General features: G+C 71.6%; 49 protein-coding genes (1 of these 49 running past the window's edge). 24 read left to right on the top strand and 25 right to left on the bottom strand.

The features are described from left to right. From ptsP to pfkB, 6 genes are all read right to left on the bottom strand, one after another. Positions 1-1,099 carry the 5' portion of a phosphoenolpyruvate--protein phosphotransferase gene (gene ptsP / locus AB0F15_RS31460; RefSeq protein WP_360278183.1) on the bottom strand. It extends 569 nt beyond the left edge of the window, so 1,099 of the gene's 1,668 nt are visible here — the first part of the coding sequence; its start codon is at positions 1,097-1,099; its stop codon lies off the left edge, out of view. A gap of 33 nt (positions 1,100-1,132) precedes the next feature. Beyond that, on the bottom strand, positions 1,133-2,191 hold the full coding sequence (locus tag AB0F15_RS31455) for a zinc-dependent dehydrogenase (RefSeq protein ID WP_360278181.1): 1,059 nt from the start codon (positions 2,189-2,191) through the stop codon (positions 1,133-1,135). Then, positions 2,188-2,643 carry a PTS sugar transporter subunit IIA gene (locus AB0F15_RS31450; protein WP_360278178.1) on the bottom strand — a complete coding sequence of 152 codons (456 nt, stop codon included), beginning with the start codon at positions 2,641-2,643 and terminating at the stop codon, positions 2,188-2,190. The genes AB0F15_RS31455 and AB0F15_RS31450 overlap by 4 nt, the downstream gene beginning before the upstream one ends. Continuing rightward, positions 2,633-2,941, bottom strand: a complete 309-nt coding sequence (locus AB0F15_RS31445; protein ID WP_360278175.1) for a PTS lactose transporter subunit IIB — start codon at positions 2,939-2,941, stop codon at positions 2,633-2,635. The genes AB0F15_RS31450 and AB0F15_RS31445 overlap by 11 nt, the downstream gene beginning before the upstream one ends. 47 nt (positions 2,942-2,988) lie before the next feature. Beyond that, the gene (locus tag AB0F15_RS31440) at positions 2,989-4,098 is read right to left on the bottom strand and encodes a PTS mannitol transporter subunit IICB (protein WP_360278172.1); all 1,110 of its coding nucleotides are present in this window, start codon (positions 4,096-4,098) and stop codon (positions 2,989-2,991) included. Between the two features lie 92 nt (positions 4,099-4,190). After that, the gene (gene pfkB, locus AB0F15_RS31435) at positions 4,191-5,126 is read right to left on the bottom strand and encodes a 1-phosphofructokinase (RefSeq protein WP_360278169.1); all 936 of its coding nucleotides are present in this window, start codon (positions 5,124-5,126) and stop codon (positions 4,191-4,193) included. A gap of 589 nt (positions 5,127-5,715) precedes the next feature. Between pfkB and AB0F15_RS31430 the strand changes: the two genes are divergently transcribed. Together AB0F15_RS31430 and AB0F15_RS31425 are read left to right on the top strand one after the other, a co-directional pair. Further along, positions 5,716-6,375, top strand: a complete 660-nt coding sequence (locus tag AB0F15_RS31430) for a class I SAM-dependent methyltransferase (protein ID WP_360278166.1) — start codon at positions 5,716-5,718, stop codon at positions 6,373-6,375. A 37-nt stretch (positions 6,376-6,412) separates the two neighbouring features. Next, positions 6,413-7,156 carry a hypothetical protein gene (locus AB0F15_RS31425; protein WP_360278163.1) on the top strand — a complete coding sequence of 248 codons (744 nt, stop codon included), beginning with the start codon at positions 6,413-6,415 and terminating at the stop codon, positions 7,154-7,156. Positions 7,157-7,300: 144 nt separating this feature from the next. Here AB0F15_RS31425 and AB0F15_RS31420 read toward each other — a convergent pair whose 3' ends face one another. Beyond that, entirely contained in the window at positions 7,301-8,542 is a 1,242-nt protein-coding gene (locus tag AB0F15_RS31420) for a hypothetical protein (protein ID WP_360278160.1), read from the bottom strand. Positions 8,543-8,626: 84 nt separating this feature from the next. Between AB0F15_RS31420 and AB0F15_RS31415 the strand changes: the two genes are divergently transcribed. The 3 genes from AB0F15_RS31415 (at position 8,627) to AB0F15_RS31405 (ending at position 11,468) form a co-directional block, all read left to right on the top strand. Continuing rightward, the gene (locus tag AB0F15_RS31415; RefSeq protein ID WP_360278158.1) at positions 8,627-10,126 is read left to right on the top strand and encodes a WD40 repeat domain-containing protein; all 1,500 of its coding nucleotides are present in this window, start codon (positions 8,627-8,629) and stop codon (positions 10,124-10,126) included. 439 nt (positions 10,127-10,565) lie between these two features. Beyond that, positions 10,566-10,964: a tetratricopeptide repeat protein gene (locus AB0F15_RS31410; protein ID WP_360278155.1), complete on the top strand. Its 399-nt coding sequence runs from the start codon at positions 10,566-10,568 to the stop codon at positions 10,962-10,964. A gap of 126 nt (positions 10,965-11,090) precedes the next feature. Further along, positions 11,091-11,468 carry a hypothetical protein gene (locus AB0F15_RS31405; protein WP_360278153.1) on the top strand — a complete coding sequence of 126 codons (378 nt, stop codon included), beginning with the start codon at positions 11,091-11,093 and terminating at the stop codon, positions 11,466-11,468. 446 nt (positions 11,469-11,914) lie between these two features. Here AB0F15_RS31405 and AB0F15_RS31400 read toward each other — a convergent pair whose 3' ends face one another. Continuing rightward, positions 11,915-12,316 (bottom strand): hypothetical protein, encoded by a 402-nt coding sequence (locus AB0F15_RS31400; RefSeq protein WP_360278150.1) that lies wholly within the window; start codon positions 12,314-12,316, stop codon positions 11,915-11,917. Between the two features lie 209 nt (positions 12,317-12,525). Here AB0F15_RS31400 and AB0F15_RS31395 point away from each other — a divergent pair, with 209 nt between their 5' ends. Continuing rightward, the gene (locus AB0F15_RS31395; protein ID WP_360278147.1) at positions 12,526-15,117 is read left to right on the top strand and encodes a tetratricopeptide repeat protein; all 2,592 of its coding nucleotides are present in this window, start codon (positions 12,526-12,528) and stop codon (positions 15,115-15,117) included. A gap of 760 nt (positions 15,118-15,877) precedes the next feature. Here AB0F15_RS31395 and AB0F15_RS31390 read toward each other — a convergent pair. Next, complete coding sequence (locus AB0F15_RS31390; protein WP_360278144.1) at positions 15,878-16,627, bottom strand: ATP-binding protein; 750 nt, start codon at positions 16,625-16,627, stop codon at positions 15,878-15,880. 810 nt (positions 16,628-17,437) lie between these two features. Then, on the bottom strand, positions 17,438-17,686 hold the full coding sequence (locus AB0F15_RS31385) for a hypothetical protein (RefSeq protein WP_360278142.1): 249 nt from the start codon (positions 17,684-17,686) through the stop codon (positions 17,438-17,440). A gap of 62 nt (positions 17,687-17,748) precedes the next feature. On the opposite strand from AB0F15_RS31385, the gene AB0F15_RS31380 reads away from it, so the two are divergent. Beyond that, the gene (locus tag AB0F15_RS31380) at positions 17,749-18,375 is read left to right on the top strand and encodes a hypothetical protein (RefSeq protein ID WP_360278139.1); all 627 of its coding nucleotides are present in this window, start codon (positions 17,749-17,751) and stop codon (positions 18,373-18,375) included. Positions 18,376-18,450: 75 nt separating this feature from the next. Here the strand turns inward: AB0F15_RS31380 and AB0F15_RS31375 are convergent, their stop codons facing one another. Then, entirely contained in the window at positions 18,451-19,203 is a 753-nt protein-coding gene (locus AB0F15_RS31375; RefSeq protein WP_360278136.1) for an ATP-binding protein, read from the bottom strand. A 300-nt stretch (positions 19,204-19,503) separates the two neighbouring features. Between AB0F15_RS31375 and AB0F15_RS31370 the strand changes: the two genes are divergently transcribed. The 3 genes from AB0F15_RS31370 to AB0F15_RS31360 are packed head-to-tail and all read left to right on the top strand — an operon-like array spanning position 19,504 to position 21,436. Then, positions 19,504-19,866 (top strand): GntR family transcriptional regulator, encoded by a 363-nt coding sequence (locus AB0F15_RS31370; protein WP_360278133.1) that lies wholly within the window; start codon positions 19,504-19,506, stop codon positions 19,864-19,866. Further along, positions 19,863-20,744, top strand: coding sequence for an ABC transporter ATP-binding protein (locus AB0F15_RS31365; protein WP_360278130.1), 882 nt, complete (start codon positions 19,863-19,865; stop codon positions 20,742-20,744). The genes AB0F15_RS31370 and AB0F15_RS31365 overlap by 4 nt, the downstream gene beginning before the upstream one ends. Next, positions 20,741-21,436: a hypothetical protein gene (locus tag AB0F15_RS31360; protein WP_360278127.1), complete on the top strand. Its 696-nt coding sequence runs from the start codon at positions 20,741-20,743 to the stop codon at positions 21,434-21,436. The genes AB0F15_RS31365 and AB0F15_RS31360 overlap by 4 nt, the downstream gene beginning before the upstream one ends. A 143-nt stretch (positions 21,437-21,579) precedes the next feature. Here the strand turns inward: AB0F15_RS31360 and AB0F15_RS31355 are convergent, their stop codons facing one another. The 3 genes from AB0F15_RS31355 to AB0F15_RS31345 form a co-directional block, all read right to left on the bottom strand. Further along, positions 21,580-22,818, bottom strand: a complete 1,239-nt coding sequence (locus tag AB0F15_RS31355; RefSeq protein WP_360278124.1) for a CHAT domain-containing protein — start codon at positions 22,816-22,818, stop codon at positions 21,580-21,582. Beyond that, on the bottom strand, positions 22,815-23,708 hold the full coding sequence (locus AB0F15_RS31350) for a hypothetical protein (protein ID WP_360278122.1): 894 nt from the start codon (positions 23,706-23,708) through the stop codon (positions 22,815-22,817). Before AB0F15_RS31350 ends, AB0F15_RS31355 begins: the two co-directional genes overlap by 4 nt. 62 nt (positions 23,709-23,770) lie before the next feature. Next, entirely contained in the window at positions 23,771-24,034 is a 264-nt protein-coding gene (locus AB0F15_RS31345) for a hypothetical protein (RefSeq protein ID WP_360278119.1), read from the bottom strand. A 391-nt stretch (positions 24,035-24,425) separates the two neighbouring features. Between AB0F15_RS31345 and AB0F15_RS31340 the strand changes: the two genes are divergently transcribed. Continuing rightward, positions 24,426-24,875, top strand: coding sequence for a hypothetical protein (locus AB0F15_RS31340; RefSeq protein ID WP_360278117.1), 450 nt, complete (start codon positions 24,426-24,428; stop codon positions 24,873-24,875). Positions 24,876-25,011: 136 nt separating this feature from the next. Here AB0F15_RS31340 and AB0F15_RS31335 read toward each other — a convergent pair whose 3' ends face one another. Beyond that, positions 25,012-31,380 (bottom strand): type I polyketide synthase, encoded by a 6,369-nt coding sequence (locus tag AB0F15_RS31335; RefSeq protein WP_360278114.1) that lies wholly within the window; start codon positions 31,378-31,380, stop codon positions 25,012-25,014. 270 nt (positions 31,381-31,650) lie between these two features. After that, positions 31,651-34,329 (bottom strand): tetratricopeptide repeat protein, encoded by a 2,679-nt coding sequence (locus tag AB0F15_RS31330; RefSeq protein WP_360278111.1) that lies wholly within the window; start codon positions 34,327-34,329, stop codon positions 31,651-31,653. A gap of 105 nt (positions 34,330-34,434) precedes the next feature. Between AB0F15_RS31330 and AB0F15_RS31325 the strand changes: the two genes are divergently transcribed. After that, entirely contained in the window at positions 34,435-35,226 is a 792-nt protein-coding gene (locus tag AB0F15_RS31325; RefSeq protein ID WP_360278109.1) for a PIG-L deacetylase family protein, read from the top strand. 75 nt (positions 35,227-35,301) lie between these two features. After that, complete coding sequence (locus AB0F15_RS31320; RefSeq protein WP_360278106.1) at positions 35,302-38,436, top strand: PA14 domain-containing protein; 3,135 nt, start codon at positions 35,302-35,304, stop codon at positions 38,434-38,436. Positions 38,437-38,490: 54 nt separating this feature from the next. On the opposite strand, the gene AB0F15_RS31315 is transcribed toward AB0F15_RS31320, so the two are convergent. Together AB0F15_RS31315 and AB0F15_RS31310 are read right to left on the bottom strand one after the other, a co-directional pair. Further along, positions 38,491-40,314, bottom strand: a complete 1,824-nt coding sequence (locus tag AB0F15_RS31315; RefSeq protein ID WP_360278192.1) for a cellulase family glycosylhydrolase — start codon at positions 40,312-40,314, stop codon at positions 38,491-38,493. Between the two features lie 70 nt (positions 40,315-40,384). Further along, complete coding sequence (locus tag AB0F15_RS31310; RefSeq protein WP_360278104.1) at positions 40,385-41,347, bottom strand: 2-dehydropantoate 2-reductase N-terminal domain-containing protein; 963 nt, start codon at positions 41,345-41,347, stop codon at positions 40,385-40,387. An 88-nt stretch (positions 41,348-41,435) separates the two neighbouring features. Here AB0F15_RS31310 and AB0F15_RS31305 point away from each other — a divergent pair, with 88 nt between their 5' ends. Continuing rightward, complete coding sequence (locus AB0F15_RS31305; RefSeq protein ID WP_360278102.1) at positions 41,436-42,005, top strand: TetR/AcrR family transcriptional regulator; 570 nt, start codon at positions 41,436-41,438, stop codon at positions 42,003-42,005. Positions 42,006-42,119: 114 nt separating this feature from the next. Here the strand turns inward: AB0F15_RS31305 and AB0F15_RS31300 are convergent, their stop codons facing one another. Continuing rightward, the gene (locus AB0F15_RS31300) at positions 42,120-42,767 is read right to left on the bottom strand and encodes a class I SAM-dependent methyltransferase (protein ID WP_360278099.1); all 648 of its coding nucleotides are present in this window, start codon (positions 42,765-42,767) and stop codon (positions 42,120-42,122) included. A gap of 133 nt (positions 42,768-42,900) precedes the next feature. Here AB0F15_RS31300 and AB0F15_RS31295 point away from each other — a divergent pair, with 133 nt between their 5' ends. Both AB0F15_RS31295 and AB0F15_RS31290 read left to right on the top strand, forming a co-directional pair. Continuing rightward, positions 42,901-43,938 carry an alpha/beta fold hydrolase gene (locus AB0F15_RS31295; protein ID WP_360278096.1) on the top strand — a complete coding sequence of 346 codons (1,038 nt, stop codon included), beginning with the start codon at positions 42,901-42,903 and terminating at the stop codon, positions 43,936-43,938. Between the two features lie 89 nt (positions 43,939-44,027). Continuing rightward, complete coding sequence (locus tag AB0F15_RS31290; protein ID WP_360278093.1) at positions 44,028-44,471, top strand: hypothetical protein; 444 nt, start codon at positions 44,028-44,030, stop codon at positions 44,469-44,471. 109 nt (positions 44,472-44,580) lie between these two features. Here AB0F15_RS31290 and AB0F15_RS31285 read toward each other — a convergent pair whose 3' ends face one another. After that, positions 44,581-44,946 carry a helix-turn-helix domain-containing protein gene (locus AB0F15_RS31285; protein WP_360278090.1) on the bottom strand — a complete coding sequence of 122 codons (366 nt, stop codon included), beginning with the start codon at positions 44,944-44,946 and terminating at the stop codon, positions 44,581-44,583. 91 nt (positions 44,947-45,037) lie between these two features. Here AB0F15_RS31285 and AB0F15_RS31280 point away from each other — a divergent pair, with 91 nt between their 5' ends. Then, positions 45,038-45,703, top strand: coding sequence for an NAD(P)-binding domain-containing protein (locus AB0F15_RS31280; RefSeq protein ID WP_360278087.1), 666 nt, complete (start codon positions 45,038-45,040; stop codon positions 45,701-45,703). A gap of 33 nt (positions 45,704-45,736) precedes the next feature. Here the strand turns inward: AB0F15_RS31280 and AB0F15_RS31275 are convergent, their stop codons facing one another. Next, positions 45,737-46,360, bottom strand: coding sequence for a TetR/AcrR family transcriptional regulator (locus AB0F15_RS31275; RefSeq protein ID WP_360278084.1), 624 nt, complete (start codon positions 46,358-46,360; stop codon positions 45,737-45,739). A gap of 370 nt (positions 46,361-46,730) precedes the next feature. Between AB0F15_RS31275 and AB0F15_RS31270 the strand changes: the two genes are divergently transcribed. The 3 genes from AB0F15_RS31270 to AB0F15_RS31260 all read left to right on the top strand — a co-directional run bounded on the left by AB0F15_RS31270 (position 46,731) and on the right by AB0F15_RS31260 (position 49,207). Further along, positions 46,731-47,126 (top strand): carboxymuconolactone decarboxylase family protein, encoded by a 396-nt coding sequence (locus tag AB0F15_RS31270; RefSeq protein WP_360278081.1) that lies wholly within the window; start codon positions 46,731-46,733, stop codon positions 47,124-47,126. A 74-nt stretch (positions 47,127-47,200) separates the two neighbouring features. Further along, a complete protein-coding gene (locus AB0F15_RS31265; RefSeq protein ID WP_360278078.1) occupies positions 47,201-47,995 on the top strand; it encodes an SDR family oxidoreductase in 795 nt (264 codons plus the stop codon). 48 nt (positions 47,996-48,043) lie between these two features. Next, positions 48,044-49,207: a helix-turn-helix domain-containing protein gene (locus AB0F15_RS31260; protein WP_360278076.1), complete on the top strand. Its 1,164-nt coding sequence runs from the start codon at positions 48,044-48,046 to the stop codon at positions 49,205-49,207. Positions 49,208-49,228: 21 nt separating this feature from the next. Here AB0F15_RS31260 and AB0F15_RS31255 read toward each other — a convergent pair whose 3' ends face one another. Next, positions 49,229-51,472, bottom strand: coding sequence for a helix-turn-helix domain-containing protein (locus AB0F15_RS31255; RefSeq protein ID WP_360278073.1), 2,244 nt, complete (start codon positions 51,470-51,472; stop codon positions 49,229-49,231). A gap of 215 nt (positions 51,473-51,687) precedes the next feature. Between AB0F15_RS31255 and AB0F15_RS31250 the strand changes: the two genes are divergently transcribed. After that, entirely contained in the window at positions 51,688-52,236 is a 549-nt protein-coding gene (locus tag AB0F15_RS31250; RefSeq protein WP_360278070.1) for a ricin-type beta-trefoil lectin domain protein, read from the top strand. Between the two features lie 229 nt (positions 52,237-52,465). After that, positions 52,466-52,981 carry an NUDIX hydrolase gene (locus AB0F15_RS31245; protein ID WP_360278067.1) on the top strand — a complete coding sequence of 172 codons (516 nt, stop codon included), beginning with the start codon at positions 52,466-52,468 and terminating at the stop codon, positions 52,979-52,981. Between the two features lie 75 nt (positions 52,982-53,056). On the opposite strand, the gene AB0F15_RS31240 is transcribed toward AB0F15_RS31245, so the two are convergent. Together AB0F15_RS31240 and AB0F15_RS31235 are read right to left on the bottom strand one after the other, a co-directional pair. Then, positions 53,057-53,335, bottom strand: coding sequence for a zf-HC2 domain-containing protein (locus AB0F15_RS31240; RefSeq protein WP_360278189.1), 279 nt, complete (start codon positions 53,333-53,335; stop codon positions 53,057-53,059). A gap of 145 nt (positions 53,336-53,480) precedes the next feature. Continuing rightward, positions 53,481-54,161 (bottom strand): sigma-70 family RNA polymerase sigma factor, encoded by a 681-nt coding sequence (locus tag AB0F15_RS31235; protein ID WP_360278064.1) that lies wholly within the window; start codon positions 54,159-54,161, stop codon positions 53,481-53,483. A gap of 231 nt (positions 54,162-54,392) precedes the next feature. On the opposite strand from AB0F15_RS31235, the gene AB0F15_RS31230 reads away from it, so the two are divergent. Beyond that, positions 54,393-55,688, top strand: a complete 1,296-nt coding sequence (locus AB0F15_RS31230; protein WP_360278061.1) for a peptide ligase PGM1-related protein — start codon at positions 54,393-54,395, stop codon at positions 55,686-55,688. 4 nt (positions 55,689-55,692) lie between these two features. Continuing rightward, positions 55,693-57,126: an MFS transporter gene (locus AB0F15_RS31225; protein WP_360278058.1), complete on the top strand. Its 1,434-nt coding sequence runs from the start codon at positions 55,693-55,695 to the stop codon at positions 57,124-57,126. 49 nt (positions 57,127-57,175) lie between these two features. Here AB0F15_RS31225 and AB0F15_RS31220 read toward each other — a convergent pair whose 3' ends face one another. Beyond that, the gene (locus tag AB0F15_RS31220) at positions 57,176-57,601 is read right to left on the bottom strand and encodes a crosslink repair DNA glycosylase YcaQ family protein (RefSeq protein ID WP_360278055.1); all 426 of its coding nucleotides are present in this window, start codon (positions 57,599-57,601) and stop codon (positions 57,176-57,178) included. Between the last annotated feature and the right edge of the window lie 70 nt (positions 57,602-57,671).

Genomic DNA, 57,671 nt, shown 5'->3' with positions numbered 1-57,671 from the left:
CCCGCAGCTGCGCGGTGAGCAGCTCCGGGTGGCGGACGCCGACGCGGTAGCCCCGCACGCCGAGGGCCGGGTTGGGCTCGTCTTCGGTGTTGGCGAACGGGATGTACTTGTCGGCTCCGGCGTCCAGCGTCCGGATGACCACCGGACGGCCGGCGAAGCCGCGCAGCACCTCGCCGTAGGCCGCCCGCTGTTCCTCGACCGACGGGGCCTCCGTGCGGTCCAGGAACAGGAACTCGGTGCGAAAGAGCCCGACCCCTTCGGCGTCGGCGGCGGCTTCGGCCGCGGCCCCGCCGACGCTGCCGACGTTGAGCAGGAGCTTGACCGGGTGGCCGTCGGCGGTGGCACCGGGACCGCTGTGCCGGGCGAGCTTTTCCTTCAGCGCGTCGGACTCGGCCCGGACCTGGCGAACGTGGTCGTCGGTCGGGTCCACGACCACCGTGCCGCGCCCGCCGTCGACCGCGACCCGCTGCCCGGCCTCGAGGCCCGCGGCGCCGGCGCAGCCGACCACCGCGGGGATCCCGAGCGCCCGGGCGACGATCGCCGTGTGACTCGTCGGGCCCCCCTTCTCGGTGACGATGCCGAGCACCTTCGCCGGGTCGAGCAGGACCGTGTCGGCCGGGGCGATGTCCTGACCCACCAGGACGAACACCCCGTCGACGTCGGGAATGCCGGGTGGCTCCAGCCCCAGCGCGGCGGCGATCGCCCGGTCCCGGATGTCGATCAGGTCGGCCGCCCGCTCCGCGATGTAGCCGCCGATGCTCTCCAGCGCGGCGACGTGCTTGCCGAAGGCGTCGGAAATCGCCCACGCCGCCGGCCGCCCGTTGTCCACCGAGGCGCGGATGCCCTCCGTCAGTGAGGCGTCCTTGGCCATCATGATCTGGGTGTCCATGATGGACTTCGACTCGCCGCTGACCGAGGCCGCGCGCTTCTCCAGGTCCGCCACCGCCGCGTCGAGTGCTTCGGTGGCGGCCGCCAGTTCGGCTTCCGGCTCTGCCGGGGCGTCCCAGTGCTCCGGCAGCACCGGGGGCGGGGTCAGCCGCACCACCGGGCCGGCGGCCGCACCGGGGCTCGCCGGGTTGCCGCGCAGTTCCTCAACCAACTCTGGTCGCCTCCTCCTCGTCGCCCGCCCCGCTCACGCGGCGTCGGACGCGCCCGGCTCGATGGTCACCTTGATGGCCTCGCCACTGCTGACGATGTCGATCGCGCGGCGCACCTCCGACAACGGCAGGTGGTGGGTGATCAGGTCGTCGACCGGGACCCGGCCCGAGGAGATCAGCTCGAGCGCCTGGCGGTTGTGGTCGGGGCTCGACCCGTTGGCGCCGTAGATGGTCAGCTCGCGGTAGTGCACGAGATTGGAATCGCACGCGATGATCGGGTTGTCCTTGGGCAGGCCGCCGAAGAAGCTGATCCGGCCGCGGCGCGCGGTCATCTTGAGCGCGTCCTCCTGGGCCTTGCCCGCGGCCGCCGCCGTGATGACCACGTCGGCGCCGTCGCCACCGGTGAGCTCGAGGACCTTCTCCACCGGGTCGACTTCGGCGCCGCAGATCGCGACGTCCGGCTTGACCAGCTCCGCCGCCATGTCCAGCCGGCCGCGGTTCAGTTCGACCAGGTACACCGCGGCCGCGCCCTTGGCGCGGGCGAGCCGCACGTGCAGGCAGCCGATCGGACCGGCGCCGACGACCACGACGACGTCGCCTTGGCCGACCTGCGCGAAGCTCTGCCCGTTGAGGACGCACGCCAGCGGTTCGGCGACCGAGGCCTCGGCATAGCTGACGCCGTCGGGAATCCGGTTGACACCGTCGACCTTGAGCACCTGCTTCGGCACGATCATGTACTCCGCGAACCCGCCGTCGAAGTGGTAGCCCATCGACAGCTGGTTGGGACAGACCTGCTGCAGGCCCTTGCGGCACTGCTTGCACTCGCCGCACGGGATCGCCGCGATCACCTGGACGCGGTCGCCGGAGTTCCAGCCGGAGACGTTCGCGCCGGTCTCGACGACCTCGCCGGCGATCTCGTGGCCGATCACCCGCGGCGGGTCGATGTGGTGGTGCCCGTGCTTGAAGATCTTCAGATCCGTGCCGCACGTGGAGGTGTTGTGCACCCGGATCTTGATCTCGTCCGGCCCTGGGTTCGGCTCGTCGGCCTCTTCGACCCGCAGATCGCCTGGCGCGTAGAAACGTGCCACCTTCATTCGGAGAACTCCTCGTCCATCTGGTTCAACAGTCGCAAGATCGTCTCGGCGTCCGGCGCCTCCCGCAGCTGCCGCGCCTGCTCGCCGTCCATCAGGATCCGGGCCAGCGAGGACAGGATGCCGACCTGCTCCGATCCCTGGGCGGCGATGCCGACGCACAGCCGCACGTCGTTGCCGTCCCAGTCGACCCCGGCGGGGAACTGGAGGATCGCCAGCTTGGTCCGCTTCACGAACCGGCGGGACTCGTCGGTGCCGTGCGGGATGGCGACGTTTTCGCCGAGGTAGGTCGACACCGAGCGTTCGCGCTCGTGCATCGCGTCGAGGTAGTCCGGCTCCACCGCCCCCAGCTCCAGGAGCTTGCGGCCGACCTGCGTGATCGCGTCGGCCTGGCCGGTGGCGGTGCAGCCGATGAGGACGGACTCGGCGCCGAGGATGGCAGCGTCAGTCGGCAAGGGAACCGCCGTCCCGGATCGCCGCCTCGACCTGGTCGAACACCGGGTCGCCCAGGAAGCTCTGGAACCCGAGGATCACGGCCGAGGCGTTGGCCTTGCGGGCCCGTTTCACCAGGGTGCTCTGGCACAGCACGACCTGCGCGTCACCCGGGATGTCGTTGACCGGCGTGTGCTCGACCTTGACCGAGTAGGGCTTCAGCCGCTTGGCGAGCTGGGACGCGACCATCACGCTACTGCCCATGCCGGCGTCACAGGCGATGATGACCTTCTTGACTTCTTTGCCTTCGATGCTGCTCACAACCGCACTTCCTTCCTTCGATCGACGATGATCGCCAAGCCTGACCGTCAAGTGACGGCTCCGCCATTCGCCACGGCCAGTTCGCGTTCCTCCCTGCGGGCGTCCCGGCCGAACTTCAGCAGGGCCGCGGCGACGACGAACGACACGATCGCGGCGACGAGCACGCCGGCGATGACCCCGACGTAACCACCCTTCGGCGTCACCGCGAGGACCGCGATGATGCTGCCCGGCGACGGCGTCGCCGTCAGGCCCGCGCCGAAGATGCTGAACGTCGCGACACCGGCGGCGCCACCGGCGACCGCGGCCAGGATCAGGCGCGGGGTGGCCAGGACGTACGGGAAGTAGATCTCGTGGATCCCACCGAAGAACTGGATGATGATCGCGCCGGGCGCGGTGGCCCGTGCGCTGCGTGCGCCGAAGAACGTCAGTGCCAGCAGGATGCCGAAACCGGGGCCGGGGTTCGGCTCGATGAGGAACTCGATGGCCTTGCCGTCGCGCAGAGCGTCGGCGACGCCCAGGGGGCTGAGTACACCGTGGTTGATGGCGTTGTTGAGGAACAGCACCTTCGCGGGCTCGACGATGATCGAGACCAGCGGGAGCAGGTGCGCGTCGATCAGGACCTGTACGCCGTGGCCGAGGCCCTTGGTGATGCTCTGCACGACCGGGCCGATGCCCAGCAGGCCGAGCACCGCCATGGCGCCACCGATGATGCCGGCGCTGAAGTTGTCGACGAGCATCTTGAAGCCCGGCGCGGTTTTGCTGCCGACCTTGTCGTCCCACAGCTTGATCAGGAAGCCACCGAGCGGGCCGACGATCATCGCGCCGAGGAACATCGGGATCGAGGCGCCGACCGCGATCCCGACCGTCGCGACCGCACCGACGACCGCGCCGCGCTGGCCGTGGACCAAGCGGCCGCCGGTGTAGCCGATCAGGACCGGCAGCAGGAAGTTGATCATCGGATCGACGAGCTCGGCGATGTGCGCGTTGGGCGCCCACCCGCTCGGGATGAACAGGGCGGTGATCAGGCCCCAGGCGATGAACGCGCCGATGTTCGGCATGACCATGCTGGCGAGCTGACCGCCGAAGCGCTGGACCGAGACCCGCGCGCGCTCCGCCCTCGACGGAGTTTCTTCGTCGGTCTCCGTGGTGGTAGTCATCGTTGGCTTCCTCTTCCGAAAAGGTGATTTGAGGGTTCGCCATCAACCGATGGCGGATACCGGAGCGAACTGGCTCTCGCTGCGCCGCAACGCTATTCGCGAACCTTCTCGTCCCAGCCGGGATGCGGTTCCACCCGCACTCGACGCGCCTCCACGTCTTGAGGCCCCGGCATCGTGCTGCCCGGGAGCGACACCGCGGCCGCACCCCAGGCGACGGCTGTGGCCAGCGCCTGCGGGCCACTCCCCCCTGCCGCCAGGAAACCGGCGAGCATCGCATCGCCGGCACCGACCGAACTCCGCGGTTCGGCCGATGCGTTGGCGCACCAGATCCCCGCGTCTTCGACCAGCACGGCGCCTTTGCTGCCGAGACTGGCCAAAACCTTTCCCGCGCCAAGAGAACGCAGCTCCTGCGCGGCGTCCACGATGTCCCGCACCGTGTCGAGCCGCCGGTCGACAGCTTCCTCGAGCTCGTCGAGGTTCGGCTTGACCAGGGCCGGCCCGGCCTTCACCGATGTCCGGAACGCCGGGCCACTGGTGTCGACGACGACCCGGACCCCGGTGGGGGCGAGCCGTCCGATCAGCGCCGCGTAGAAGTCCTCACCGACGCCGGGCGGCAGGCTTCCCGCCACTACCACCCAGCGCGCGTCGGCCACGTTGGCCAGCAGGACGTCGCACACCGTCTCGATCTCCTGTGCCGACAGGCGCGGGCCGATCTCGTTCAGCTTCGTCACCGTGGCGTCCGGTTCCACGATGCTGATGTTGCTGCGCACCGGCTTTTCGGTGCGGACCCTGACCACGTCGATGTCGCAGTCCTCGAGGAGCCTGATCAGCTGATCGCCTTCGGCACCACCGGCGGGAACCACCGCACGAGCCTTGTGTCCGTTGCGGACCAGCGCCCGTGCGACGTTGATGCCTTTGCCGCCCGGCTGGAGGGTGGCGCCGGTGGCCCGGTGCAGATCGCCCCGGGTGAGCCGATCCACCTCGACCGTGCGGTCGACGCTCGGGTTCGCCGTCAGGGTCACGAACACTTCAGTACACCTCCGCCGAGAACCACTTTGGTTTGAGTGATGTTGCCTGTGTTCGTCTGCGTTTGCAACCCCCAATCGTGATGGAGGTCGCAACCGCTTCCGACCACCTGCCCCTTGCCCTCGGACCCGCAGTGCTGGACCCGTCGCACGGCCGACCGGTCGACTGCCGGACAGGGACGAGAAAAACCAACATAAATCCACATGGATGACAGTGAACCGAGTCACGCAACGTGCTCGATCGGCTCACTCGCCGCGCCCTCGCCGGCGTACGCGCACCTGGATCCGACCCGATGGCGGCCCAGCCAAGGGGCATCGACTGGCAGCGGGCTGGATTCCGGCGAATCGGGTAGCACTGCCGAAACGGGGGCGGCAAGATCGAGGGCTACGCCGTGACTTCCGGCGGGCCGCCCGGCCACGAACTGTGGCCGACGGATGGGTTCACATCCAAACCCAAGCCGGAACCGGGCACGACCGACTCGGAACCGGGCACGAACAGGGCGATTCCCCAGCGACGACCGTCGCCCACCGCCTGGGCCGGACGGCCGCACTTCTAGACATTTCCACGTGGCCGCGCCCCTACGCTCACGCCATGGCGAGCCAACTACTGGCGTCCTCCGACCTGCTCACGCACGTGGGCGAACATATCCGTCCCGAGGACGCAATCCTGCGCAAGTTGCGTGAAGAAACGGCGTCGCTGCCGACAGCTGCGGCGATGCGGGTGTCCGCCGAGGAGGGCCGGTTGCTCGCGCTGCTGGTCGAGCTCACGCGGGCGCGAACGGTGGTGGAGGTCGGTACCTTCACCGGGTACAGCTCGTTGTGCATCGCCCGGGCCCTCCCCCGCCACGGCCTGCTGATCACGTGCGACATCACCGCCCGGTGGCCGGCGCTCGGCAGGCCGCACTGGCGGCGTGCCGGGGTGGCGGACCGGATCGACCTGCGGATCGCGCCGGCGACCGCGGTACTCGACGCGCTATTCGCCGAGTACGGCCCAGGTACGATCGACCTGATCTTCATCGACGCCGACAAGGCGGGCACCGCCGCCTATTACGAGGCCGCACTGACGCTGCTGTCGCCCGACGGCCTCATCGTCTTCGCCGGCACCCTGTCCCCCGACGACGGCCGGGACGACCAGGACCCGGACACGGTGGGTCTCCGCGAGTTCAACCGCCTCGTCCGGGACGACCCGCGGGTGGAGATGTCGCTGCTGCCGATCGCCGACGGCATCACCTTGATCCGCAAGGCGGACTGAAGGACCAGGAGGGCAGCGAGGCGTCCGGGAGAGCGGGGTGCCGGCGACGGCGCGGCGGACCAGTCCGATATCGGACAGGCCCATCCAGAACACCGAGAAGCCGTCGGAGACCCGCACCCAGGGGGCGTCGGCGGGGCCGGTGCTGTGCGCGTTGACCTCGACGACCGCGACGCTCGCCCACGCCGGTTCGGGCCAGCTGCCCGAGGGCCCAGCCCACAGCACGTCGACCCGCAGATCCTCGGTCAGGAAGTCGCGGGCCTGGCGTACGGCGTGGGCCGGGCCGGCCGGGATCCACCAGCCGGTCCGCGCCCACGCCTCGTCGGCAACCATCGTGTCCGGCCCGCCGTCGTCGAACGCCGCTCCGGCCGCGTGCAGCCGCGCCAGTTCGCGGCTCGCGGCGATCATGTCGTTGACCGGCTGGGTGCTGCCGAGCCGCGCGGGATCCAGCGCCGGGTCGGCCGGTCCTTCCCACGGAACGCCGGCGGCAGCCATGCCCGGCCAGCCAGTGCTTGCCGAGCGCGACCTCGACCTGTACCGCGCGGTCGAGGTGGTGGCGCAGGTGTGCCTCCCGCGACATCCGCGCCGGCCGGGCGTCGTCCTCGGCGGCTCCGTAGGAGCGGCGCGGATCCCGGGGTTCGTCGTAGAGGCAGTGCGCGAGCAACAGCGGGAACAGCAGGTGCTCCAGCAGGGCTTCCAGGCCGTTCTCGACGTTGGCGGCGTCGCCGGTGACTGCGAACGGCTTCCGGACTCGAGAGCTTGGGTCGAGAACGCCACGGCGTAGGCGATCGACGCCGGCAAAGCCCCGGTGTTCGAACTGCTTGAGGTGTTCCTCCGGCCGATCGGCGTCGGGGGCGAGCACGTGTAGCGCGTCCGCGACCGAATGCTGAATCGCCGGGCCGGTCCGTGCCAACGACCGAGTCCACGGTCAGAAGGTAATCACGGCGGCGTTGAGGGCGCCGGTGCCGTCGATGCCGGTCCAGAACAGGTCAAACGCGGGCTTCGTCGTGCCTGACGGTGAGTAGCGTGCCAGCAGCGCCGGCGCCGCGAGGCTTTGTTCGGCCAGCAGGTTCACCGCGCCGATCGGGTCGGCGCCCCGCTTGACCGCGTCCGGGAAGAGCGGCGCGAGGGCGATCCGTCCCGAGGTGGTGGTCCAGGCCAGGAAAAGCTGGTTCGACGCGTAGGAGTACGCGACGTCGGACGGCGCGAACTGGCTGCTCTGGGCCGATCGGACGACCGCGATGGCGCCGTTGGCGTCGACCGAGGCGAAGGTGATGGTGCCGTCCGAGGCCGTCCAGACCCAGTAGGTGCCCAGGCTGCCGTCGTACCAGCTGTGCACGGCTCCGCGCGGATTGGTGAGAAAGCGCTGGGTGATCGGCACGGTGAAGGTGAGCTCGTCGGTCTGCTGTTCGGCGGCGACCACCTGGCCGTACTGGTCGGTAACGATGATCTGGTTGTGGTTGAGCGCGGAGTACCCCCACGTCGGGCCGGTCGTGCAGCTGATCAAGTTGCCCGCCACCAGTTCGCGGCGGGTGATCTCGCCGGCGAACCGGGGGGTGCCGGTGCTGTATACCGACAGGCACGCGAAGTTGATCGAGCGCCCGCCGTTGGTTCCGCTCCATGTCATGCGCAACCCGTACGGCCCTGGCTTGGGCGCGAACGCGGGGGCGTTGCCGGAGTAGTCGTTGAGAATTGTTTTCTGCAGCACGGAACCGGTGAACCGGCCGACCGGGCCCATCACGTTCGCGACGGTCAGGTTTGAGCTGTTTTGGTTGCCGCGCCAGGCGATGGCGGTGGTGTAGGCGTTGGCCGACGGGACCAGGCCGCAGTAGACGGCCGCGGGGCCGGCCACGCTGGTCGCGTCCCACCAGGTGACCTTGTCGTTGACGATCGCCTGCGCCGCGTGCGGCGACGCGGCGGCGCCCGCGGGCGAGGCCAGGGCGCGCCCGCCCAACAGGGTTGCTCCGGCGGCCAGGGCCATACCCGAGGCGGAGCGCAGCACGGTGCGCCGGGACGGCTGGTTAGACGTCATCGCGATTCCTCCATAGAGGTGACCGAATTGCTGGAAAGAATGCGCAGCGGCGCCACGCAGGTGAAATGAACTTGCCGACAACGGTGCTTCGGCGGTGGGCTGTCCGGCCACCGGGTCGGACGCATTCGGCTGGAACAATCTGGAATTCGCAGCTCAGGGCGTAGGCTGGCGGCGGTGTCCGGCGACGTCGGACACCGACCCGACGAGCCTGAGGGGGGCCGCGTGGGCAAGGTGGAGGATCCCCGGGCGGAGTTCGCCCGCCGCTTGCGCGCTCTACAGGAGGCGACCGGACTTTCGATACGACGCTTGGAGATCGAGAGCGAACGGACACCGCGTCGCCGCGACGAGGACCAGATCCGGCTCAAGCGGAGCACCATTGCTGGGATGATCAGCCGGGACCATCCCGTCCGGCCGCAGTTGCCGAATTTCGAGGTCTTCGTCGACACGTGTTTGCGAGTCGCGGCGGAACAAGGGAATGCGCTGCCGCCAAAACTCGGTGACCGGATTGCCTGGGACGAGGCTTATCGCGAACTGCGCGACCGCGTCGACCGATATCAGCGCCGCGCCGAGAACCCGCCGACGGCCGAGGCACCGGCGACCGTGCTGTCCCAGGGCGGTCCGCGCGAGAGCCCGCGACGGAGGGTGACCCGGCGGCAGGTGCTCCTGGCCGCGCCGGTCGCGCTAGCCGCGGCGGCGGCGGCGGTTGTTGTTCCCGCTGTCGTGGTGAGGTCGGGTTCCTCGGGCGGCGAACCCGGTCCCGCCGTCGACGATGGCGCATACAGTCCGCTAGGCCGACTGCTCAGCGTGCCAGTGGCCACGGACGACCCTGTGTGGTCTGTCGCGGTGGGTTCGCTGCGTGGCGAGCCGATCGCGATGGTCGGCCGGGCCGACGGCACCGTGCAGTTGTGGAACCCGGTCACCGGCAGCGTGCGCGGCAACCCGCTCGCCGCGCACGACCAGCCCATCTTCTCGATCGTGCTCGACTCGCCCACCGCGGTCTCCGCCAGCGCCGACGGGACCCTGCGGCGCTGGGACCTCACCACCGATCCGCCGACGAGCGTGCGACTGGGCGACCGCCAGCCCGCCGGAGTCAACAGCGTGGCGCTCGCAACCGTTGGCGGCCAGGCGGTAGCGGTATCGGCAGGCGACGACCGCACCGTGCGGGTCTGGTCGCTGGCCACGCTGACGCTCAGTGGCACGGTGCTGGGCACGGCACTCGATTCCGAGGTCAAGAGCGTTGGCACCGGGACGGTGGGCGACCGACCGGTGGCCGTGTCCGGTAGCGATGACGGCACCGTCCGGCTCTGGGATCTGACCGGCGCGCATCCCGCCCGGCTGCTCGGCGCCCACCAGTCGACCGTCGGTACCGTCGCGGTCGGCGCCGTCGGGAGCACGGTGCTCGCGGTGTCGGGCAGCGAGGACGGCGTCATCAACACCTGGGACCTCACGTCGACCGAGCCACGCGGCACCATGCTCGGCGACCGGATCCACAGCGCGGTCAAGACCGTGGCCATTAGCACCGTCAAGGGCACTATCGTGGCCATCGCGGGCAGCGATGACGGCGCCATTCGGTTGTGGGACCTGGCCACCCGGCGCCCGTACGGGAACGGGCTCACCGGCCCGAGGAAGGGCGCGGAGTCCATCGCGGCCGGCAGCCAGGACGGCCGAGCCCTCATCGTCTCCGGTCACTGGGACGGCACCATCTGGACGTGGAGCCTGTAGCGAGTGCCACTGGCCCCGCGTGATGCCGGTCAAGCACAGACCCGCTCGGCGCCGGCCAGACCGCGATCCGATCACGGCATCACCAAACTCGGGGAACCCGTGTCACACCCGTCACAAGACCAGGATCAGTGCCCCGCGGCTTCACCCTCGCGGCTCACGCTGGCTTGGTCGGCGCACTGGGTAGGTCGGTGGGGCGTACGTGGCGGCGGGCGAGGGCGTCTTCGGTGTCGCACAGCTCGCACACGAGGTAGGCCCGCGACCCGAAGGCACGCGCCCCCGCACACGGCCGACACCACGTCATGGCGCCGATCGGGCACAGTCCTGACCGACATTGCAGCTGCGTCCCCGGTGGTGTGCCGCGCCCGTATTTGAACTCGGCTAGGAGAGGTTGCCGTGTCCGAGCGGATCGAACCCGTTCTCGAGGTAGGCGGTCCGGTCGGTGTGCACCGCGGTCGACGGTCGAGCTGGTGCCGCCGAGTGGAGCAATCCGCCAGTTTCCGGCCGGCCCGGCGAGGCGGACACCTGGGACAGCCTCGGCTGTGCCCACCACCACCTCGGTGAGCACCAGCGAGCCACCGCCTGCTACCGCAACGCCCTCGAGCTGTTCCGGAAGCTGGGCGCTCGCCATCCCCAGGCCGACACCCTGATCCGCCTCGGCGACACCCATCGGGATGCCGGTGACTCCCGCGCTGCACACCGCTCCTGGCTGCGGGCCCTGCCCATCCTCGAGGAGCTGCCCCACCCCGACGCCGACGCCGACGCCGACGTCGTCCGCGCCCGGCTGGTGGAACACCCACCGGCGCCCGTCGCCGGCCCGAGGGAACCCGTCGGGTACTGACCGGGTACCGGGCCCGGACACGCTGACAGTCGTCGGCCGGCAGTCAGCCGGTCGTCGACCACAGGGGGAATTCCCAGGAACCGGTTCCGGGGACAGAGGGCTCCCCAGCGAGAAGGGAAGATCAACATGTCGCGTTACCGATTCGGGACCGCGCTGGTGGCGGTCGCCGCTGCGTCCGTCGCCGCGCTTTCCGGCGCCGGGGCGGCGTCGGCGGCCACCACCACGACGACCGCCACCACCGCCAGCCCGGCCTCGGGCCGGTGCGAGTCCGAGAGCGCGGAAGTCGACTTCGCCGGTGGTGGGTACTGGTGCTACGGGTCCCACGCCAAGCACCGCTACCCCATCAACCGGTGCGACGTGACCGAAGTCGACACCGGCGCCAACTGGGTGGCCATCTGGGCCGGTCCCTCCCCGGCGTACCTCGGGTACTACTCGCGCGCGCCGTACGCTTCGTTCTCCCTCGGAGGCACGTTCTGCGTCGGCGACATCTACATCAACCCGTGAACCGGCTGATCCGGGCGGCGTGAGCCTGGAATGAAGCAGCGGCAGGCACGGCTCTCCCGATCGCGGAACCCGACATCCCGCGATCCCGCGATCCCGGAGACCGTGCCTGCCGCGTTGGCGGCCGCACCCGCCGGATGACCAGCCTGATCCCCTCCGGCCTTGTTCGACGGGTGCGTCCGCACCGAACACCTGCCCGGCGTCGCGGACCGCTATCCCAGGCCGGGCGCGGGGTACCGGCTGTCCACCTGGTCATCGTGACGGCCCATCCCCCGGCGCGGAAATTCCACGACCTGCTCGGATTCCACGACCTCGACATCGCCGACCCAGTCGTCACCTCAATGGGCCGCCGCCTGACGGGCGGGGCCGGTCGGCCCTCGTGCGGTGATCCCTGCGGTGCACACGAGGACCGACGGCGTCACCCGCCAAGGGCGTGTCAGTGCACGGCGTCAGGTGGACGCCAAGGTGACCAGGGTCCAACCAAGGCTGAATCCACCGACTGTTCGCAGGTTGGTGAAGCCGCCGACGTTGCTCACCACACCGGTCACAGCCAGACCATCACCCGCACGGTAGAACAACACACGCCCACCACCTACAGACGTGATATGGGTCCAACCGAGGGAGAACCCGCCCACCCCTTGCAGGCTCGTGAAATTCCCTCCACCGTCCACCGAGCCGGTAACGGCCAAGCCGTCACCGGCTCGGTAGAACAGCAGCGGATCGCTCACCGCAGCCGAAGAAGCGTCGACGTCACCGACAGAGGCCGACGCCTGCGCTGCGCCGGGCGCCCCGAGGAGTACCGCCACCCCGGTCATGATTGTCGTGAATAATGTCAAGAGAGTCCGGCTCATCGAATTTCTGCTCACATTGCTCCCCTTCGATCGGTGAATCGATCACTCCATTGCTCCGGCGGCAACCGGCCGGCCATGGCCGACGAGCTTCCTGCCTGCGCAGCGTTCACCGGCGGCGGGGCCCGCGGCACAATCCCGAACGATTCCGGACGGCGGATCGTTGACAGCGCCCCGGACATCCCCGATGGTGCAGGGAGAAGGGGGCTGTCATGGTTGTGCCTCGAGCGGATCACGCGTTCGTCGTCCCACCGGATCCCGGCCGCGCCGGCTCACTCGACGAGCTGATCGACGTGCTGCGGTCCCTGAAAACCTGGGCCGGCGAGCCGTCCTACGAAACGATCAAAGACCGCGTGAACACCGCGTGGCTGGCCAACGGCAGGCCCCGCGCCGAGCTGACCGGCAAGACCACCGTCGCCGACTGCTTCCGCACCGGCCGGCGGCGCGTCAACGCCGACCTCGTGATCGCGGTCGCGGCGGCACTGCACCCGGACGCCGGATACGTGACACAGTGGCGGCAGGCGCTGCAGGTGATCGGCGGACAAGCCCGAGCAGGCTCGCAGGTCAGGGTCGAAAGCCGGTTGCCGGCCGATCTGCCCGGGTTCACCGGCCGGGCCGGCGAGCTCGAGCGGCTGCGCCGAACGGGTGCCGAGGGCGGCGCGGCGACGATCACCGGGTTGGCCGGGGTCGGCAAGAGCCGGCTCGCCGTGCGCGCCGGGCACCTGCTGTTCCGGGACGGGCTGGTCGACCGGGTGTTGTTCGTCAACCTGCGCGGTGTCCACCCCGATCCGGCCCAGCCACCGGCCGAACCGGCCGCGGTCCTGGACGGTTTCCTGCGCCTGCTCGGCGTATCCGGTCAGCAGATCCCGTACGACCCGGCCGCCAGGGCCGCCGCGTACCGGGCTCGGCTGGCCGGCACCCGGACACTGGTCGTGCTGGACAACGCCGCCGACGCCGAGCACGCCCGCCTGCTGCTGCCCGGGACGCCGGGCTGCCCAGTGCTGATCACCAGCCGGCGTGAACTCACCGACCTGCGCCCCGCCACCCACCTGACGGTGGACGTGTTCACCCCCGAGGAGGCCGCCGCTTTCGTGGGCGAAGCCGCGGCCGGGGTTCCGGCGGGCGACGACCCGCGAGCCGCCGTCCGGATCGCCGACCGCTGTGGCCACCTGCCGCTCGCGCTCGGCCTGGTCACCGGGCACATCCGCGGCGTGTCCGGCTGGACCCTCACCGATCACGCCGACCGGCTCGACGAGCGCCACCAGGACCGGCGTCTGGACACCGGCGTGGAACTCGCCTTCGACCTGTCCTACCGGAATCTGCCCACCGGCGAGCAACGGTTGCTGCGGCTGACGGCGCTGCACCCCGGCCAGGACTTCGACGTCCACGCCGCCGCGGCGCTGGCCGGCTGCGACCTGCCCGCCGTCCAAGTGCTCCTCGATCGCCTGTGCCGGGAACACCTGCTGCAGCAGGAGGCCCCGGGCCGCTACACCCTCCACGACCTGGTACACGCCTACGCAGCCGGCCGGGCCGGCGACCACGACCCGCCGCCCGAACGCCGCGCCGCACTGACCCGGCTGTTCGACTTCTACCTGGCCACGGCCGCCGCCGCGATGGACACGCTGCACCCGGCGGAGGCGAACCGCCGGCCACGGACCGACCGGCCCGAAACGCCGGTGCCGGAGCTGACCGGGCCGGAGCGCGCCCGCGCCTGGCTGGACACCGAGCGCTCCGCCCTGGTCGCCGTCACCGCCCACACCGCCGCCCACGGCTGGCCGAGCCACACCGCCCGGCTGTCCACGACCCTGTTCCGGTACCTCGGCAGCGGGTACTTCACCGATGCCCTGGCCGTCTTCGAGCACGCCCGGGACGCCGCACAACAGGCTCACGATCTGCAGGCGGAGGCCGCCGCATTGACCAGCCTGGCCGTCATCGAGACGAGCCTGAGCCGGTACCGACCGGCCACGGAGCTCCTCCGCCGGGCCCTGCAACAGTTCCGGCAGGCCGACGACCAGGCGGGCGAAGCCCGTGCCTTGACCAACCTCGGCGTCGTCGAAGGAATACTGGGGCACAACCAGCCCGCCGCCGACCACTACACCCAGGCCGTGGCCCTGTTCCAGCGGGCAGGTCACCGGACCGGCGAAGCCCACGCGCTGAACAACCTCGGCGACGTCGAGCGGCGGCTGGGCCGCACCGGGCAGGCCACCGAGCACCTCGCGCGGGCCCTTGCCCTCTTCCGGCAGCTCGACGACCGCACCGGCGAGGCCTGGACGTTGACCAGCCTCGGGGACGTCGAGATCCGGATGGGCCGGTACGGGGAGGCGAGCGAGCACCTCCAGCAGGCGCTGGTCCAATACCGGCAGCTCGCCAACGTCGTCGGCGAAGCCTGGACGCTGAACTACCTCGGCACCCTCCACACCCGTGCCGGCCTGGACACCGGACAGCATCAGCAGGCGATCGCCCTGTTCCGCGAGATCGGGGACCGCAGAGGAGAAGCCAGCGCGCTGAACGGTCTGGGCGAAGCCGCGCACACCACGGGCCGTCCGGCCGACGCGCTCGCCCACCATTCCGCCGCGAACGCGATCGCGGCGGACCTGGGCCTGCGTGAACAGCAGGCCCGTGCCCACGCCGGCCTCGGCAACGCCCACCGCGCGCAAGGCAGGGCCGCTCGAGCCCGGTTGCACTACCGGCGCGCGCTGGACGTCTACACCGACCTAGGCATGCCCGAGGCCGACGAAATCCGCACCAACCTTGCCGCCGGCGAAAAGGGCAGCCGGACGACCTTGGCCGACCGCACCCGGTGACGATCGATTCGCAGCCTCCGGTGTGGGCACCCGCCCGCGATCGATCAGCCCTGCGGCTGGTGCACTCCGCGCCCGGGAAACGTGGTACACGGTTGCCCGGGCGAACCGGGTTTCGCGGGCGGGCTCAGCCGCAGTCGAAGGTCTGCGCCGGGTCCCAGTTGGTACGCCACACGGTGCCGGACAGGGTCATTGCCAGCGCCGCCGTGCCGACGAGCGCGATGGTGCGGGTGGTCGTCGTCATGATCGGGTCAACCTCCGGGTGCTCGGCAATGGTTTCCCTGCCTACCTCCGAGTGTGCATCGGTGCCAAAGGCCGCGACGCAATCCCGAACGATTCCGAACGCGGACCTGCCGGACTGTCGACAGCGAAGAGCTCATGTCCACGGCCGGGGAGCGCCTGCCGCTGGACTGGCGGATCGAGGTGTGGGCCGCCGGGGCCCGCGGCGAGGAGAGTGCCGCGATTCCCACGCGGGTGGCGAAACCTGGTGGACTCAAGGAGTTTAAGCCCTCCGTCGTCCGTGTGCGGAGACTACGTCCGGGAAAGGGCGGCGGTTGCTCTCTTGAGGAGGATTCAGGACTCGGGTACCAGTTTCAGCGAAATCGAGCTGATAGTGCAATCGAATTGATGCAGTCAGTACCGCTGGCCGATCGAGGGAGACGAATTGGCGGTCATCTTCGCGCCAGGGACGTCATTTCCTAGTCTCAACGCCGTCTGTGAAATTGGATGTCACCACGTGCGGTATCTTCAAAACCCCATCGGATCACAGGTTCGGTGGCACGCGCAGTACGGCCCAGACGACCTTGCCGCCAGACTGCCGGCGGGAGCAGCCGGATGCCTGCGCGAGGTGGGCGACGAGATGAAGCCCGCCATGGGGTTCCGCCGGGTTTCCGGCCGGACCCGGCAAGTGCACCAGTTGCGGGTCGTCGTCGGCGACGGCGACCGTGAGTCGTCGCGCCCGTAGTTCCAGGCGCAGGCGGGCCGGCGAGTCGGTGTGCTGGGCAGCGTTGGCCACGAGTTCGCTGGCCACCGCGACAGCGTGGGTGGCGAGCGTGTCGATGGCCCAGTTGCGGCAGGTGTCGGTGACGAACCGCTGCGCCGCGCGGACGCTGCGGGCCGAGGACGGCAGCCACAGTTCGGTGCGCTGCCGCGGCGGCTGCTCGTCGAGTTGTTCCAGCGCGGTGAGCACGCTGGGTCGGACGGTGAGAAATCGGTGCGCCGGACCGTGCGCGAACCGTGCCGCGTGTGCCGGTCCGGGGACCACGACCAGCGACACCGTGGACCACGGCGAGATACGCAGCCAGACCGTGATGAACACGCTGTTCAGGTAGTCGTGAGCGATCTCGAGCTCGTCGAGGTCGACGATCACCGCGCGCGGTTGGTCGGCCGCGCATTTGAGCATGGCGTCACGCAGCTGTGGGTAGGTGCGAATGGTCAGCACACCCGACGGACGGATGATCGTGGCACCCTGCAATGCGGACAGATCGCAGTTGAGGAGGCTGTCGCCGTCCACGAGAGTGATCACCTTTCGCCATGCTGGGCGTGCGCACCCGGCCCCGTACTCACGCAGCATTCGAGCGCGAAAAACCAACGCTGCTCTCAGACAGCCGAGGCGAGCAGCAAGTCTGCAACGTTCACTCGATCCGGTGGTTTTCGCGCCGGAATCGAAGCGATGTGTAACGCCGTCGATCGGCGATGACCCGAAATGACAGAAGTGACGGGAATAGACCTCGCCGGATTCAGTTGGCATTTGACCAACAGCTGGAATTGATCGTCCAGTCTCGGAGGCTGTGCCCGACTTGCTGCGGCAGCTCATGCCGCGGCGCAGGTCCAACCGGAGCTCAGGAACCGACACGGTGCGCCGCGACCGGGACGGCGGCACACGGGGCCGGCTACGCCTGGAGCGCCGACCCGCCTGTGGCGGTCTCGGTCACGTGCGAGTCGGGTTCCCAGCCCAAGGTGAGGTGCCGAGAGGTTACGGACTTCCGCCGACCAGACGGGCGGCCTCGACCGCCCAGGCCTGCCATTGCTCGTTTGTCCAGCCGCGCCTGCGGACCGGCCGCACCGCGAGCTGTCCGCTCTCGCCGGCCGCGGTAGCGGACTTGCCGGCCCGGTGGGTAGCCGCCGCCGTGCCTCGCAGGCCAGGTCCCGGTCCGCCCCGGATTCGCCGCCTCCGCGCGTGCCTGTTCCGCCACCCCGCTCACTCGAAGGTCGGGTTCGGGCGCCGGGGTCCGGGGCGTCGCCTCCAGCGTAAACCCGGCCAGGGCGCGCCGTCCGCAGCCAGGTGGGCGGTCTCCACCCGAGCGTCCTTTGAGGACAGAGATCAACCGCCGGCGGGCTCGGCCGGTGCCCGGCGGGGCTCGATACCGATCACGTCCCGGTCCGGCACCCAGACTGTCGTTCCGTTGCCGAGCGAGGCGAGCGGGATGGATTCGAGGCCGGTGCACGCGTCCCGCACGGGCGGTCCGAGGACCACCCCGGCCGCGCTGACCGAGTGGTTCGGCCGGCGAGTGTGTGCTCCGGCCGCGAGGTCGGCTAAAGTCGGGACTCCGCCCCAGACCTCGGCGTTCATGATCTTCGACGGTGGTGCGGGGCAGGCGGCCCGGCACTCGCCCCGAACGCGGAGGCGGACCATTGCTCGCGCGCACGGCCTGGGCCACGGCCACGCTCGTCGTCTGCGTCTTCGCGACGAGCGGCGTGCTGGGCACATCCGTCGGTGTGCTCGCCGGTCTGTGTCTGCTGGGGTCGGCAGCCGGCACGCTGGCCGCCGTGCTCGCGCCGCGCGTCCGGCGCGCAGCGCCGGGCCGGCCGCGCGCCGCGGATCTGCGGGCGGGCGTCCTCGCCGGGGCGATCTTTTTCTGGCTGTGCTTCACGGTCTCCGGGATGCTGGCGACATTGGGTGGTGGGTTGACGGCGTCGCTGGTTGCCGCTCTCGCCTTCGCCGCGCTGGTGGCCGACCTGCGGCGCGGAACCCGCCGTGCCGGGTCCGGCCAGAACGACATCGTCGCCGCGGTCACCTTGCCTCCACCGGCCCGCCCGGTTGCCGAGCTGAGCACGGACGAACTGTGCACGGCCTGGCGGCGCAGCTACCTCCAGCTGCGCGTCACGCAGGACACACCGGTGCGCCGTCACCTGGTTCAGCGCCGGCAGGACTACCTCGACGAGATCGAACGCCGCGACCGCAGCGGCTTCCGGCGCTGGCTCGCCAGTGGTGCCCGCGCCGGCAGCGACCCGGGTCCGTACCTCACGCCCCGCCGATGATGCCGGTCAGGGCTTGCGGTCGTGGCGGGTCAGCAGGTCGAACCCGTCGATCAACGTTGCTCCGGGTGCTCGGTTTCAGGTGTGGTGGCCGGAGGTGAGGGTCGCCCAGACGACCTTGCCGCCGGACCAGCGGCGGCTGCTGCCCCAAGCCTGTGCGGTCTGGGCGATGATGCGCAGGCCGAGTCCGGGATCGCGCAGGTCGGTGCGCTCGAGCAGCGTCGCGGGCCGGGGACTGTCGTCGGCGACCGAGATGGTGAGCAGGTCCCGGCGGAGGTCGAGGCGTACCTCGGGTGCGGACGTGGTGTGCTGAAGCGCGTTGCCGACGAGCTCTCCGACGATCAGGGTGCCGTCGTAGACCAGCTGCGGGACGTCCCAGTTCGCCATGATCTCCCGGAGGAACGCGCGGGCGAGCTGCGTCGCGCTGTCCGAGCGGGGAAACGCCCGCAGGGCCCACCGGCGGATCGGGATCATCTGCTGTCGTTCGGCCGCCTCCACATCGGTGTGCACGGCGACGAACCGGTCGATGCCGGAGCGGTGGAAGGCGTCCAGATGGGCCGGCTGCCGGGTGATCAGGGAGAACGGAATGCCGGGCCAGTTGCCGATCCGGCGGGCGATGAGGGGGAACACGGCGGCCGGGGACAGTTCGCTGATGCGAAGCCCGTCCACGTCGACGATCAAACCGGGTGGGCCGTCGGCGGCGACCTTCAGCAGGCCATCGCGCAGGAACCCGTAGCCGGAGAGGTCGAGTTCCCCGGTGACGGTGACCAGGGTGCTGGCCAGCCGGGCTGAGGGCTCCAGCGTGACACTGCGGTCACGGCGTCCGGTCACGTTCCCCCGCTGACAGCGCCGAATCGAGGTCGGGCGTCCACTGTCTCAAGCTACTCCCCGCCGAGTCACCGCGATACCGGCCGGGCGGCGGCCGGGTCTCCTCCAGGCACTCGAGTCTCTCCTGTAGCCGTCAGCGCCCGGCGGCCATCCCGCGGACGGCGCCGGCCACCGCACCGGCGTCCTTGCGAGGCTGAGCCGGATCCGCTTTCGGCGGCCCGCCTGACACGGCCCCACTTGACAACACCCGGCGCGAGCCTCCATGGTTAGTTACATGACTAATGAACCAACGAACCGCGCGGCGTGAAGGACGACGGGCGGCCGCTGTTCCTGCAGATCGCCGAGCGGGTCGAGAACTCGATCGTCGACGGGAGCCTGGCCGCGGATGCGCAGGTGCCGTCCACCAATGAGCTCGCGGCCTTCCACCGGATCAACCCGGCGACCGCGGCGAAGGGCATCAACCAGCTCGTCGCCGACGGGATCCTCTACAAGAGACGAGGCATCGGCATGTTCGTCGCCACCGATGCCCGCGCGCAGCTGCTCGAACGGCGGCGCCGGGACTTCACGCGGCAGTTCGTCACCCCGCTGATGGCAGAGGCGGGCAAGCTCGGCATGGACGCCGAGGAGATCAAGAAGCTGATCGACGTCTGGGAGCCGGAGCGATGAACGTGGTGCGCACGACCGGGGTGACCAAGCGCTACGGCGCCCTCGCCGCGCTCGACGGGGTCAGCGTGACGCTCGCCGAGAACACGATCCACGGCCTGCTGGGCCGCAACGGCGCCGGCAAGACCACGCTGATGCGGATCCTCACCGGGCAGAGCTTCGAAACCGGCGGCACGGTCGAGGTCTTCGGACAGCACCCGTACGAGAACGCCGATGTGCTCGCGCGGACGTGCTTCATCAAGGAAAGCCAGCACTACCCGGAGAAGTTCCGGGTGCGGCACGCGCTGCGGGCCGCCGAACTGCTCTACCCGCACTGGGACGCCGCCTTCGCCGCCGAGCTGCTGGCGGACTTCGCCGTCCCGACCGGGCAGCTGCTCGGCAAGCTCTCGCGGGGGCAGCTGTCGGCGGTCGGGGTGATCATCGGGCTGGCGTCGCGGGCGCCGCTGACGCTGTTCGACGAGCCCTACCTCGGCCTCGACGCCGTCGCGCGCCAGCTGTTCTACGACCGGCTGCTCGCCGACTACGCCGCGCACCCGCGCACGATCGTGCTGTCGACGCACCTGATCGACGAGGTCAGCGACCTGATCGAGCACGTCGTCCTGCTCGACCGGGGCCGCGTGCTCATCGACGCCGACGCGGAGTCGCTGCGCGGCGAGGCCGTCGCGGTCAGCGGGCCCGCCGACGCCGTCGAGCGCTTCGCGGCCGGGTACGAAGAACTGCACCGCGAACGCATCGGCGGCTCGCTGCGAGTCACCCTCACCGGTGCCCCGGACCGGGCCCACCCCGGGCTGGACTTCGAGCCGGTTTCGCTGCAGCAGCTGGTCGTCCGCACCACCCAGCACCACGGCGCGCCGGTCGCCGCGGGGAAGGAAGCCCGATGACCCGCGTGCTCGACGTCGCCCGGATCCAGCTGGTCAACTGGCCGGCGCTGCTCGCGTACCCGCCGGCCGCGGTGGCCGCGCTCCCCTTGCTGGGCTGGGGCATCGACGTCTCGAACGGCCAGACCGCGGTGGGCGACCACGAGGTCTACCTGCTGCCGATGCTGCTGGGCGTGGCCGCGGCGGCGCACCTGCAGACGATGACCCAGGTTTTCCCGTTCACCCTGGGTTTGGGTGTGACCCGCCGCCGCTTCGCCGCGGCGACGGCGCTCGTCGTGGTGGGGCAGGCATTGTTCGTCGGGTTGCTGCTGGTGGGCTTCGCCGCCGTGGAGCGGCTGACGGCAGGGTGGGGGCGGGAGGCCCGGATCTACGAGCTCGGCGCGTTGCGTCAGGACGGCCCGCTCACGCAGTGGCTGGCCTTTACCGGACCGATCGTGGCGACGTCGGCGGTCTGCGTGCTGGCGGGGGTGGTGTTCCAGCGGTGGCGGCAGTCCGGGATCTACCTGGCGGTGTTCGCCGGCGTGGCCCTCCTCGCGTCGGCGGGCGCGTTGGCGGCTACGCAGAACTGGTGGCGCCCGATCAGGAGTTTCCTGGGTGGCCAGCCATCGCTGACCCTGTTCACGGCCTACCCACTGGCATTCGCGTTGGCCTTGGGCGGCACGGCTTGGCTGGTGCTGCGCCGCTCGACGACCTGATCAGCCGTTGCGCCAGGTTTCCCACTACGGCGGAATTCGCCCGGACTGACAGCAGCTGGCGTTCCGACCGGCGACCGGGTCCTCCAAAAGTACGGCGGTTCGGCGTACACGCTCGAGCAGGTTCGGCGCGGCAGGCCGACGGATCACTCGGTGATGCGCAACCGGCTCTCGCCATGGCAGCAGTACGCCAGGCCCAGCGGGTTGCCGTGTTCTTCCAGCAGCTTCACCCTCGCCCACCGCAACGCCCCTCCTACTGTGCGCCGCTGGCCGAGCGCCTCGTAGAAGTACTTGGCGATCACCATCGCCGGCGCCGAGTTGACCGTCACGAGAGGGCTCACGACCGTGCGGTAGTAGGCGTTCAGCAACATTTCGGGAATCGACGTGTAGTCGCTGAAGCTGCTGCCCGCCGTGCGGCAGGCGTTGAGGAACGCCAACGGGCCGTCCGGCAGCCCGGGCCGGTCGTCGTACCACACGTTTTCCTCGGCGTTGGCGAGATCCGAGACGGATACCCGCACGGATTCGAACTTCCACGGGAAAGTCTTCACCCCGAAGACCATCGCGTGCAGGACCGCGGGGTCACTGTCCGGTGCCTCGCAATGTGCCGCGACGTGGACGATCTCCTCGCGGCCGGCCCGATCGCGGATGAGGAGCCGGGCGATGTGTTCCTGGGGCGACGCCTGGTCGAGCGCACCGCGGTCAGGCTGCGGATCCCGCACCGCGAGGTAGCCGAACCCGGTCAGTTCCGCCAGCTCGGCGCGGACCTTGCCGACCTTCTCGTTCCAATAGGGAGCGAGCACGACGGTGCCTCGCTCCCCGGCGGCCCGCAAAGCCAGGTTGCTCGGGCCGGGGCGGGTGCTCTGCCCGAACCGGTGGATCACGAACCGCAGCCCCAGGAACCGCGACACACATTGGTCGGCGAGTCCGAACGGGTCGGCGGGGACGATCTGGTGCTCGTCACCGACGACCGGCATGAGCTCCAATGGCAGGTTGACCGGCGAGTCGACGGTCAGCACCGGGGAGATGCCGCCGGGTGTCCGCTTTTCCACTGCCGCGAAGAAATCGTGGAAGCGTTTCATGGAGTGCCCGCGACGCTCCCCCAGCAACGCCGTCAGCAGCGTTCTGCCCAGTCCGCGGATCTCACCGAGGATCTTCGCACCCTTTTGCCGCGAGGGGTTCAAGAGCAGGTCGCCGCCGTCGGTGTACTCCTCCAACGCGGCGCGGGCGGTGCCGTACGTCCGCCTCAGCTCGTCGTAGCCTTCGCGGACGATGCGTTGCGGCGCGACGCCCGGCAGAGACGATTTGAGGTGGATCGCGAACTCGCTCGCGCCGAGGCGTTCGATCCGCAGCGACGCGACCGGGAACTCGGTTTCCGGTGCGGTCATCGGAAGTTGAGCCGAATGGGCACGGCCTGCAAGATCTGGGTGCCCTGGCCGATCTGGACCACCGCCACCAGGCGTTCGGAGTCCCCGAGGTCCTCGTCGACGTCGATGAGCTCCACGACCAAAGTCGACTCCGGTGAAATCCCGCGACTGGGCACGGATGCCGTCAGCTGCGACGGAACGGCGTGCACCCGGTCGGCGGTCACGGAGAGCAGGAACGGCACGGAATCCTGTCGTGATCCACCGCGCACCTCGACGGGACGCACCTCGCTCTGGGGCCGCACGTCGGAAATCTGCTGCGGGTCCGTGAAGAACCGAACGGTGATCTCCCAGTGTCTCGGGCTGATCGGGCGCGAGGCGACCAGGGCGAACCCGTCGTAGTCGACGATGGTGAGGTCCGAGACGCGCTGCTCCAGCAGCGCGTCGATGCGCTGCAGCATCGGCACCGACGGCGAGACCTCGCCCCCGAGGATGCCGGACCGGTTCGTGCCCGACCGCAGCAGCCCACGCTCGGCGATGCGGCCGAACAAGGTCAGCGCGGAAGTCCCGGCCAGCAGTGACACCAGGTATTGCCCGGCCGGGTTGATCCCGCCGGCTTGGACGACGGTCGAAAGCACCAGGAGGTAGGCGCCGCTGCCGGCCACCGCGCCGAGCACGGGCGAAACCAGGGTTTCGAGCCGCCACTGGGCGTCCTGACGCGTCGTGAAGCTGGCCGAGGCCAGCAGATACGCGATGCTGCGCAACGTTGCGCCCAGTCCGCCGGCCAGTGCGAAGAGGCCTAGGTCGGCGGAATTCGGGGTGCCCGCCCTCGCGTTCGCCAACGTCGGCCCCCACAGGAGTGCCGATGCCACGATGCAGGCCGCGGCCAGCAGGACAGGGAGCAGCCTGAACATCGGCCGAAGCACCCGGCTCAAGGTGGTAGCAGCGGCGACCGCCACCACCGTCTGCCCCTCGGTCATGCTGCGGCCCAGACGCCGATGCCCACGACGGCCAGCACCACGCCGATGGCGCTCAGGATCGAGCCGAACGCGGCCAGGCGCTGGCCGCCGGTGTGGTCGGGCCCGGTCAGCACACCGAACCACTCCGAAAGCACCCCGACGAGCCACTTGAGGAGCCCGGTGTCGATGCCCCGGACCGAACGCCGGTGCCATTGCCACCCGATGGCGTTCAGGATCGCGCCGAGGGCGAACAGGCCGAGCCCGACCCAGAAAAGTTCCACGGTTCCTCCAGCCCGACGCGTGCCGATTCGATCACCCTGTGGTCGCCCAGTGCACTACGGTCGTTACACCGACGGAGTCCGTCAGAAGCCGGGGAACGAGCGCCGCAACTCGTCGAGGGTCGCGTTGCGTTCGACCGGCTGTGCGCCCTCCGCCACCTGCGGGAGGTGCTGCGGATCGCCCAGCGCAGGTTTCTTGACGCCCTTCGACGCTGCCGGCGCGTCGGCCAGAGCGGAACTGGCCGTCCTCGTCGATCATCAGAGTCGAAGTGCCGGCGACCCGGCGCACGACGCGGTCCTCCGAGCATCCCGCTAAACCGTTCCGGCTTCCCGTGCGTGGGAACGGCGGTGGTCCGGGAGCAGCCCGGCCTCTGCTTACCTGTGGGAGCCAAGTATGCGTTCATTCGTGCGGAAGTCGGCCGTCGTCGCCGGTGTGGTGGCAGCCGGGATCGTGGTGGCGCCAGCCGCTCAGGCAACAACCGCGGCCAGTCCGGTGGCGGTGTGCGCGGGCACCGAACTCCACAAGGACGGCTTGCCCAAGCCGCTGAAGAACCAGCTCGGCGAGCAGGCCGGCACGCTGCGCCTGTGGTACTCCAGCGCGAACGGTGGCACCAACTGCGCGAAGGTCACCAGCGACGGGGGGTCAGCGCGCTCGATTTCGGTCAGCATGTGGACGAACGGGGGCACTCCGGTGACCGACTCCGGCCCGTACCACGCGTATGCGGGCGGAGTGGTGCTCACCGGCACCGCCGGCAAGTGCATCTACTTGTCCGGCAACCTCTCCCTGGGCACCGGTACGGTCAACCAGTTCCGCGCCTCGGCCGGCCCGGTCGCCTGCGGCTGATCCCAGCGGGCTGAGCCGCCTGGCGGCTCAGCCCGCCGTGGCGGGCAGTGATCGCCTGGAGCCGGGGCTGGAGCACCTGCTGATCGTGGTGGACTCCCCGACGGCCGTCCGGCCCGGTCCGTGTGCTGACCAGTACCTACCGCGCAGCAGGGGGAGTACGCCGGAGATCCAGGAGGTACCGCGCCAGCTCCGCGACGGTGGGCCGATCGAAGACGACGGTGGCCGGCAAGTCGATGCCCGACAACCCGGTGAGACGGGTGCGCAGCTCGATCGTGGTGAGCGAATCGAACCCGAGCTCCGGGAACGGGCGGTCGTCGGCGATCACCGCCGCGTCCGGGTGGCCCAAGACCGCCGCGACCTCCGCGCGCAGCAGTTCGCGCAGCTCCGGCTCGGCCGGGTTCGCCGGCCAGCTGGATCGCACCGGAGCCGAACGCACGGCCGAACCGCCGGTCGGCGGGGCCATCGGCGCCGCCGGGTCGAACCGGACCGGCACCAGGACGGGTTCGGCCGAGCCGAGGGCCGCGTCGAACAGGGCCAGGCCCTGCTCGGCGGTCAGGCCCTCGACGCCGGACGCGTGGATGCGCCGCCGGGCCGTGGCCGAGATCCGGTCGCCGAGACCGGTGCCCAGCTCCCACAGTCCCCACGCCAGGGACAACGCCGGCAGCCCCGCCGCGTGGCGGCGGCACGCCACCGCGTCCAGCACCCGGTTCGCGGCCGCGTAGTTGGCCTGCCCGGCCTTGCCGAACACGCCGGCGACCGAGGAGAACAGGAGGAACGCCGTCAGCGGCAGGTGCCGGGTCACCTCGTCGAGGACCAGGGCCGCGTCCGCCTTGGGGCGCAGCACGGCGTCCAGGCGTTCCGGCGTCTGGGCCGCCAGGACACCGTCGTCGACCACGGCCGCGCTGTGCACCACCGCCGTCAACGGCGGGTCGCAGCTGTCGACCAGCCGCTCCACGGTGGGGCGATCCGCGACGTCGGCCGCGACGATCCGCACGTCCGCGCCGAGTTCCCGCAGCGACGCGAGCAGGTCCGAAGCTCCGGGCGCCGCCGGGCCGCTCCGGCTCACCAGCAGGAGGTGCCGGACGTCGTGCGCGGTGACGAGGTGGCGGGCCAGCACCGCGCCGAGCGCTCCCGTCCCGCCGGTGATCAGCACCGTCCCGGCCGCGTCGAACGGCCGCGCCGGCGCCGGGGTGGCGCGGGTGATCCGCAGGACGTGCGGCACTCCGTCGCGCACGGCGATCTGCGGCTCCGCGCTGCCGCCGGCGAGGTCTGCCACCCGCGTCACCGGGAACCCCGGCTCCAGGTCGACCAGGCCGATCCGGCCCGGGTGTTCCGCCGCGGCCGCGCAGCCCAGTCCCCACGCCGCCGCGGCGGCCGGGTCGGGATCGGGGCCGGTCGCGTTGCGGGTGACCAGGAGCAGCCGATCGCCGCTGCCTTGCCAGTCGTGGAGCACGGAGAGCGCGTGGCCGGCCGCCGCACGCACGTCACCCGGAGCGATTTCGACGGTCCGGACCGGTTCCGAGGCCGCCACCGGCGGCATCGGGATCCATTGTGGACGGTAGAGCATCGTGTCGGGCGCCGCCAGCGGCCGGGTCGTCAGCGATTCGATTCCGGCGACAGGATTCCCGGCTTCGTCGTACAGCGTGACCCGGACCGCGCCGACGCCGAGGCGGACGCCGTGCACCCTGGCCCGCCGCGTACCCGGCGCGTAGACCTCGACACCGCTCCAGAGGAACGGCACCCGCTGCTCGGCGCCCGGCCCCTCGGCGAGGGCGGTCGCGTGCACGGCCGCGTCCAGCAGGACCGGGTGCAGCTCGAACCGGCCCCCGACGTCCGGCGGCAGCTCGACGTCGGCGAAGAACTCGGCATCGCGCACCCACAAGCGGTGCACGGCTTGGAAAGCAGGCCCGTAGGCGTGCGCGCGGTAGGCGTCGGCGACGTCGGCTTCCACAGCTCCGGCCGGCGGCCACTGCCCGCTCCAGCCGGGCGGGAGCGGGCCGCGCGGGCGCAGCTTCCCCCCGGCGTGCTTCCGCCACTGCTTCTCGTCGCGAGCCCGGGCGTAGACGTCGATCCGCGGCTCGTCCACGACGACCTGGACGTGGACGTCCTCGGTGTCCAGCCGCAGCGGCGCTTCGATCGCGAGCTCCTCGACGCCCGCTCCCCCGGCGTGCAGGGCCAGCTCGGCGAACAGCGTCCCGGGCACCAGCACGGACCCGCCGACGACGTGGTCGGCGAGCCACCGGTGGCGGCGGACGCCGAGCGAGCCGCCGTGCACGACCCGCGGCGAGTCGGGCGCCGCCAGCGCCGGGCCGAGCACGGCGTGGTCACCGCCGGTCTGCTCCGGGGCCGGCTGGTCCAGCCAGTACCGGGTGCGCTTGAACGGGTACGTGGGCAACGGCGTGATCCGCGCGCCCGAGCCGGCGAACACCGCGGGCCAATCGACCCGGGCGCCGGCCGTGTGCACCGCGCCCGCCGCGGCCAGCACCCCGGTCGCCGACATCGTGGCCGGCGCGGCCGGCAGGACGTCGGTGGTCAGGCGGCCGAGCACCGGCGCCGGGCCGATCTCGAGGCCGACGGCCCAGCCGGGAGCCGTGGCCGTGGCGAGCGCGTCGGCGAACCGCACGGTCGAGCGGGCGTGCCGGCGCCAGTGGCCGGGTTCGATCTCCTCGATCAGCTCTCCGGTCACGCACGAGACGAGGGGGAGGGCGGGACGGTGGTGCTTCAGCCCGGCGGCGACCTCGTGGAACTCGTCGAGCATCGGATCCAGCAGCGGCGAGTGGAAAGCGTGGCTCACGCGCAGAAGCGTCCCGCCGCCGAAGCGGTCGGCGAGCGCTGTCGTCGCGGCCCGCTCCCCGGAGAGCACGACCGAACGCGGCCCGTTGACCGCGGCGACGGCGACGGTGTCCCCCACGAGCGGAGCCACGTCCGCCTCGGTGGCGTCGACGGCGATCATCACTCCGCCGCCGGGCAGCGCGGCCATGAGCCGGCCGCGCGCCGCCACGAGCTTCGCCGCGTCCGTCAGCGACAGCACCCCGGCGACGTGCGCGGCGGTGATCTCCCCGATCGAATGGCCCCATAGGACGTCCGGACGCAGGCCCCACGACTCGAACAACCGGTACTGCGCGACACCGAAGGCGAAGAGCGCGGCTTGCGCGTGGTCGGTGCGGTCCAGCGCTTCCCCGCCGGTGAACGCGACGTCGCGCACGGCGCCGCCCAAGGCTTCGCACGCCTCGTCGAAGGCGTCGGCGAACACCGGGAACCGCTCGGCCAGCTCCCGGCCCATCCCGGCCCGCTGCGCGCCCTGCCCGCCGAACAGCACGGCCAGCCGGATTCCACTTCGGACGGTCCGGCCGCGCACGCGCCCGTCGGCGACGGCTCGCAGGGCCTCCCGGTTCCCCGCGGGCACCAGCACGCGGTGCGCGAGCGGCGTCCGCCGCGCGAGGGTGTAAGCGACGTCGACGGTGTCGGGAGCCTCGGCCAACCCCGCCGCGACAAGCCGGAGCGCGTCGCCGTCCGCGGCGCTGAGCAGCCAGGGTGCCGCGGGGAACGGCCGCCGGGCCGGCGGCTCCGGCCGCGGTGCCTCTTCGACGATCACGTGCGCGTTGGTGCCGCCGATCCCGAAGGCCGACACCCCAGCCCGGCGGGCCCGGTCCGTGCGCGGCCACGGCCGGGCTTCGGCGAGCAGCTGCACCTCGCCGGACGCCCAGTCGACGTGCGGGCTCGGCTCGGCCGCGTGCAGCGACGGCGGCAGTTGCTCGTGCTGCAACGCCGTCACCACCTTGATCACGCCGGAGATCCCGGCGGCGGCCTGGGTGTGGCCGATGTTCGACTTCACCGAGCCGAGCCGGAGCGGCTCCCGGCGCGGGCCACGCCCGTACGCCGCCATCAGCGCGTCCGCCTCGATCGGGTCGCCCAGCGGCGTTCCCGTCCCGTGGCCTTCGACGGCGTCGACGTCGGCCGCGGTCAGCCCCGCGTCCGCCAGCGCCGCCGCGATCAGCGCCTGCTGGGCGCGTCCGTTGGGCGCGGTGAGGCCGTTCGACGCGCCGTCGGCGTTCACCGCGGTGCCGCGCAGCACGGCCAGCACCGGGTGCCCGTGCCGCTGGGCGTCGGACAGCCGTTCCAGCAGGATCACCCCGGCGCCCTCCGACCACGCCGTGCCGTCGGCTCCGGCGGCGTAGGACCGGCAGCGGCCGTCCGGAGAGAGGCCGCGCTGCCGGCTGAAGGCCAGGAAGGTCCGCGGGGTAGCCATCACCGTGGCCCCGCCGGCGACCGCGAGCGAACACTCCCCCGCGCGCAGCGCCTTCACGGCCAGGTGCAGCGCGACCAGCGACGACGAGCAGGCCGTGTCGACCGTAAGAGCGGGTCCGGTGAGCCCGAAGGTGTAGGAGAGCCGGCCCGAGGCCACCGCGTGCGAGGAGCCGATGCCCAGCCACGCCTCGAGCTCGTGGGAGGTGGTGAACCGGCTCGCGTAGTCCTCGTTCATGACGCCGACGAACACGCCCGTGTCGCTGCCGCGCAGCGTCGCGACGTCGATGCCGGCCCGCTCGAACGCCTCCCACGACGTCTCCAGCAGCAACCGCTGCTGGGGGTCGGTCGCCAGCGCCTCCCGGGGCGAGATGCCGAACATCCCGGCGTCGAAGTCCGCGAAGCCGTCGAGGAACCCGCCGCGGCGGGTCACCGAGTGGCCGATCCGGTCCGGATCCGGGTCGTACAGCCCCGCCACGTCCCAGCCGCGGTCGGCGGGGAACTCCCCGGTCGCGTCCACCCGGTCCGCCACGAGCCGCCACAGGTCCTCCGGCGAGCGCACCCCGCCGGGGAACCGGCAGGCCATCGCCACGACGGCGATCGGTTCCGCGGACGACACCGGGGCCGTCCGCGGCGGCTCCGCCGGGTTCGCCTTGCCGAGCCGCGTCAGCTCGGCGAGCACCGCGCCCGGCGTGGGGAAGTCGTAGATCAGCGAGTGCGGGACGGGCACGCCGGTCAGCGCGGTGATCCGGTGCCGGAAATGCACGCCGGCCAGTGAGGACAACCCGAGGTCGGTGAAGGGCCGGTCCTGCCACCCGTCGCCGCCGTCGTGTCCGCAGAGCGCCGTCAGCTCGGCCCGCACCACCGCGGCGAGATCCGGCTGCTTCAGGGCGTTCCGCCTCGGCTTGCCCGACGCGGTCCGCGGGATGGCGTCGACTGCGAGGTAGGCGACCGGCACCTTGTGCAGCGAAAGCCGGCTGAGACAGAGGCGACGCAGTTCCTCGGCGTCGAAGCCGTCCGGCCCGGCGACCACGAACGCCACCGGCACCTGCCCGACGACGTCGTCGGGCCGGGCGGTCACGAGGACCTCCCGCACCGACGGCGACTCCTCCAGCACGGCCTCGATCTCGGTCGGGTGGACGTTCTGCCCACCGCACACGATCACGTCGTCGACCCGGCCGTCGAGCACCAGCCGGCCGCCGTCGAGTCGGCCCGCGTCGCCCGTGCGGTACCAGCCGTCCCGCAGCGGCGAACCGGTCTGCCGGTGGTAGCCCAGCATCAGGCCCGGGCCGCGGACGAGCACCTCCCCCGCGTCGATCCGGACCTCCATACCGGGCACCGGGACCAGTCCCGGCTCACCGGGCCGCTCCACCGCGACCTTTCCGCCCGTCTCGGTGCTCCCGTAGCCGTCGACGAGGGGGAGGCCGAACAGCTCCCGGACCGCGGCGCGGGTCGCAGGCGTGCACGGCGCACCGCCGGTCAGGCACAGCCTCGGCGAGACGACCGGGCCGTCGGCCTCCTGGCGGAGCCGGAGGTAGGTGGCCGGCACCCCGGCGAGCACGCAGCCCGGGTACTCGCCGAGCAGCTCCGGCGAGCACCCGTCGGCGAGCCGGGTATGCGCGCCGAGCGCGATCGTGGTGGCGAAGGCCAGCGACAGGGCGTAGGCGTGGTGGAGCGGCAGCGGCCACACCACGGTGTCCCCGGCCTCGATCCCGAACACGGGGACGTAGCAGGCGGCGGTCGACCACAGCATCGCGCGTTGCGAGAGGAGAACGCCTTTCGGCCGTCCGGTCGTGCCGGAGGTGTAGAGCAGCCAGGCCGGCTCGTCCAGCCCGAGGCCGTCCCGCGGCGGTCCGGCCTCCGCCGGTGGCGGCTCCTCGACGAAGAGAACCCGCAAGCCCGGCCGCAGTCGTTCCGCCACCGCGGCGTGCCGCGACTCGGTGATCAGGAGCGTCGCCCCGGAGTCGTCGGCCAGGTGGGCGAGTTCGGCCTCGGTCGACCGCGCGCTCACCGGCACCCCGACAGCCGCCGCCCGCAGCACCGCCAGCAGGGACACGACGAACTCGACCCGGCTGCCGACGTGGATCAGCACGCGATCGCCGCGGGACACGCCGAGCCCCGCGGCGAGATCGGCACTGGCGCGGGCCAGCTCACCGTAGGTCAGCGTCCGCCGGCCGTCGGAGTAGGCGGGACGTTCGGCGGGGTGCGCGGACAACGCCGTCAGCAGCGGCCTGATGAACTCGGTCCGGATTTCCTCCACTGGTCCGGGTATACCCCAACGACCCGTCCCGCCGCCCGCACCGCGTCCGTTCGGGCACCAAGACTGCCTCGGGTGATCACCGAAAGGCAGCGCGGGCCACGGCGGTTCGGCGTCGCCACCTCCCCATGGCTGCGGACCGCCGAACCGCCGGCCCGTTCCCCCGACCACCGGCATCGTCCCCGCTTGGGCGACGACCGGCACAGTTCATCACGGCCAAGGCCGGGGACGGCCGGATCCTGGACATACCTGGACGCTCCCGGACGCCGCCCCTCAAGCGCGTCCGAGTACCACGTCAGCGCGCTCGACACCCGGCCGGCAGCCCGCTTGTCCGTGCAGGGTTCGAGCCTGCTCGGCGTGGACCCGCGCCGCTCCGGATTCGCCGCGTTCGAGCTCGACGGCGGCCATCGCGACTAGGCTGTCCGCCCGGATCAGGCGGTGGCCGGTTTGCTCGCTGATGACCAGGGCTCGACCGGCCCGGTCGTAGGCCTCGTCGAATTTCCCCTGCCGCAGGTGCACCGCGGACAGGGCGACCAGTGCGTCCCCGCGGCCACGCGGGTGGGCCGCCGCGACGGAAAGGGCCAGCGCCGACTCGAGCGTCGTGCGGGCCTCGTCGATCCGGCCGAGCGCCACCATGACCGTGCCGAGAACGTGGTGCGCCCCCGCCTGCGTCCGGCGCATGCCGAGCCGGGTCGCTTTGGCCAGGGCGTCGCGAGCGGTCGCCAGCGCCTCCTCGTACTCGCCGAGGTCGCGCAATGCTCCCGCGAGGTTGGCGAGCACGCTGGCTTCGTCCGCGTGCTCGCGGGCCGACCGGCACAGCTCGAGACCGGTCCGGTAGTGCTCGACTGCGCGCTCCAGGTCACCGAGTGCCTGGGCGGGCCGGCCCGCGTGGCTTTCGGCGAGCTGCCGCCCGGCGGCGTAACCCTGCCGGGTCGCCGTCTCGATCGCCTTGGACTGGAGATCGTAGGCAGCGGCCAATTCCCCCAGTTCCCAGAGGACGTCGCCGAGCACGACGAGGTTCGGGATCGATGCTGCCCCGTCCTGAGCCGGCTCCAGGTCCAGGGCCCGTCGGTAGTGCCCGGCGGCGTCGTGGAGCCGGCCGGCCGAGATCGACGTGCGGCCCAGATCGCTCAGGACGATCCTCCGGAGGTCCGGCGCATCGAGCTCGTCAGCCAGTTTCACGGCTTCGTCGAGGTGGCGAAGCGCTTCGGCGTGGTCCGATCTGCTCCAGTGGGCGCTGCTGAGCACCCGCAGGCACAGCACCTGCCCGGCCGCGTCCCCGGCGATGCGGGCCGCGGCAACCGCGGCTTCGCTGACCGGCAGCCACTCCGCGGAACGGTGCCGTTCGAACTCGAAGTGCAGGGCGACGCACAGCTGGATCGCCAGCGCATGGAGGCCCGCCGCGGCGGCCTGCCGGGTCAGCGTGGACAGCGTGGCGAATTCGACGTCGAACCAGGTCAGCGCGTCGTCAGCGGTCGTGAACGGCGCACTGCCCGATCGGACGCGCGCGTACTTCTCCCGGTACGGGCGCGGGTGCCTCAGCTGTGCTGCCTCGGTCGCGAGCCCCGCGTAGTGGGAAATCAGCCGCTGCAGCGCCGTGGCACGCACATCGTCGGCGTCTTCCGCCAGGCAACGGCGCTTGGCCCACGAATGCAGCAAGGCGTGCTGGCTGTACCGCGCCGGCGTCCGCTCGAAAAGGAGGTGCATGTCGAGCAGTGTGCCGACGACCGGGACCAGCGACTCCGGCTCCATGCCGGTCGCGGCGGCCAGCGCCGGCAAGGCGATCCCGTCGACCGGGAACAGCCCGAGGAGCCGGAACACCCGTTGCGCCGGGGAGTTCAGCGCGCGGTAGGACAGCGCGACCGCGTTCTGCACCGCTGTCGCCCGGTCGACCGCGGCATCGAGGACCGCCAGCGGATCAGCCGACCGGAGTTCCCCGACCATCGCGGAGAGGAGCACGCCCGGCCGGACACGGGCGTTCGCCGCGGCGATCCGCAGCGCGAGCGGCAGACGTCCGCAGACTTCGGCCAGCTCCGCGGTCGCCACCGGGTCGGCGTCGACCCGGTCCGGACCGGCAGCGTGCCGGACCAGTGCGACGGCGTCGTCCATCCCGAGCGGCCCCAGCTCGCACGGAACAGCTCCTTCCCTGGCGACCAGGCCGACCAGTCTCGTGCGGCTGGTGATCAGGACAGCGCAGCTCGGCGAGCCGGGCAGCAAGGGGCGCACCTGCTCGGCACTGCTCGCGTCATCGAGCACCACCACCATGCGACGACCGGCGACCGCGGACCGGAAGGAGGCGGCGAGCCGGTCGGCTTCCCGCGGTATTTGACGCTCAGCCGTCCCCAGTGCGCGCAAGAACCCGGACAGCACGTCGACCGGATCGGCTGGGGGAGCTTCGGCGAACCCCCTCAGGTTCACGAACAACTGGCCATCGGGAAAGCGGCCGGCGGCCCGGTGCGCCCACCGGATCGCCAAAGCCGACTTGCCCACCCCGGGCATCCCGGTGACGAGCGCAACCGGAGTGCCCGGCGAGCCGCTGGACAGCTCGTCGAGCGCGGCCAGCTCCTGCTCGCGTCCCACGAATCCGCCGACGTCGAGGGGCAGCTGCCGGGGCACCACCGGTGGATCGGCAGCTTGCTTCTGCGTGTGGAGGTGGGCGGCCACGCGGAACCAGGCTTCGTTCCAGCTCGCCCACGCCGTGCGCGGAACACCCAAGGCGATGACGATCCGGTCGAACACGTCGGACGGGGGGTGGATCTTGCCGGACACGTAGGCGTGCACGGTCGAGCGGGGTACATCCACCCTGCCGGCGAGTTCGGTCAAACCGACTCGCGCCTTGCCGGTGCCGCGGGCCGCCTGCCGGCGCAGCAGATCGACCTCGCGAACGAACCCCGCGGCGTCAGTGATCCGCGCCGGGTCCGGCCCTCCGGCATTGGTGCCCACCAGCGTCACGCCTCCTGCCACCCATCGTCGGTCCGATCCAACCGCATCGGCGGCGCGCGGGCATCGGCGCGACCACCGGACCGGCGGCGGCCCGCGGGCGCGGAACACGGCAGGATGCCGGGCATGACGTTGCCGGCTCTGCCCGAGGAGTCCTTCCGGCGCGTGCTCTGCGTCGTCGCCCACCCCGACGACATGGAGTACGGCACGTCCGCGGCCGTCGCCCGCTGGACTGCGCGGGGGATCGAGGTCGGCTATCTGCTGCTCAACCGCGGCGAAGCCGGGATGCCCAATCCGCCCGAAGAGACAGCTCGTCTGCGCGTCGCCGAACAGCGGGCCGCCTGCGCCGCGGTCGGGGTCGCGCACCTGACCGTCCTCGAACATCCGGACGGCGTGCTCGTCTACGGGCTCGACCTGCGCCGGGACATCTGCCGGGAGATCCGCCGGTTCAAGCCCGACGTCGTCTTCGGCAGCGCTTTCGAGGTGGAGACGCCTTACGGGTTCGACCAGGCCGACCACCGCGCGGCCGGCCTCGCGACCCTCGACGCGATTCGGGACGCGGGCAACCGGTGGATCTTCCCGGAACAGGTCGACGACGAGGGCCTCGAACCGCACTCCGCGCGCTGGTACCTCACCCCCGGAACCACCGACGCGACCCACGGCGTCGACATCACGGGTGAGCCGCTGCGCCGCGGCGTCGCCTCGCTCGAGTCGCACGCTGCGTACCTGGCCGCACTTCCGGACCACCCCGCACCCGCCGACTTCATCCCCCGGTTCGCCGCGATGAGCGGCAAGGCCATGGGCGTCGAGCACGCCGTCCTTTTCCGCGCCCACGATCTGCAGGCACCGCCGGAGTTCCCCGCTGAGGATTCCGGCGCTGACCCTTCGGATACCGACATTCGGCGGTAGTGAGGAGTCCGATTTATCTGATTGGATCCCCGCAGATCGTTTTTACAACGTTGTAAAACTGAAGGGATCGCGCCGATGAGAAGAGCCGCTTCCGTCCTCGTCGCCCTGCTGGTGGCGTTGGGCGTGGCGTCCGGCACGCCGCCCGCAGGTGCCGCCGAGCCCGTGCACGGCCTGAAAGCCGAGTACTACACGATGTCGATGCCGGGCGCGCGGGACTTCGCGAACCTGGCCGGTACCGCGCTCGACCCGGAGGTCGACCACGCGGACCTGACCTCGGTCTTCGGGCTGGTCGCCGGGCGCACCGAGCACACGACCGCCCGCTGGACCGGGCAGATCGCCGTGCCGCAGACCGGCGACTACACGTTCTACGCCGTCGGTGACAACGGGTTCCGGCTGTTCGTCGACGGCGCGCCGGTGATCGACCACTGGGTCGGGGACTGGGACTCCGAGCAGACCAGCGCGCCGGTCACGCTGACCGCCGGCCGGCAGTACGACTTCAAGCTGGAGATGTTCCAGGACGTCGGCGGCGCCAACATGTTCCTGCGCTGGTCGAGCGCGGCCATTGCGAAGCAGATCGTGCCGCTGTCGGCGTTCACGCCGCCCGCCGACTACCGGGCCGTGCCGCGCACGGCGGAGGTGTCCCAGGACGGCCGCACGCTCACGACCGACTTCGACGGCCGGGTCTCGGGGACGAGCGACTTGCCGGACCACCTGCGGATCGAGGTCGACGCGACGCCGATGCCGGTCTCGTTCGTCACGACGAACCACAACCGGGCCACGATCCGGCTGGCCGAGCGGGTCCTGAAGGGCCAGCGGGTCACGATCTACTACGACGGCGCGGGTGCGCTCGCGGTGGACGGCGCGAAGGTCGGCAAGACCGGGCGCACGGTCGCGAACGCGTCGACGGAACGGCTCAGGACGCCGTGGGGCGAGAACGTCGACACGCGCCACCCGTTGCCGGAGTACCCGCGGCCGCAGCTCGAGCGCGACAAGTGGGTCAACCTCAACGGCCCGTGGGAGTTCTCGGCCGCCAAGGAAGGTCAGCAGCCGGCGTTCGGCAAGCGGCTGCCCGAGAAGGTGATCGTGCCCTACCCGATCGAGTCGCAGCTCTCCGGGCTCGAACGGCACGAGGACCACATGTTCTACCGCCGTACGGTCACCGTCCCGCGCGACTGGAGGATCGGCGACGGGCAGCGCCTCAAGCTCAACTTCGGGGCGGTCGACTACCAGGCCAAGGTGTGGGTGAACGGCAAGCTCGTCGCCGAGCACACCGGCGGCTACACGGCGTTCAGCGCCGACATCACCGACGCGCTCAAGCGCGGCGACGAGCAGGAGATCGTCGTCGCCGTCACCGACACGACCGGCCCGTACCAGCCCAAGGGCAAGCAGTCCGCCAACCCCGGCGGCATCTTCTACACCCCGTCGTCGGGCATCTGGCAGACGGTGTGGCTGGAACCCGTGGCGGCCCAGGGCATCGGCGAGATCAAGACGACTCCCGACCTCACCACCAGCTCGCTGGCCCTCACCGTCAAATCCGCGGGCAACGCCACCGTCACGGCGGTCGCCAAGGACGCGCGCGGCCGGCAGATCGGCACGGTCACCGGACCGGCGAACGCGAACCTGAAGCTGCCGGTGCCGAACCCGCACCTGTGGACGCCGGACGACCCGTACCTGTACCAGCTGGAGATCAAGCTGGGCGGCGACAAGGTCAAGAGCTACTTCGGCATGCGGTCCACCGGCATCACCAACGTCGGCGGCACGCCCAAGCTGACGCTCAACGGCAAGCCGATCTTCAACCTGATGCAGCTGGACCAGGGCTTCTACCCGGACGGCCTGAACACCGCGCCGAGCGACGAGGCCCTCGTCTTCGACCTGAAGGCGCAGAAGGACCTCGGCTTCAACGCCGTCCGCAAGCACATCAAGGTCGAGCCCGCCCGCTGGTACTACCACGCGGACCAGCTCGGACTGCTGGTGTGGCAGGACTTCGTGTCCGTCGAGGACGGCAACAACCCCGCCGCGCAGCAGGCGTGGCTCAGCCAGGGCCTGGAAGAGATGCACCAGCTGCAGAACTCCCCGTCCGTCTACGCCTGGATCGTGTTCAACGAGGGCTGGGGCGAGTGGGACAAGACCGCCACCGGCCGGATCACCGACCAGGTCAAGGCCACCGACCCGAGCCGGATCGTCAACGCCCACAGCGGCGTGAACTGCTGCGCCTCCAAGGGCGACTCGGGCCGCGGCGACGTCATCGACCACCACGACTACAACAACACCGACCCGGCCCGCTCGGACGGCACGCGCGTCGCGATGGACGGCGAGCACGGCGGCTTCACGCTGCGCACGCCGGGTCACCAGTGGCCGGGCGCGCCGATCGCGATCTACAGCGGCGTGGCGGACAAGGCGGCGCTGACGGCGAAGTACGTCGACAACACCCGCACGTTCTACCTCGGCCAGGCCCGGGCCGAGCTGTCGGCGTCGGTCTACACGCAGGTCACCGACCTGGAAGGCGAGCTCAACGGGCTCTGGACCTACGACCGCAAGCGCATCAAGGTCGATCCGGGTCCCGTCCGCGAGATCAACCGGCGGGTGATCGAAGCCGGTGCCAACGCCGGGAAGCCGTACCCGTACGCGGGCAGGGGCGAGTGGCACCTCGACGAGCGCGGGGGCACGACCGCGAGGGACTCGAGCGGCGGCCACAACCCGCTGACGCTCACCCCGACCGGGGCGACGTTCAAGGACGGCGCGCTGCAGTTCTCCGGCGGCTCGGCCGACACCTACGGCCCGGTCGTCGACACGACCGGCGACTACACCGTGTCCGCGAAGGTGCGGCTCGACCAGCTGCCCGGCAACTACGCGACCGCGGTGAGCCAGGACGGCCGGGAGCGGGAAAGCCCGTTCTACCTGCAGTACGGGCAGGGCGCGTTCGCGTTCAGCACCCCCGGCGGCAACCGGGCCCGGTACGAGGTCGTGCCGGAGACCGGCCGCTGGTACGAGCTGACCGGGGTGCGGGCCGGCAACGAGATCCGGCTCTACGTGGACGGCGTGAAGGTCGCGACGGCACCGGCCGGACCGGCACTCGCCGGCACCGGCGCGTTCACGGTCGGGCGGGCCAAGTACGACGGCCGCAACGTCGACTTCTGGCCCGGCGCGGTCGACGACGTCGGCGTGGTCGGCAAGGCGCTGACGGACGCGGAGGTCGCCCGGCTCTCCTGATGCCCTACCGGCGCACCGGCAGCGCGGCGCCCGCGCCGCCGGTGTGCCGATGGCCTAGGACCGGCAGAGCAGCGCGTCCGGCGTCCGGCTCGAACCGACCCGGCCGGTGTAGGCGACGCCGGCGACGTACTCCCCCGGCGCGCACTGGCCCTTGTAGTTGCCGGTCGCGAAGTCGCCGCCGGGGTCGCCGGAGGGCCGGTTGTCGCCGCGGTCGAACCACACCGTGCGGCCCGTGCGGCCCAGCGGTGTCGCCGACCGGCCGCACAGCACCGCCGAGAAGGCCGCGCCCTGGACGCTGTACCCGACGACCGCGTGGCCGGGCGGGCACTGGGTCTTGGTGTAGCCCGACGCCCAGTCGGTGTCGACGTAGGTCTCGTCGCGCACGACCACGTACCCGGCCGGGGCGGCGAGCGTCCCGGTGCACAGGCCACGGTTCCCGGTGTGGGCCAGGCCGGCGAGCCGCTGGCCGTCGGGACAGACGCCCTTGCGAGCGCCGGGGTTCCAGTCCGGCAGCGCGCGGACCTGACGTGACTGCGCGAAGTCGGCGTAGTCGAGGTTCACCATCGACCAGCGCTCGGCGGCCGGAATCGGACCGGTGCGCGACGGCGCCGAGATCAGCCGCCGCCAGGCGGGGCCACGCCAATCGCTGCCGTCGAGCACGTCGATGCGGTGTCCCGCCGAGTCGTATTCGAGGAGGGCCCAGCCGTCGCCGGAGCCGTTGGTCTGGAAGCCGACCGCGGGCCAGTAGGCGAAGTCCGTGTCGGTCTCGGCCAGGTAGCTCACGAAGTTCTCGAAGAACGCGCGCGATGCCGGGTCGGTGGTGTTGCGGCCTTCGCCGAACTCGCTGATCCACAGCGGCGCGGTGTAGTGCTTGCCGGTGTCGGCCGAGACGAAGAACGCCTGCCGGTACAGGACGTCCCGCAGGTCCTGGGGCGAGAGGTCGCGGTAGCGCGGGTCGTGCGTTTCGCCGATCCCGGTCGCGCCGGAGTGGTTGGGCCCGGTGTAGCCGTAGAAGTGCGCCGAATAAACGAGCTTGCCCGAGTCCACGAGCGTGTGCGACAGCGTCCGGGCGGGTTCCAGCGTCGGCCGGCCGTGCGGGAAGCCGTCGATCGGCAGCCCGGTCCAGTTGATGCCCTCGACGAAGATCAGCAGGTCGCGGTTCGCCTCGGTGACGATGCGGTCGGCGACCTGCTGGCTCGCGCGCTGCCAGTCGGTGCTGTTGCCCCAGCCCCAGTTGGGGTCGTCGAAGGTGCTGCGGCGGACCTCGTTGTACAGGTCGGCGCCGACGACGCGGTTGTTCGCGGCGTAGCGGCGGGCCATGAACAGCCAGTCGTCCTGCCACTGCTGCTCGGTCTGCGCGGTGTTCCAGCGCTCGTTGCCGTCGAGCCCGCAGCACCAGCGCGAGGTCGTGGTGTGGTTGTTGAGGATGACGGCGAACCCGCGTGCGGTCAGCCGGTCGACGACGCGGTCGTAGACCTGAAGCGGCGTCAGGCCGTGGAGGTCCGGGTTGGCGGCCAGGTCCGGAACGGGCCGGGTGTCGTGGAGCATCGCGTTGGAGAACTGCAGCCGGACGCTGTTGAGCCCGAGCTGCGCGAGCCCGTCGATGACCGTGTCGATCGACGTGCGGTCGAGCCCGAGCGGGGTCTGGAAGGCGATCTCGCCGGCGTGGTGGTTCGCCGGGTCGTTCACGTCGCCGGAGCCGGTCCACGTGCCGCTCGCGCCGTGCCAGTTGGCGGCCTTCAGCTTGAAGCGGTCACCGTGCGCGTCGACGATGTACCGGCCGCGGGTGCTGAGCGGCCCGGTCCAGGACGGCGGGTCCGCCTCGGCCCGGGCGACGGGGACGACGACGCCGGCGGTGGCGAGCAGGACGGTGAGCAGCGCACCCGAGAGCCTCACCCGAGTGAGTCAACCAACTCGCGACCCGCCGGAAAAGGGCCATAAGGAGCGCCTACGCACCGTAGCCCTGCCGGGCGAAGCCCGGTTCCGCCGCTTCCAGCCGCGGCACCGCGATGCCCAGCCGTCGCGCTTCGGCCAGGGTGTCCCGGCAGACCTCACGCGGTTCCTCGGCGTCGGGGTCGGAGTGCGCCTCGAGACTGACGCGCGCGAGCGCGACCCGAGCAGTCAGCCAGGCGAGCACGGGGGCCATCAGCCAGGTGGGTGCCCGGAACAGCAGCACCCCGCCCCGGTGACGTCGCAGGTCGATGCCGCGCGCCTCCACGAGCGGCAGCAGTTCGCGGCCGGTCAGCAGTGCCTCGCGCAGGTCGCCCGTGGCCCCGACCAGCTTGGACAGGGAACCGCGCCGCAGGCCCTGCGAGAACAGGCCGGCATCCGACACGAAATGGACCCACAGCCAGCCGCGGAAGTCGGGCTGCTCCTTGATCCGGAGACCGGCCTCGCGAAACGCCTGGCGCACGGCCCGCTCCCGGTCGGTCGGGGGCCGGCCGAGGGTGCCGAAGACGACCGACGGCAGCAGCGCCCCACGGAGCACGCCGTCTGCGCCGAAACCGCCACCGGCCTGGGGAAAGCCCCAGGCGATGCGGTCGGGCGGGAGTGCGCCGATCGCGGACGGCGGCTCGGTCCAGATGTTTCCGAAGAGCAGCACCGTGGCCTGGCCGGCTCGCGGGGCCAGGAAGGCCGTCGCCTCCGGGAGGCGGTGGTGCGGCACGCTGAGCACGATCAGGTCGAAGTCGTGATCCGGCGCCAGCGTCTCGCGGTAGCGCACCGGCCACTTCTCGGCGACGCGCTGCCCCCACACCCGGCGTCGCGTATCGAGCAGGTCGAGGTCCACCGCTTCCCCGTACGTCGCCGCGCGGCCCGGCCGGACGTAGCACTCGACGTCATGTCCGGCCTGGTGCAGGGCCCAGCCGTAGATCGTGGCGATCACGCCGCGGCCGAACATCAGGATCTTCACGGCGCACCTCGTGGGGTAAGGTTATTTGGAGATCATCTCCATTTTCAAGATATGGAGATGATCTCCACTTGTCAACGGGAGGTAGCGGGTGAGCGCCGACAAGCCACTGCGGGCCGACGCCCGGCGCAAACGCGAGGCCCTGCTCGCCAAGGCACGAGAGGTCTTCGACGCCGGCGACTTCTTCGACCTGCGCTTCGACGACTTCGCGCGGCTGGCCGGGGTGGGCACCGGCACGCTGTACCGCCACTTCCCCACCCGCGAGGCGCTGGCCGAGGCGGTCTACCGCGGCGAAGTCGCCACGCTGTGCGACCGCGCCCGCCGGCTCCAGGCCACCATGCCCGCGGCGGAAGCTCTGGCGACCTTCCTGCGCGGCATGGTCGACCACATCGCTGCCCACAAAGGCCTGGCCCGGACACTGGCCACACTCATGGCCGATCGCTCGGGCGCCCTCGCCGAGGGCAGCCGGGCACTGGAACAGGCCGTCACCGACCTGGTGGCCGCCGCCGTGCGGGACGGCGCCGTCCGCGACGACGTGGACGCCGGAGCCGTGATGATGGCCCTGCACGGCATCGGCGCGGCCCATGACCGCCCCGGTTGGCGGACCGAGGCCGACGACGTCATCACCCTCGTGCTGGACGGGCTGCGCCGCCCGCGGTGACGGGCTCGACCACGGTCCGGAGCGGACGCCGCTGCCCGCCGACCAGGGTCCGGTCTCCACGCACCCGACGAGGTCGCCCACCATCACCGCGACCGCGCATCGCCGCCGACGGCGTCATCGAGCCGGTGTCGCCGTCCCGATGATCAGCGGGTGCACCACCGAAGGCATCCCACGCCACCGCGCGGTGCTCAGGTCCCCGATGTCGAACCGCTGCTTGAGAAGCGCCACGGTGTCCCGATCACACCGGCAGCCCTGCGCGAACGCCGCCCACGGACCCGCCAGCCGCGTCTGCCTGCGCGCCAGCTTCGGGTCCTCGGCACGCACGTGTTCGCAGAACAGGAGCCGCCCACCGGGCCGCAGCACCCGCACGAGCTCGGCCAGCACCCGATCGACGTCGGGCACCGTGCAGAGCACCAGCGTCGACACGACCGTGTCGACGCTGGCGTCCGCCATCGGCAGCGCGTCCGCCCGGGCCTGCACCGGCCGCATCCCGATGCGGCCCGCCACCCGCTTTTCGAGCCGCCGGTACATCGCCGGCACGGGCTCGGTGAGCACGACCTCCACCGTCGCCGGGTAATGCCCGGCGTTGAGCCCGGTCCCCGCCCCGATCTCGACCACCTGACCGTGCGCACGCCGCAGCAGTTCCCCGCGCCGGCCCGCCAAGCCGAGCCGCTCCCCCCGGCGCAGGAACGGTTCGTACAGCGCCGCCCCGAACCGTTCCCCGAGCCTGTCCCGTGCCCCCACGCTGTCCCCTCCGGCCATCGTTCCTCCTCCACACCGCCGATGCGATGCAGCACATCAGCCACCGGCCACCCACCGCATCACCCGCTCGTGCCATTGCCGAGGCTGGCCGGAACGGGCCACGCGGGTCCGGGCAACGGCCTACGCTCGAGGAATGCCGGGACAAGACCAGGTCGTGCGGTTCACCGGCGGCCCCGACGGTCGCCCCCTCGCCTGGGCCACCGTCGGCGCAGGACCGCCCCTGATCGTCGGCGGCTGGTGGTGCGGGCACCTCGAACTGGACTGGCAGAACCCGTTGTTCCGCCGGTTCGCCGGCCTGCTCGGCGACCGGTTCACGCTCGTCCGCTACGACCGGCCCGGCGTCGGCATGTCCGACGCCGGTGGGCCGCTGGTCACCTCGCTCGCGGACGAAGTGGCCGCGTTGAGCGCGGTCGTCGACGCGGCCGGGGAGAAGGTGAGCCTGTTCGGCGGGTCGTCCGGCGGCTGCGCCGCGATGGCGTACACAGCGGCCCACCCCGACCGCGTGGACCGGCTCGTCCTCTACGGCAGCTTCCTCCGCGGCGCCGAGATCGCCACGCCGGAAGCCCGCGATGCCCTGCTGGCGGTCGTCGGACGGCACTGGGGCGTGGGATCCCGGGTGCTCGCCGACCTGTTCCTGCCGACCGCAACCCCGGCGGAACGCGACGAATTCGTCCGGTTCCAGCGCGCCGGCCTCACCGCGGAGAAAGCGGCGCACTCACTCGCGGCGGTCTACGCGTTCGACGTCCGAGACCAGCCGGCCACGATCGAGGTGCCGACGCTCGTCCTGCACCGCCGCGACGACCGCGCGATCCCGTTCGCCCTGGGCCAGGACGTCGCCTCCCGCATCCCCGGCGCCGGCTTCGTCCCGCTCGACGGCACCGACCACCTGCCCTGGCGCGGGGACGTGGACGGGCTCGTCCGCGCCGTGCGGGAGTTCCTCGGCGCCGGCCGGCCCGCCCGCCAGACCGGCTCCCCGCGCCCCGAGCTCTCCGAACGCGAACTGGATGTCCTGCGCCTGGTCGCGCAAGGGTTGAGCGACCAGGAAATCGCGCGCCGGCTCGGGATCAGCGCCCACACCGCGCACCGCCACGTGTCGAACATCCGCGGCAAGCTGGGCGTGTCGTCGCGAGCCGCGGCCGCCGCGCTCGCGGCCACCGCCGGGCTGCTCTGACCCCGGCGCCGGACGGACGCGGGCTCCTGGCCGTGGCTGACGAGCCCGCGCGACTGAGACGATTCACCGGTGATGCCGGAGAAACCTCGATGAGCCCCCATACGGAAGTGGGGATCGTCCTGCTCGGGATCTGCGCACTTTTGGTGACGACGGTGTTCGTCGAGAGCCGGCGGCGGGAGAAGACCGGAGGCCTCGGCCAGGTCCCGCCGCCGGACCCGGCCCACGCACGCCGGATCGCCGCGCTGCGGGACGAGGACTACGACCTTGTCCTGCGCGGCGGGGCCCGGGTCAACGGCCTCAGCGTCACGTGGCCGTTCGCCGACCTGCTGGTCAGCCGAAACCAGATCGAGCTGCGCGTCCGGACCCTTGTGCCGATCCGGATCACCCGCACCGAGGTGACCGGCGTACGCCGCGTGCGTGGCCTGTTCAGCCGCGGCTTCAAGTTCCGGACCGAGTCGGGCCGGTTGGACAAGGTGAGCTTCTGGCCCGTGGGCAAAGCCGCAGAACAACTGGCCGAGCTCGGCTGGCACTGAACGCGCGATCGCTACCCGGCCTCGAGCTCGATCCGGAACTGGGTCGCCGCCCTGGCTCCACACGACCTCCTCGGCCGCACCGGCCCTCGTGCGGGCCGCCACTGGGTCGTCATGGCGTTGTCGACGAGCCGGTGAGTTCGGCCTGGTTGTCCGCTGCCCACTGCGCGAGCTGGGCCAGAGGTCCGTTCGCGAGCGACTCCCCGAGCGGGGTGAGCCGGTAGATCGCTCCGGCCTGCGGTGCCGGTTGCTCTTTGCTGGAAGCCTTGGTGACGAGTCCGTGCGCCTGGAGGCGTTGGAGAGCCTGCGTGAGGACTTTGTCGCTGACTCCTGCGATGCGGGCGAGCAGCTCGTTACGCCGCGTCGGCCCCGCGCGCAGGGCCGACAGGATGACCGAGTCCCAAGCGTGCCTGATGAGCTCGATTGCCGTGCGCACCTGACAGTCGGAGACGAAGGTTTGGCAGAACCCATCGATCACCAGCCCAGTCTCGCACGCGGCGCCTACCGAACGGTAGGAACCTGGTTCGTAGCGTTCACAACGACACCACTTCCCCATGAAGGAGACCGTTGTGAACGTAGGCATCCTGGGCACCGGAAACTTGGCCGTGACGCTTGGTCGCGCGTGGACGTCGGCCGGCCACTCGCTGGTGGTCACCGGGCGCAACCCGCTGCACGCCAGTGAGGCCGCCGCACGGATGGGCGACGCGGCCACTGCTGTCGACCCCGCCGACTTCGCAGGCCGGGCCGACGTGGTCGTCGTCGCGGTCTCCTGGGAAGGACTGGAGGCTGCCGTTTCTCTCGTCGGCGGCACCCAGGAATCCATGGCCGGCAAGACCGTGATCGACTGCACCAACGCGGTGGACTACACGACCGGTCAACTGAAGCCGGCGTCCGGCTCGGCGGCCGAAGTCGTGGCCAACTCGGCGCCCGGCGCGTCCGTGGTGAAGGCACTCCACCTGTTCGCGGGAGCTTCGTGGCCGTACGCGGGGCCGAAGGAGGCGGCGCCCGTCGTGGCGATCTGCGGCGACACGCACAGTGCCCTTGATCTCGCCGCGGCACTGATCGGGGACCTCGGCGCGCAGACCGCCGTGGTCGGCGGACTCGCCACCGCCCGGCAACTGGAGGAAGCCGCGGGATTCGTCATGCGGGTCGTGGCGGCAGGCCACAACCCGAGGCTTGCGGTGCCCGACGTGGACCCCGCGCTGCTCAGCGCAGCAGGAACCACGACCAACTGAGCCACCCGGACAGGTCAGCGCTGACAGCTGCGGTCAAGCGGCGGTGTAGAGCGTCGTCCGGATGATGTCGGTCAGGACCTCGATGACGTTCTCGTCGTGTGCCGGTTCGGCGCCGCGGACGAGCTGGTAGCCCGCGCGTTCCACCATCCAGGTGAGGACGGCCGCGGTCTCCGCCGGGCGGACGCGGCGCATCACGCCGGCCGCCTGGCCGCGTTCGATCGCGTCCCGGGTGGCGTCGATGATCGACTGCATCAGCGTGCGCAGCTCGGCGGCGACGGCAGAGTCGTACGCCGCGGTTTCGGTGATGATGGTGAAGGCGGCGGCACGCCGGCGGTACACCTCCACGATCGCGGTGACGGCCGCGGTGAGGTCGGCCGGGTCGGCGTGTTCCGCCGTCTCCCACCACATGCTCGACACGTCCCGCAGCTCGGTGAGCACGGTGGTGGCGAGCCGGCGGACCAGGTCGCCCTTGTCCTCGAAGTGGACGTAGAACGTGGAGCGGGAGATGCCGGCCGCCGCGGCCAGCCGCTCGACGCTGAGCTCGGTGAAGCCGGCGCCCTGGCCGACCAGCTCCTCGGTCGCCGCGAACAGGCGTCGCTCCAGCTCTTCTCGGCGGTCCTGCCGCCTGTTGCCGGCGGGCCGGGTGACTGAAGGCATCGGCGGTCTCCACGTGCAGGGGGTGATCACCGGCATCTTAGCCGGACGAGGGGTCCGGATATGGCGTCTTGACGCCGTGTCCGAGTTCGGCGCATCGTCGGGCGACCGAACCGGGGAGGCGCTGTGCCGGTGTTGCTCTTCTCTTGCTGGTTGTGTGGGGTCTTCAAAACGAAAGTTAAGCCGCGGATGCGGCTTTTATCATCGCCCGGCGTATAGGGCGTTATACGGTTAAGCAGCGGCGATCCGATTCCACGACGGGGCGTTCCGTGCTCGCCCCACTCCCCTGCCGTGGTGGCTGTCACGTTTGACCTGGAGCGCGGTCCAGCCCCTAGCGTCGTTCGGGACAAGGGACGCCGGGGAAAGGAACGACATGACCGACGAGCGCTTCGAGCGTGGCCTGAAAACCCTGACCGAGATCGACGGCGAGAGCGGGCAGCGGGTGCTCGACGCGCTCGCCGACGTCTCCCCCGCGCTGGGCGAGGCCGTTGTCTCCTGGGGGTTCGGGGAGATCTACTCGCGGCCGGGGCTGGCGCCGCGCGACCGGCAGCTGGTCACCCTCGGCATGCTCACTGCCCTCGGCGGCTGCGAGCCGCAGCTGGAAGTGCACGTCAACGCGTCGCTCAACGTCGGCCTCACGCCCGCGGAGATCGTCGAGGCGCTCCTGCACTCCGCTGTCTACTGTGGATTCCCGAAGGCGCTGAACGCGACCTTCACGGCCAAGAAGGTCTTCGGTGACCGCGGGTTGCTGCCGGTGAACGCGGAATAGGGATGGGCTCGTGCGCGTGGTCCTGACGCGGCGGTACCGACCAGGTTCCGTTCCGACCAAAAGAAAGACGACAAATGGTGAACAGTCAATTCGCGACGAATACCCAGCTTTTCGATCTGAGTGGTAAGTGCGGCCTCGTCACCGGTGGCACCAGGGGCATCGGGATGATGATCGCGCGCGGGCTCCTCCAGGCCGGCGCCCGCGTGGTCATCAGCTCACGCACCGCGGAAGCGTGCGCCCGGGCGCAGGAACAGCTGTCCGAATACGGCGCCGTCCGGGCGATCCCCGCCGATCTGTCCCGGCACGAAGAGTGTGAGCGCCTCTCCCACCTCGTCACGGCCGATGCCGGGAGTCTCGACATCCTCGTCAACAATGCGGGCGCGATGTGGGACGAGCCGTTGGCGACGTTCCCGGACGCGGCCTGGGACACGGTCGTCGACCTCAACCTGAAGGCGCCGTTCTGGCTGGTGCAGGCGCTGCTGCCGGCGCTGCGCAACGCCGGGACCGCCGACGATCCCGCGCGGATCATCAACATCGGCAGCATCGCCGCCATACACATCCCCCAGCGGCCCAACTACTCGTACTCCAGCAGCAAAGCTGCGCTGCATCAGCTCACCAGAGTGCTCGCCAAGGAACTGGGCCCGCAGCACATCACGGTGAACGCGGTGGCGCCGGGACCGTTCCCGTCGACGATGATGGCGGCCACCCTCGACGAGCTCGGCGAGGCGATCGCGGCATCGGCCCCGCTGGGCCGGATCGGCCGCGACGACGACATGGCGGGTGTCGCCGTGTTCCTCGCCAGCCGGGCAGGCGCTTACCTGACGGGCGCCGTCGTTCCCGTCGACGGAGGGATCGCCACGACCGCGTGATCGTGGCCGGCGAGTGGCGCGTCTGGCGCGCTCGGCACAGCATCGACTGTGCAGCAACGGTTTCGGCCGGTGAAACGTCAGCGTAATGCCCGTCGTTCACAATCCGTGTGTCGGTGCCTGGGAACGAGCTGCGAGGGCCATGCGGTGGAGGGCGGTTCGAGGCTGCGAGCGTTGCGGGTCGAGGCCGGGCTCACGATCGACGGCCTGGCCGAGCGATCCGGGGTGAGCCCCCGCACGATCGGCGGCATCGAGCGGGGGCGGATCCGGTGTCCGCACCAGCGCACGATCGGTGCACTGGCCGACGGCCTGGGTCTCGGTCCTGGCGGCGGCGATCGGCTGCGGGCGGCGGAGGACGCCGCGCCCGCGGCCGCCGGGCTGCCCCGGGTGGCACCCGGCTTCACCGGGCGCGAGGAGGACCTGGCCTGGTTGGTGGCCGCGGCCGGCCGCGGCCCGCTGGTCCACCTCGCCGGGCTGCCCGGGATCGGCAAGACGGCGCTGGCGATCCAGGCCGCCGCCCGGCTGGCCGGGGACTTCCCGGACGGGGTCCGGTTCGTCGCCCTCGGCGGTGACCCGCCGCCGATGGTGGCCCGGCGGGTGGCGCAGGCTCTCGGCGGCGACGCCGGCGCGGACTGCCGAGGACTGCTCGCCCGCCGGCGGGTCCTGCTGATCCTGGACGGCGTGGGCGAACCCGGCCAGGTGGCACCGTTGCTGGGTGCCGAGGGACCGGCGGTGACAGTGCTGACGTCGTCCCGGCGGCTGCCGCTGCCTGGTGGGCAGTGCCGGGTGCTGGCACCGCTTTCCGCCGCGGCCGGTGAGCGGGCACTGCACCGGATGATCGACGGGGTCGTCCCGGCTCCGCTGGCCGGGGTACTGGCGCGGCACTGCCACGGCCTGCCGCTCGCTCTGCGGGCGGTCGCGAACCGGGTACTGACCCGGCGCCGGTGGCCGGTCGAGCGGATCGCCGAGCGGCTGGCCCGGCCGGGGCGGTCCCTGGACGAGCTGTCCGCCGGTGACCTGTCCGTCGGTGCGGCGTTCCACCGCGGGTATCGGCAGCTCCCCGGCCCCGCCCGGTCCGCGGTCCGCGCACTGGCGCAGGGATCCGCGGCGCCGGCGGTGTTGTCGGCGCTGGCCGACTGCGGGTGGGCGTGGGTGCGGCCCTCGGGCGAGTACGAGATTCATCCGGTGCTGCGCGGCTTCGCCGCCACCCTGTGAGCCGCCACCGCGGTTCCCCCGTCAGTCCGGAGCGGCCGGCGGAGCGAGCCCGGCCACCATGGCGACGGCACGCGCGGCGGTTTCCGCGTCGCCCAGGTCGCGGGCCAGCTCGACGGCCGCCGCCAGGTGCCCGGCGGCCTCGGCGACGGCGCCGGTGTGCCGCAGCGCGTCCGCGAGTCCGATCAGGACGCCGGGTTCCTGCGTCCGCAGCTCGCCGGCGCGCACGCCCGCCAGTGCCTCGCGGAACGCGTCCACACCCTCCGGCCACCGCCCGGCGGCGGCGAGGTCGATGCCGATGGCGCCGCAGGTCAAGGCGTCGGAGACGGCCTTGGCGAACGGAGCCATCGGATATCCCGGGTCGCGCAGCAGCCGCAGCGTCGCCCGGTGGACCCGCAGTGCCTCACCGGCCCGGCCGAGCGCCGTCAGCGACGAGCCCAGCAGGCGCATGGCCTGCGGCACGCCCTCGCGGTCGCCGGCCTTCCGCAACGCCACCCAGGCCCGCTGCCGGAGTCGCAGGGCCGCGCCGTGCTCGCCGAGAGCGGTGCGAGCCGACGCCGCGCACATCAGTGCCCAACCCTGCTGGGCCACGTCGCCGGCGGCCTCCGCGCAGCGCAGTGCCTCGCCGGCGGTGCCGAGGCAGGCCAGGTGATCGCCCTCGCAGATCGCCTGGGCCCAGGCGAGGTGGTTCAGGTGCACGGCCTGCACGGCGACGTCACCGGTGCGCACGGCCGCCTCGGCGCCCAACCGGAACACTTCCGCCCAGATACCGAGGTGCAGCCGATGGTCGGAAAACCAGTGCAGGGCGTCGGCGACCGCGACGACCAGGTCGTCCGCCCCGGTCTCGGCCGCGGTGCGCAGAGCGGGCAGCCAGTTGTCCAGGTTCGCGTCCAGCCAGGCACGCGCCGGTGCGGCGTCGGTGAAGGCCGGAGACACCGCGCCGGGGCCGGGGCCGGGGCCGCCCGGCTCGAAGTGCCTGCCGGCTCGGACGGTGGTCTCCAGCAGCCACCGGACCAGGGTGTCGGAGGCGGCCCGGCCGCCGTCCGGCTCGTCGCCGCGCAGGCAGGTGGCGGCGAAGTCCCGCACCAGGTCGTGCAGGCTGTAGCGGTCCGGCGGCCGGATCGTGAGGAGCCCGCACTCCACCAGCGCGTCCAGCTCGTCCTCGGCGTCGGCCGGGTCGACACCGCAGAGCGCCGCCGCGGCATCGGCGGTGAAGTCCGGGCCGGGGATCACGGCCAACCGCCGTAGCGTGCGCCGTCCGGGCAGCGGCAGCGACTGGTAGGACAGCCTGAGCGCGGCGGCCACCCCGGGGGCGCCGCCGTCGAGCACGGCGATCCGGTCGCGGGCTCGCGCGAGCCGTCCGTTGAGCGCCGGCACCGTGAGGTCCGGCTCGTCGTGCAGGCGCTGCCCGGCCACCCGCAGCGCCAGCGGCAGGTGGCCGCAGTGGGCGGCGAGGACGGCGATCGGCTCCGGGGCGTCCCCGGTGTGCGGCCGGCCGACGGCGTGCAGCAGGGCCGCCGCGTCGTCCGGCGGTAGCGGCTCCAGCGGCAGCCAGCGCACCGCCTCCAACCCGCTCAGCCAACGGCGGCAGGTGAGCAGCAGCAGACCGGGACCGTCACCGGGGAGGAGGGGGCGGACCTGGTCCTCGGTGGCGGCGTTGTCGAGCACCAGCAGGACCCGGCGGTGCCGAAGCAGGCCGCGGTAGACGCGCGCCCGTTCGTCGAGGCCGGCCGGGATCCGGCCTTCGGCGACGCCGAGGGCCAGCAGCAGCCGGCGGAGGGCCTCCGCAGGGGTGGCCGGGAACGGCTGCGTGCCGCGCAGGTCGACGAAGAACCGGCCGTCCGGGTACATGTCGGCGAGTTCGTGGGCGACGTGCAGGGCGAGCGCGGTCTTGCCGACGCCGGGCTGGCCGGTGACGACGGCGACGGGAGCCGGGCCGGCGGTGTCCGCACCGGCCAGCGCCCGGATCGCGTCGCGGGCGTCGCGTCGGCCGGTGAAGTGCGGTGGCGGCGCCGGCATCGGGCACGGGCCGGGCGGCGACCGATCGACGCCTGCCGTCCGGCGCACCAGGTCGCGATCGGCTGCGGCGAGGCCGAGCGCGTCGAGGACGGCGGTCAGGGTGCGTCGCTGCGGCCGGCGCACCCGGTCGCGCTCCAGATCGCTGACCGTTCGGGGGCTGACGCCTGCCCGGTGGGCCAGCTCCTCGATCGTCCACCCCACGCCGGAGCGGTGCTCGCGCAGCAGGCGGCCGAGGCTCGGACCGATCACGGCCGTACCCCTCCCCCGGTCGAAGACGGTCACTTCCGCCGGGCCAAGTGTATCGATCAAGTCACAGGATGTCCGCCGCCGCGACCGTGAGCTGGCCGAACATCCAGCGGCGAATTCTTGCCTGTCGTTCTGCATGGAGACCCGGTCGGTCCGTCGATCTACTCGGTCCGGAGTGACCGCTCGGTCACCTACCTCGGCAGAAGAGGGGAACGTCCGTGCTCAAGAGATCCCACAAGGGCCCGCGGCTCGTCACGCAGGTCGTCGCGCTGTGCGCGATGATCGTCGGCGGGCTGCTGGTGGCCGCCCTCCCGGCGTCCGCCTACACGCTCGTCGGGAGGTTCCAGAGCCACCAATCCGGCCTGTGCCTGGACAGCGGCTTCCCGGTCAAGAACAGTATTTACGGACCCGTGTACACGCGGGGGTGCCAGAGCGGCAACGGTTACCAGACCTGGGAAGTGTCCGGCAACAAGGGCACGTCCCGGTTCGGTTACGAGCAGGTCCAGATCAAGAACCGGGCCACCGGACTGTGCCTGGGCATGGAGAAGTACGGCGACATCCGGCTGTACACCGAACCCTGCAGTGACGGCCGCCCGCCCGAGACCGACGTGCTGGAAGGTGTGGGGCCGAACTGGCAGAACGTGTCGCTGCGCCTCGAGTACGGGGACCACCTGCTCTGCGTCGACACGCATGGTGCCGCCACTCAGGACGCGTACGGCCGGGACTGCAACTACGGCGCGTACCAGAAGTGGCGGCTGCTGAGCTGACGCTGCGGCGATCTCTTCGATCGGCAAGCCGGTCGTCTCCAGCAGTTGTTCGGCGCGATCGAGGCGCTGGGCCGGTCCCCACGCGTGGGGACCGGCGCCGGTGTCGGCCTTCGGCTCATCAGCGCCTGTGTGCGCCTACCCGGTCGCGGTACCGGCTCGGGGTGGCACTGCTGGCCGTGGTTCCCGGCATCGTCCACCGGACCCACTCGTTGGCGGTAGTTTCCTCGGCATGACCCCGATCCGGCCTTCGCCGGCCGATTACTGCTCGTCGCGCCCCCAGCACCTGGCCAGCGGCGGAGTCATCTTCTGCGACGGCGCCGGTCGTGTGCTGCTGGTGCGCCCCACCTATGTCGATGCGAAATACCGGGGCGACGAAAAGTGGGAGATCCCCGGCGGCGGCGCTGAGCACGGTGACTATCCGATCGACGCCGCCCGCCGCGAGATCAACGAAGAACTCGGCCTCGACATCACCCCCGGCAGGCTTCTGGTCGTCGACTGCGTTCCGGCCCGCGACGGGCGGCGACCGCTGATCAACTTCCTCTTCGACGGAGGAACGCTGACGACCGGGCAGGAACAGGCCATCAAACTGCAGGATGGCGAGCTGTCCCGATGGGACTACTGCGATCGCGACGAGTACGTCGCTCGCCTCGACGACCACATGAGCCGACGTGTCGATGCCTGCCTGGACGCGTTGCGGGCCGGAACGACCGGGTACCTCCACCACGGCTACCCCGCCGATCGCTAGCGGCACAATGAAAGCCGCGCGGCGCACGGTCACCTGGTGTCACGCCGGCCTCACCGGCGCCGGGGCGGCACGCGGCTAGTTGCCGACGCCATCCGTGTCACCGTCCGCGGGCGGGTGGAGCTTCCGGAACTCGGCCAGGAGCGCGTCACGGCGATCCGGGGAAAGCACTTCTCGCGCATCGTCGGGGAGCTCGGCGAGCGTGTTGATCGTCTGACGGAACTGGTCGATGTAGTTTCCGCAGCCGTCGCAGATGGCGACGTGGTCAACCAGACGGCGTTCCGTGGTCGGATCGAGCTCGCCGTCGAGGAAGGCCGAGACGAGTTCGACCAGCTCCTGACACGTCATGTTCTTCATGTCGACCACCCGTTTAGACTACGCGTTCGACCACCCCGGCAACGCTCGATCAGGCAAGTGTCCACGGACATACAGTGCCGGAACGTCGCGCAGCGTTACACCGCTCGCGCGGATCGCCGCGAAAGGCCCGGTCAGCGGCGTGCGGTCACGGGGCGACCGCGTCCGGGTCGTCGGCCGCCGGCGCGGGGGAAAAATAGTCCTCGAGCCGCTTCCGGACCGCCGCCCGCGCCCGGTGCAGCAAAACCCGCTGATTCGGCGCGGAGATCTCCAGCATGGCGCAAACCTCTTCGGAACTGTGCCCCTCGACATCGCGCAGGGTGAGCACGATCTGCTGCCGCTCCGGCAATTCCGTGAGCGCCGACGCCACCTCATTTCTTATTTCCGCCGCCATTGCCTCCTGTTCCGGCGTCGGCCAGGTTGCCGGATAGGCCCACCAATCGCCGGGGTAAGGGTCCGTGGGGCCGCGGAAACAGGACGGGTCGACCGTGGGCCCGGTGTCCTCCGCGCGGGCCACGCTGCTCCACGGGACGGTTCGCCTTTCTTGCGTGCTACGCCGTTTGGCGGCATTCACGAGAATCCGGAAGACCCAGGTCTTCAACGACGAACGGCCCTCGAAGTTCTCGATTCCGCGGAGCACCGCCAGCCACGTGTCCTGCACCAACTCGTGCGCCGATTCGTTGGTGCTGACGAAGCACCGCGCCAGGCGCAGCAGTTTTCCCGACCACGCGTCGAGTAGCAGCGCATACGCGCTTTCATCGCCGCTCTTGAGCCGTGCGATGAGTTCGGCGTCGGACGGGAGCGGTGGTGCTCCCCCAGTAAGTCCCACGGGCCGAGGGTAGCTCAAGACATGGAACTGCGCAGACAATAGCGCAAACCCATTGATCAACCGAACAGAGCGTATTCGAGAAGGCCGGAACGCGCCACCGCCGAGCCGGAATCCGGCCGGCTTGTCACTGCCTGTGGCGGCACGAAGTGTGACGCCGGCGCGACTCCGCGGTCACGGCGAGCCGGGGAGGGTCGCCGGGCGATGGTCACTCTCCCCGATGAGGATCCCACGATGCGCGACGTCTTCGCCGCCGAGCCGGGCGGCCCGGAATGCGGGTGCGAACTGCTGGCCGTCGTCGGCGACCAGGACCTGCTCCTGCTGCCGCACCCCGCCGGGGAGGCCTTCCTCGGCTACCTCGGCGGCCTGCTCGGGCGGCGGCTGGGCACGGACCACGTGGTCGTGACCGGGCCGGCGCTCGACGACGGCCGGGCCGCGGCCGCGCTCCGCGCCCGCGCCGGTGACCTGGCCGGCCGCCGGCTGGTGGCGTACCGGCCCGGGCGCACGGTGCTCGGTCTCGCCGACGACCTCGGCCTCCCCCTGGCCGAGGTGGACGGCGACACCGACGCCGCGTGCCGCCAGTTCCTCCGGTTCGGCGGCGCCGAAGCCCTCGACGGCCCCGCCGGGCTGCGCCTGCTGGCGAGCGCGGTGGGGGCTCCGCTGGCGCCGGGCCGGCTCGCCGACACCGAACACGGCCTGTGCTCGGCGGTGCGGGCGCTGCTGCCCGTCGCGGGGCGGGTGCTCATCCGGCAGGATTCCGGCCGCGGCGAGGGGCTCGTGGTGACGGTGCACGACGAGATCCGCGACGAGCGGAACGCGGTCGTGCGCGTGCCCGCCGACGACTGCGACTTCGCGTTCCTCGCCGCGGAACTGTGGCCGCTGCTGAGCGACCACGGCGACGCGCCGGTGCTCGTCGAGGTGCACCGCCGGGCCCTGCGCTCCCACGTCGCCGAGTTCTGGGTCCCCGGGCCGGCCGGGCCGCCGCACCTGCTCGGCATCGCGGAACGGCGGATCGGGGTCGCGGGGCTCGCGGTGCCCGGCGGGAGCCTGGCCGCGGCCAGGCTCGCCCGGCTGACCGCGCACAGCGTGGACGTCGCCGCCGAAGCGGGCCGGCGGGGCTACGCCGGCGCCCTGCGCGTCGACTCGGTGGTGACCGGCGACGGCTGGCTCGTCAGCGGGGTGCGGCGCGGCACCGGCCGCCACGGACCGGTCGGCAGGCTCGCCCGGGCGCTGGGCGGCCCGGACCACGCCCGGGACCGGGTGCTGCTGACCCGGGCCGGCATCAAGGTGCGCGACTTCCCCACGGCCGTCGCCGCGCTCGAAATCGCCGAGGTGGCCTACGACCGGCAGGCCCGGACCGGCGTGGCCGTCACCGTCGACGCCACGGCGTGCCGCGGCGAGATCGGCTGGGTGGTCGCCGGCCTCGACGCGACGCACGCCGCCCGGCTGGAACACCGCGCGCTCGCGGCGCTGCGGATGACGTGGACTGCGCTGGGTGACGGTTGTGTGACGCCTCATCGCGGAGAGTGAATCCATGGACACAGCAACCGGTACGCACCCGGTGACCGCGGCGAAGACGCCCGCCGAGCTCGGCCCGGCAGGCCTGCTGACCGTGCTGAGCGGAGCCGGCCTGTCGATCGTCGACTTCTTCATCGTCAACGTCGCCCTGCCCACCATCGACCGCACCCTCGACGCGACCCCCGTCGTGCTCCAGCTGGTCGTCGCGGCCTACGGCATCGCCTACGCCACGCTGCTGGTGCTCGGCGGCCGGCTCGGCGACCACTTCGGCCGGCGGCGGCTGTTCGCCCTCGGCCTCGCCCTGTTCACCCTCACCTCGCTCGCCGGCGGCCTCGCGCCGACGGCCGGCCTGCTGGTGGCGGCCCGGGCCGCGCAGGGCGCCGCGGCGGCGCTGATGGTGCCGCAGGTCCTGTCGATCATCCAGGCCACGACCACCGGCGAGCGGCGGTCGAAGGCGCTGGGCTGGTGGGGCGCCACCTCCGGGCTGGCGATGATCATCGGCCAGCTGGCCGGTGGCCTGCTGGTGACGGCGGACCTCGCCGGCCTGACCTGGCGGCCGATCTTCCTGGTGAACGTGCCGATCGGGCTCGCCTGCCTCATCGCGCTCCGCCGGACCGTGCCGGAGAGCCGTTCGGCGCACCCCCTCGGCCTCGACCGGGCCGGCACCCCGCTGTTCGGCGCGCTGGTCCTGGCGGTGCTGGTGCCGCTGATGGCCGGCCGGGCGCTCGGCTGGCCGTGGTGGACGTGGCTCTCGCTGGGCGCCGCCCCCGTGCTCGCCGTGCTGTTCGCCCGCTCGCAGCGCCGCGCCGAACACCGGGGCGCCACCCCGCTGCTGCCGCCGTCCCTGCTCGCGGTGCCCAGCATGCGGCGCGGCTTGGCGCTCAGCGCCCCGTTCTTCGCCGGCTTCGGGGCCTTTCTCTTCGTGTACGCGCTGACATTGCAGGACGGGCTGCGGTTCGACGCCGCCGGCGCCGGTCTCGCGATCACCCCGATGGCCGCCGGGTTCCTGGTCGCCTCGCTGGTCAGCAGCAAGCTGACGGCCCGGTTCGGGCAGCGGGTGGTGACGACGGGCGCGGTCACGCAGGCGGCCGGGGTCGTGGTCCTCATCGGCACGGTCCTGCTCGTGTGGCCGCACGTGCCGATCCTCGCGCTGGTCCCGGGCATGGCCCTCGCGGGCTTCGGCCAGGGGCTGACGATGACCACGATGTTCCGCGTGGTGCTCTCGCGGGTGCCCGCCGCCCAGGCCGGGGCCGGGAGCGGGGTCCTGGTGACCGTGCAGCAGGTGTCGGTGGCCGCGGGCGTGGCCACCCTCGGCAGCTCGTACCTGTGGCTGGCCGAACCGGGGGTGCTCGGCATCCGCGACGCGTTCGCCGGCGTCATGGCGGTCCAGGTTCTGGTCGCCTTCGTCATCTTCGTGGCCGGACGCAGGCTTCCTGATCCTCGAGGCTGAGTGCCTCCCGCGGCGAATGGCCCGTCCGTCCCCCCGGACGGGCCATTCACTACGTCAACGTGGCGGAGTGCAGCGAAAGCCCGAAGGTGGCCGCCAGCCGCTCCGCCTCCCGGTCGAATCCGGCGCGGAACGCCTTACCCGTCGAGGGGCGAACGGCAAACCGCCCCTCGACGGCCAACCCGCCACCCGTCACCGTGCAGCACACCCAGCCCACCGCCCGGTCACCGGTCAGCAGCGGCAGGGCGTAGTACCCGAATTTCCGTGCGGGGGCCGGGGTGTAGGCCTCGAACCGGTACGGCCAGCCCCACAGGCTCTCGAAGCGGCGGCGGTCCCAGACGACCGGGTCGAACGGAGCGAGGAAGCGGACCCGCGGCGGCACCGCGGTGTCCGGGACGACGGTGTCGGGGGGGGGGGCCGCCCCCCCCCCCCCCCCCGCCCGCCCCCCCGCCGGCGCCCCCCCCCCCCCCCCCCCCACCGGCCGGACAGCAGTGAAAAAAAAAAACGCAGAAGTAAAAGATGAAGAAAGACCGCAGCGCCCTCACCGA

This window comes from Amycolatopsis sp. NPDC026612 (genome assembly GCF_040638285.1).
In the GTDB taxonomy this organism is placed as follows: Bacteria; Actinomycetota; Actinomycetes; order Mycobacteriales; family Pseudonocardiaceae; genus Amycolatopsis.
Note: the sequence above shows the minus strand (reverse complement) of the source record. Positions and strands in the feature narration are given on the sequence as shown.

Excerpts from the sequence above, each read along its gene's own strand:
- AB0F15_RS31400 (WP_360278150.1), bottom strand. The coding sequence starts at position 12,316 with ATGAGCCGGACTCTCTTGACATTATTCACGACAATCATGACCGGGGTG.
- AB0F15_RS31395 (WP_360278147.1), top strand. The coding sequence starts at position 12,526 with ATGGTTGTGCCTCGAGCGGATCACGCGTTCGTCGTCCCACCGGATCCC.
- AB0F15_RS31440 (WP_360278172.1), bottom strand. The coding sequence starts at position 4,098 with ATGACTACCACCACGGAGACCGACGAAGAAACTCCGTCGAGGGCGGAG.
- AB0F15_RS31355 (WP_360278124.1), bottom strand. The coding sequence starts at position 22,818 with ATGACCGCACCGGAAACCGAGTTCCCGGTCGCGTCGCTGCGGATCGAA.
- AB0F15_RS31430 (WP_360278166.1), top strand. The coding sequence starts at position 5,716 with ATGGCGAGCCAACTACTGGCGTCCTCCGACCTGCTCACGCACGTGGGC.
- AB0F15_RS31225 (WP_360278058.1), top strand. The coding sequence starts at position 55,693 with ATGGACACAGCAACCGGTACGCACCCGGTGACCGCGGCGAAGACGCCC.
- AB0F15_RS31350 (WP_360278122.1), bottom strand. The coding sequence starts at position 23,708 with ATGTTCAGGCTGCTCCCTGTCCTGCTGGCCGCGGCCTGCATCGTGGCA.
- AB0F15_RS31365 (WP_360278130.1), top strand. The coding sequence starts at position 19,863 with ATGAACGTGGTGCGCACGACCGGGGTGACCAAGCGCTACGGCGCCCTC.
- AB0F15_RS31230 (WP_360278061.1), top strand. The coding sequence starts at position 54,393 with ATGCGCGACGTCTTCGCCGCCGAGCCGGGCGGCCCGGAATGCGGGTGC.
- AB0F15_RS31240 (WP_360278189.1), bottom strand. The coding sequence starts at position 53,335 with ATGAAGAACATGACGTGTCAGGAGCTGGTCGAACTCGTCTCGGCCTTC.
- AB0F15_RS31275 (WP_360278084.1), bottom strand. The coding sequence starts at position 46,360 with ATGCCTTCAGTCACCCGGCCCGCCGGCAACAGGCGGCAGGACCGCCGA.
- AB0F15_RS31320 (WP_360278106.1), top strand. The coding sequence starts at position 35,302 with ATGAGAAGAGCCGCTTCCGTCCTCGTCGCCCTGCTGGTGGCGTTGGGC.
- AB0F15_RS31360 (WP_360278127.1), top strand. The coding sequence starts at position 20,741 with ATGACCCGCGTGCTCGACGTCGCCCGGATCCAGCTGGTCAACTGGCCG.
- AB0F15_RS31385 (WP_360278142.1), bottom strand. The coding sequence starts at position 17,686 with ATGAACGCCGAGGTCTGGGGCGGAGTCCCGACTTTAGCCGACCTCGCG.
- AB0F15_RS31265 (WP_360278078.1), top strand. The coding sequence starts at position 47,201 with ATGGTGAACAGTCAATTCGCGACGAATACCCAGCTTTTCGATCTGAGT.
- AB0F15_RS31245 (WP_360278067.1), top strand. The coding sequence starts at position 52,466 with ATGACCCCGATCCGGCCTTCGCCGGCCGATTACTGCTCGTCGCGCCCC.
- AB0F15_RS31455 (WP_360278181.1), bottom strand. The coding sequence starts at position 2,191 with ATGAAGGTGGCACGTTTCTACGCGCCAGGCGATCTGCGGGTCGAAGAG.
- AB0F15_RS31405 (WP_360278153.1), top strand. The coding sequence starts at position 11,091 with ATGTCGCGTTACCGATTCGGGACCGCGCTGGTGGCGGTCGCCGCTGCG.
- AB0F15_RS31295 (WP_360278096.1), top strand. The coding sequence starts at position 42,901 with ATGCCGGGACAAGACCAGGTCGTGCGGTTCACCGGCGGCCCCGACGGT.
- AB0F15_RS31270 (WP_360278081.1), top strand. The coding sequence starts at position 46,731 with ATGACCGACGAGCGCTTCGAGCGTGGCCTGAAAACCCTGACCGAGATC.
- AB0F15_RS31325 (WP_360278109.1), top strand. The coding sequence starts at position 34,435 with ATGCCGGGCATGACGTTGCCGGCTCTGCCCGAGGAGTCCTTCCGGCGC.
- AB0F15_RS31290 (WP_360278093.1), top strand. The coding sequence starts at position 44,028 with ATGAGCCCCCATACGGAAGTGGGGATCGTCCTGCTCGGGATCTGCGCA.
- AB0F15_RS31340 (WP_360278117.1), top strand. The coding sequence starts at position 24,426 with ATGCGTTCATTCGTGCGGAAGTCGGCCGTCGTCGCCGGTGTGGTGGCA.
- AB0F15_RS31300 (WP_360278099.1), bottom strand. The coding sequence starts at position 42,767 with ATGGCCGGAGGGGACAGCGTGGGGGCACGGGACAGGCTCGGGGAACGG.